Below are 56,061 nucleotides of genomic sequence, written 5' to 3' on the forward strand. Positions count from 1 at the left end.
CAATCGTTTCGCGACGGATGCGGCTTTCGGCGAACGCGACATCTTCGGCAATGCTTGGGTCGAGGTGATGGCAGACCATCAACATGTCGAGGTGTTCGTCGATGGTGTTGCGCGTGAACGGTCGCGTCGGGTTGGTCGAGCTCGGCAGCACGTTGGGGAAGCCGCAGGCCTTGATGATGTCCGGCGCGTGACCGCCACCGGCACCTTCGGTGTGGTAGGTGTGGATGGTGCGACCCTTGAATGCGCCGAGGGTGGTTTCGACGAAACCGGATTCGTTGAGGGTATCGGTGTGGATCGCCACCTGCACGTCGAATTGATCGGCAACGGTCAGGCAGTTATCGATGCTCGCCGGGGTGGTGCCCCAGTCTTCGTGCAACTTGAGGCCGATGGCGCCGGCCTTGACCTGCTCGATCAGCGGTTCCGGCAGGCTGGCGTTGCCCTTGCCGGTGAGGCCGATGTTCATCGGGAAGGCGTCGGCGGCCTGAAGCATGCGCGCCAGGTGCCAAGGGCCCGATGTGCACGTTGTGGCGTTGGTGCCAGTGGCCGGGCCGGTGCCGCCGCCGATCATGGTGGTGACGCCGCTCATCAGCGCCTCTTCAATCTGCTGTGGGCAGATAAAGTGGATGTGCGTGTCGATGCCCCCGGCGGTGAGGATCATGCCTTCACCGGCGATGACTTCGGTGCCGGCGCCGATGGCGATGGTCACGTTGGGCTGCACGTCCGGGTTACCGGCCTTGCCGATCGCGGCGATGCGCCCATCCTTGAGGCCGACGTCGGCTTTGACGATGCCCCAGTGGTCGATGATCAGCGCGTTGGTGATCAGCGTGTCGACCACTTCGGCGGCCAATAACTGGCTCTGGCCCTGACCGTCGCGGATGACTTTGCCGCCACCGAATTTCACTTCTTCGCCGTAGGTGGTGAAGTCTTTTTCGACCTCGATCCACAGCTCTGTATCGGCCAGGCGCACCTTGTCGCCGACGGTGGGGCCGAACATGTCGGCGTAGGCTTGACGGGAAATCTTCATGCGGCGTCCTTCAGGAAAATAGTGGTGAGCCATAGACCCTCACCCTAGCCCTCTCCCAGAGGGAGAGGGGACTGTTCGCGGTGGGTCGGCTATCGGTGATCGGCTCCCTCTCCCTCGGGAGAGGGCTGGGGTGAGGGGCAGCGGTGCACGCAGATGTCAGAGATCACCCATGACTCTTCCGGCAAACCCAAACACCCGCCGATGCCCCGCATAATCCACCAACTCCACCTCACGACTCTGCCCCGGCTCAAAACGCACCGCCGTCCCCGCCGGAATATTCAGGCGCATGCCCCGGCTGGCTGCGCGATCAAACGCCAGCGCGTCGTTGGTTTCAAAAAAGTGATAGTGCGACCCCACCTGAATCGGCCGGTCGCCGCTGTTGGCGACTTTCAGGCTGATGGTGCGGCGATCGACGTTGAGTTCGATGTCGCCGGGCTGGATCTGGTACTCGCCAGGAATCATCACTGGGCTCCTTGCAGAATCTTGTAATAGAGGGCGGTCGGCCGATAGGTGCCGTTCGGGTCGCAGGCGTAATCGGGGATGGCACCCGCGCGGGTGTAACCCAATGCCTGATAGAAATTTTCGGCGGGCGAGCCCGCTTCGGTGTCGAGGTAGAGCATGCCGCGCTTGTGCTTCGGCGCTTCGAGTTCCAGAGCGCTCATCAATTGCTGACCGAGGCCGCGACGCCGTGCGTCTTCGCGCACCAGCAGTTTCTGCACCTCGGCACGGTTCAAGCCGTTGGCCTTCTGACACAGACCCAACTGCACACTGGCCAGCACTTCTTCGTCTTTGACCACCACCCAGAGCAACACGCTGCCCTTGTTGACGTTGTCCTGAACCTCATCGAAATATGCGCGCGCCTGCACCGCATCGAGGTCGGCCATGAAACCGACGCTGGCGCCATAACCCACTGCGTCGAGCAGCAAATCGATCAGGCCCTGACGGTAGTGGGCAAAACTTTCAGCATTGACGCGGCGCAGTTGGGCGGCGTTCATCGGTGTCACTCCTTGATGGCTTCAGGCGGCTCCGCGCCAGGATTGAGGGTCAGTTGCATGAATGTCAGGTCGAGCCAGCGGCCGAACTTGGTGCCGACTTGCGGCATCTGCCCGGTGGTGATGAAACCGGCGCGCTCGTGCAGACGAATCGAAGCAGCGTTGCCGCTTTCGATGGCGGCGACCATCACGTGCTTGTCGCAGGTCTTCGCCCGTTCGATCAGCACAGTCATCAGTTGCGGGCCGAGGCCGTTGCCGCGTTGGTCGCTGCGCACATACACCGAGTGCTCGACGGTGTGGCGGAAACCGTCGAACGGCCGCCAGTCACCGAACGAAGCGTAGCCGAGCACAGTGTTGTCGGCGTCGACGATCACCAGAATCGGATAGGCCTGTGCCTGACGCGCGCTGAACCACGCCTGGCGGTTGCCGAGGTCGACGGCTTGTTCATTCCAGATCGCCGTGGTGTTGAGCACGGCGTCGTTGTAGATGTCGCGGATCGCCGGCAGATCGGCGTGAACGGCGTCGCGAATGGAGTAAGTCATGGCGCGGCCTCAGACGATCGGTTGGTGGACGGTGACCAGTTTGGTGCCGTCGGGGAACGTCGCTTCGACCTGAATCTCCGGGATCATTTCCGGGATGCCTTCCATCACTTGTTCGCGGCTGAGCAGGGTAGTGCCGAAGTGCATCAACTCGGCGACGGTCCGACCGTCACGCGCGCCTTCGAGCAGCGCAGCGGAGATGTAGGCCATGGCTTCCGGGTAATTGAGTTTCACGCCGCGCGCCAAACGCCGCTCGGCGACGAGGCCGGCGGTGAAGATCAGCAGCTTGTCTTTTTCGCGTGGGGTCAGGTCCATTGTGGGGTTCCATCAGGGCAGATTTGTGAGGTTCTTGCGGGTGTGGGCTGCCAGTTGGAGCAGCCCCTCACCCTAGCCCTCTCCCGAGGGAGAGGGGACTGATCTCGGTTGTTTTCAATGGCCGGTTCAGTCAGCAGAATTCGTTCAGGCAGTTAAAATCATTTCAATCGACTCGGTCAGGCTCCCTCTCCCTCCGGGAGAGGGCGGGGGGTGAGGGTTGCTTTCAGGTGCTCCATATTCTCGGTGACACCGCTTCGCGGCCCAGCAGGGCCGGGCGTAGCAAGCGCCATAAATCGATCAGCCACGCACGGGCGAGCAATGCTTCGTTAGCCAGACACCGGGCAACCAACAGCCCCGGCAATTGCGTCAAATCCCCGCGCACGTCATGCCCCAGCGAACGACAACGCTCCAGCAACTCAGCATCAATCTCACCGGTGACCAACAACGTCGCAAACACCGGATGACCATCCAGCCCGATCGGCGAATCAAGCAAACCGTCGTCACCGACAATGCGCTGGCGCTCATGCCAGAGCAATCGGCCGTCGCGGCGGATATCCAGATGCGCCTGAAAATGCCCGCGATCAAAACGCTCACCACTGGCCGGGCGACCCAACGCCACCACGTCCCAATAAAACAACCGCGCGTCACCTTCAAGATCAATCGAAGTGCTCAGTTCAGCCTGGGCGGCGCTGTAGACGATGGTTTCCTGCGGCAGCCATTCCAGCGTCGCGCCGGCCGCCACTTTAAAGTCGAGTTTCTGATAAGCCGGGCCACCGGCGCGATACCACTTGGCCGCGCCTGGGCTGGTGATCTGCGCCCAGGCCTGTTGCTCGACGCGCACGCTGATGTCGAGGCGATCACCGCCAGCAATCCCGCCTGGCGGGTGGACGATGATGTGCTGGCAGACCTCGGGGCCTTCGGCGTACAGGTGCTTTTGCACGCGCAGCGGGCCGAGGTGCCGGCGCTGAACCGGACGTGTGCAATCGCCGAAACGCGCGTAAGCGAGTTCCAGCTCGGCGTGCCAGCTCGGGGTAAACAGGGCAGGTGAAACAGTCGAATTCATGGTTTGTAATTATCGTTAGGAAGCTACAGATTAGATCGTTGCCTTAGATCGTGACCAGCCCGCGCACGCCTTCGGCCTCCATATTTTCGCCGCGACCCTGCTGCACGATCTCGCCCCGGGACATCACCAGATACTGATCGGCCAGCTCCGCCGCGAAGTCGTAGAACTGCTCGACCAGCAAAATCGCCATGTCGCCGCGCGCCGCGAGTTTCTTGATCACCGCGCCGATCTCCTTGATCACCGAGGGTTGAATGCCTTCGGTGGGCTCATCGAGTATCAATAAACGCGGACGGCTGGCCAATGCGCGACCAATCGCCAATTGCTGTTGCTGACCGCCGGAGAGGTCACCGCCGCGACGCTGCTTCATTTGTAGCAGCACCGGGAACAATTCATAAATGAAACTTGGCACTTCTTTGGCTTCACTGCCGGGAAACCGCGACAGGCCCATCAACAGATTTTCCTCAACGGTCAGGCGGCCGAAGATTTCCCGACCTTGCGGCACGTAAGCGATTCCGGCGTGAACCCGTTGATGCGGCTTGAACGTGGTGATCGGTTTGCCTTCCCAATTCACTGCGCCTTCTTTGGCGGGCAGCAGGCCCATCAGGCATTTGAGCAGGGTGGTTTTGCCGACGCCGTTGCGCCCGAGCAGGCAGGTGACTTCGCCGACTTTCACGTCGAACGAGAGACCGCGCAGGATGTGGCTACCGCCGTAGTACTGGTGCAGCTTGTCGACTTGCAGCATGTCCAAAATCTCCCCCGGTGATCGTTCCCACGCTCTGCGTGGGAACGCATCCCGTGACGCTCCGCGTCACATAACGGCGGACGCAGAGCGTCCATGGCGGCATTCCCACGCAGAGCCTGGGAACGATCTATTCGCAAACCTTAGCGGCCGAGGTAAACCTCGATCACGCGCTCGTTTTCCTGCACTTGCTCAAGCGAGCCTTCCGCCAGCACGCTGCCCTGGTGCAACACGGTCACATGGTCAGCAATCGAGCCGACAAACCCCATGTCATGCTCCACCACCATCAGCGAATGCTTGCCCGCCAGGCTCTTGAACAACTCAGCGGTGAACTCGGTTTCCGCATCGGTCATCCCCGCCACCGGCTCATCGAGCAGGAGCAACTGCGGATCCTGCATCAGCAACATGCCGATCTCGAGAAACTGCTTCTGCCCGTGGGACAACAACCCTGCCGGGCGTTTGACCGAGGTGGTCAGGCGAATCGTCTCCAGCACTTCGCTGATGCGATCCTTCTGCTCACCACTTAACCGCGCACGCAAACTGGCCCAGACCGACTTGTCGGTTTTCTGCGCCAGTTCGAGGTTTTCAAACACGCTCAAAGCCTCGAACACTGTCGGCTTCTGAAACTTGCGACCGATGCCGGCCTGAGCGATTTGCACTTCGCTCATTTGCGTCAGATCCAGCGTTTCCCCGAACCACGCCTTGCCGTGACTCGGTCGGGTCTTGCCGGTGATCACGTCCATCAGCGTGGTCTTGCCCGCACCGTTGGGGCCGATGATGCAGCGCAACTCGCCGACGCCGATGTACAGATTCAGATTGTTCAGTGCGCGAAAGCCATCGAAGCTGACGCTGATGTCTTCGAGTGTGAGGATGGTGCCGTGACGTGTGTCGAGGCCCGGGCCGACGCGTTGGCCGAGGCCGATCGAGTCGCGGCTGGTGCCGGCGTCCTTGTTCGGTTCGACAGGGAAAAAGGCTGGCTCCAACATGAATTCCGCGTTCGCCGTGACTCTCATTGTTCACCTCGTTTCTTCAGCAGGCCGATCACGCCTTTGGGCAGGTACAGCGTCACGACGATGAACAGCGCGCCGAGGAAGAACAGCCAGTATTCCGGGAACGCCACGGTGAACCAGCTCTTCATGCCGTTGACCACACCGGCACCGAGCAACGGGCCGATCAGCGTGCCGCGCCCGCCAAGAGCCACCCAGACCGCCGCTTCAATCGAGTTGGTCGGCGACATTTCGCTCGGGTTGATGATCCCGACTTGCGGCACATACAACGCGCCGGCCAGACCACACAACACCGCACTCAACACCCACACGAACAACTTGAAACCGCGCGGGTCGTAGCCACAGAACATCAAGCGGTTTTCCGCATCGCGCAACGCGGTCAGCACGCGACCGAACTTGCTCTGCGCCAGGCGCCAGCCGATAAACAGGCTCGCCACCAGCAACAACACCGTGGCCAGAAACAGCACCGCGCGGGTGCCCGGTTCAGTGATGCCGAAACCGAGAATCGTGCGGAAATTGGTGAAACCATTGTTGCCACCAAACCCGGTCTCGTTGCGGAAAAACAGGAGCATGCCGGCGAAGGTCAGGGCCTGGGTCATGATCGAGAAATACACGCCTTTGATCCGCGAACGGAAGGCGAAGAAACCGAACACCAGCGCCAGCAAACCCGGCGCCAACACCACCAGACACATCGCCCAGACGAAGCTGCTGGTGCCGGTCCAGTACCACGGCAATTCGCTCCACGACAGGAAGGTCATGAACGCCGGCAGACCATCGCCGGCAGCCTGACGCATCAGGTACATGCCCATCGCATAACCGCCAAGGGCGAAGAACAGACCGTGACCCAGCGAGAGCAAACCGGCGTAACCCCAGACCAGATCCAGCGCCAGTGCGACGATGGCGTAGCAGAGGATTTTGCCCACCAGCGTCAGGGTGTACGCCGAGATGTGCAGCGCATTGTCGGGCGACAACAACGACAGCAGCGGCAGGGCGATCAGCAGGGCGAGGATTACCGCACCGATGGCAATGGTGACTTTCGGCCCGGCCTTTTGCGTGGCCGTGACTAACAGAGGCTGGTTCATCAGTCGATCACCCGTCCTTTCAGTGCGAAGAGGCCTTGCGGACGTTTCTGGATAAACAGAATGATCAGCGCGAGGATCAGGATCTTGCCGAGCACCGCACCGATCTGCGGTTCGAGAATTTTGTTGGCGATGCCGAGGCCGAATGCTGCGAGCACGCTACCGGCCAACTGGCCAACGCCGCCGAGCACCACCACCAGGAACGAGTCGATGATGTAGCTCTGACCGAGGTCGGGGCCGACGTTGCCGATCTGGCTCAGCGCCACACCGCCGAGGCCGGCGATGCCCGAGCCGAGGCCGAAAGCGAGCATGTCGACGCGACCGGTCGGCACACCGCAGCAAGCCGCCATGTTGCGGTTCTGGGTAACGGCGCGGACGTTCAGGCCCAAGCGCGTTTTGTTCAGCAGCAACCAGGTCAGCACGACGACGAACAGTGCGAACGCGATGATGACGATGCGGTTGTACGGCAGCACCAGATTCGGCAGCACTTGAATACCGCCGGACAGCCACGCCGGGTTGGCGACTTCAACGTTCTGCGCGCCGAACAACAGGCGCACCAGTTGAATCAGCATCAGGCTGATGCCCCACGTGGCGAGCAATGTTTCCAGTGGTCGGCCATAGAGATGACGAATCACCGTGCGCTCCAGCGCCATGCCGATCGCCGCTGTGACGAAGAACGCCACTGGCAGCGCGATCAACGGATAAAACTCGATGGCTTGCGGTGCGTAGCGCTGGAACATCAACTGCACCACATACGTCGAGTAGGCGCCGAGCATCAACATCTCGCCGTGGGCCATGTTGATCACGCCGAGCAGGCCGAAGGTGATGGCCAGACCGAGCGCGGCCAACAGCAGGATCGAGCCAAGGGACATGCCGCTAAAGGCCTGACCGAGGATCTCACCGATCAGCAGTTTGCGTTTGACCTGGGCGAGGCTGGTTTCGGCGGCGGTGCGCACCGTGGCATCAGCTTCGACGCCGGGTTCGAGCAAACCTTCGAGGCGCGTACGGGCCAGTGGATCGCCGGTTTCGCCGAGCAATCTCACCGCGGCGAGGCGCACGGCGGGGTCAGTGTCGACCAGTTGCAGATTGGCCAGCGCCAGGCTCAGGGCGGCGTGGACGTTGTCATCTTTTTCGCCAGCGAGTTGCTGGTCGAGGAATTTCAGCTGCGCGGGTTTCGCGCTTTTCTGCAATTGCTGCGCGGCAGTCAGACGGATTTTGGCGTCGGCGGCGAGCAATTGATGGCTGGCCATCGCGGTGTCGATCAGACCCCGCAGGCGATTGTTCAGGCGCAGGGTTTTTGGCTGGCCATCGATGGTCAACTCGCCTTGTTGCAGGGCGTTGATCAGTTCGATACGCGCCGGATCGGGCTGCGCGGCCCAGGTTTCCAGCAGCTTGGCCTGTTGCACGGGATTGGCCGCGACGAAGTCTTCGGCATCGCCGGCGTGGGCGAGCATTGGCAGCAACAGTGCGATGGCGAGAAGCAAGCGGTGTATGGCAGTGCGCATATGCGTGGCCTTGCGTAGTGATCGTTCCCACGCTCCGCGTGGGAATGCAGCCCGGGACGCTCCGCGTCCCCAAAGCGGACGCAGAGCGTCCGTTGAGGCATGCCCACGCAGAGCGTGGGAACGATCAGGTTGAGCGGGATAACTCAGTTGCTCTTCACCGCATAATCCGGCTTCTTGTCGTTGCCCTGAATGAACGGGCTCCACGGTTGCGCACGGATCGGCCCTTCGGTCTGCCACACGACGTTGAACTGACCATCGGCCTGAATCTCGCCGATCATCACCGGTTTGTGCAGGTGGTGATTGGTCTTGTCCATGGTCAGCGTGTAGCCCGATGGCGCCGCAAAGGTTTGCCCGGCCAGCGCCTCACGCACCTTGTCGACGTCAGTGGATTTGGCTTTTTCAACTGCCTGCGCCCACATGTGGATACCGACGTAAGTGGCTTCCATCGGGTCGTTGGTCACGGCTTTGTCCGCGCCCGGCAGGTTGTGTTTCTTCGCGTAGGCTTTCCAGTCAGCGACGAATTTCTTGTTCGCCGGGTTCTCGACGGATTCGAAGTAGTTCCACGCCGCGAGGTTGCCCACCAGTGGTTTGGTGTCGATGCCGCGCAGTTCTTCTTCGCCGACCGAGAACGCCACGACTGGTACGTCGGTGGCTTTCAAACCCTGGTTGGCCAGCTCTTTATAGAACGGCACGTTGGAGTCGCCGTTGACGGTCGAGATGACCGCAGTCTTGCCACCGGCGGAGAATTTTTTGATGTTGGCGACGATGGTTTGATAGTCGCTGTGGCCGAACGGCGTGTAGACCTCTTCGATGTCCTTGTCGGCAACGCCTTTGGAATGCAGGAACGAACGCAGGATTTTGTTGGTGGTGCGCGGATAAACGTAATCGGTGCCGAGGAGGAAGTAGCGTTTGGCGCTGCCGCCTTCTTCGCTCATCAAATATTCCACCGCCGGGATCGCTTGCTGGTTCGGCGCGGCGCCGGTGTAGAAGACGTTCGGCGACATCTCTTCGCCTTCGTATTGCACCGGGTAGAACAGCAGACCGTTGAGCTCTTCGAACACCGGCAGCACCGATTTACGTGACACGGAGGTCCAGCAGCCGAACACCACGGCAACCTTGTCTTGCGTCAGCAACTGCCGGCCTTTCTCGGCGAACAGCGGCCAGTTCGATGCCGGGTCAACCACCACCGGCTCAAGCATCTTGCCGTTGACGCCGCCCTTGGCGTTGATCTCGTCGATGGTCATCAGCGCCATGTCTTTGAGCGACGTTTCGGAGATCGCCATGGTGCCGGACAACGAATGCAGAATCCCGACCTTGATGGTCTCGGCGGCCTGGACAGTCCAGGTCATGCCCATCGCGGCAATCGATGCCGTGAGTGTGAAAGCCTTGATCAAACTGCGACGCTTCATTGTGCGATCTCCATGAACATTTGAAGTTTTTTTGGTTGGCAGATGCGGACGACTGAAGGCTGTTTTGCAAGGGCTGTGCCCGGTCGGGTTCAGGCAGGAAAATGTCGTGTTAGAGCGCTTGCGCGGTTTTGCGCTGCACCACGAAGGGACGCGCAGGGCGCGTTGGTGCATGCGGTCGCGCCACTTTGGGGCGCGGAGGGACAGGTCGCTGAACAGCGGACGTGGGAGCAGAACTGCTCCCACGGTATGAAGGGGGTTCAGCTCTTGACGCAGTTTTCCATGCCGTGACCGCCGCCTTCGTATTCAGGGCCGTAGTAGTACTTGGTAAAGGACGCTTTGCCGTCAGACGACGTGCTCATTTTGGCGATACCCACGCCAAAATCTTTGAGTGCCGGGTCGGTATGCGCGAAGTAGATGGCCAGTGAGGTTGCCTGGGCGGCCGCGAAACCGTTGTAAAGCGACTTGTCCGCCAGCGTCAGAGTGAAGGCGTATGCGCCGTATTCACCCGTGCTCTGCCCGGCATTCAGTTGCATATCGACAGTGCCCTTGAACTCGCCGATGTGGCTGTCCATGCCGGTGCATGCGTAGGTGCCGCTGTAGTCCGTGCCGGTAAACGGCGCTTGCGCCGCCCAGGCTGGCGCGGTGATAAATGCGATGGATGCGATTATTTTTTTGAGCATCGTGCTTACCCTATCTTCTGTGGACAGACGCCTTTCGACGGATACACGCCGAATATTGCGCATCTGATCGCCAACGGTTCAGCGATGGCGAGAGGCTAAGGAGCGGACGTCTGACAGACAACCTGAAAAGTTCGTAGGAAATTTCCGTTTTCGTGGTTTTGGCAGATGTAGTTGTCGACAGGAAATCTGGTTCCGGGCAGGGCTCTGGCGATCTAACGGATTCAGCGACGACGCATCAATCCGATGAAGAACAGACCACCGATAGCCGCGGTGGCGATGCCGATCGGCAAGTCTTCCGGCGCGATCAATGTGCGCGCTGCGACATCGACCCAGACCAGAAAGATGCTGCCAAGCAGCACGCACGCCGGTAGCAAACGCCGATGCTCGGCACCGACCAGACGCCGCGCGATGTGCGGCACCATCAGCCCGACAAAGCCGATCGAGCCGCTGATCGATACCAGCACACCGGTCATCAACGAGGCGATGACGAACACCCGTAAACGCACCGCGCGTGCATTCAAACCGAGGGTCACGGCGGTTTGCTCGCCGGCCATCAATGCGTTCAACGGTCGCGCCATGCCCAGCAGCAACATCAACCCGAGCAGCACGCTGGCCGCTGGCACCGCGAGCAACTCCCAACGCGCCAGCCCGAGGCCGCCGAGCATCCAGAACATCACCGCCGAACTCGCGCGATGGTCGCCCATGAACAGCAGCAGATTGGCGATCGCCATCATCACGAACGACACCGCCACGCCACACAGCAGCAGGCGGTCACTGTCGAGCCGGCCATGGCGACTGGCAATCGCCAGCACCACCAGCATGCTCAACAGCGCGCCGATGAACGCGGCGATCGGCAAGGTCAGCAGCCCGACAATTTCGCCGACATGCAGCACCACAATCACCGCGCCCAGCGTGGCCCCAGAGGTGACGCCGAGCAGGTGCGGATCGGCCAGCGGATTGCGCGTCACCGCTTGCAGCACCGCGCCGATCAGCGCCAGCCCGGCACCGACCAGTGCACCGAGGAGCATGCGCGGCACGCGAATCAGCCAGACGATATGTTCCTGCCCGGCGCTCCAGCTCACCTCGCCAACACCGAAAGCCTTGTGCAGCAAAATCCGCCACACCACGTCCACCGGCACCCGCGCCGGGCCGAAGCCGAGCGAGACCACGCACGACACCAGCAACACGGCGCCGAGGGCGAGCAGCAGCAAGGCATAGCGACGGTTGATCATTCGCCGTGGAAACCTTTGGCCAGGGTTTCAACGGCCAACACGTTGTCGATGCCCGGCGTGGCCTGCACATACGGGATGACGATGAAGCGCTGGTTCTTGATCGCATCGACCGATTGCAGGGCTTGGTTATCGAGCAGGAACTGGATTTTCTGCTCCGCGGTGATTTCGCTGTAGTCGACGATCACGATCACTTGCGGATTGTGCTCGACCACGGTTTCCCAGTTGACCCGCGTCCAGCTCGCCTCGACGTCATCGAGAATATTGCGCCCGCCCGCCGCATCGATCAGCGCTTGCGGCATGCCGAGGCGGCCAGAGGTCATCGCGCGGTCTTCGCCGCTGTCATAAAGGAACACGCGCGGTTTTTCTGCCGGCAGGTCTTTGCGCACGGCAGCGACTTGCGCCTGCATGTCGGCGATCAAGGCATTGGCGCGATCCTGCACGTCGAAGATTTTGCCGAGGTTGCGCAGGTCGTTGTAAGTGTCATCCAGCGTCGCCGCCGGGCGCTTCATCACGAAAGCGCAGGATTCGGTCAATTCATAAACGTTGATGCCCAGCGGTTGCAGGGTTTGCGGCGTCAGGTCGCCGCCGATGCGCATGCCGTAATCCCAACCGGCGAAGAAGAAATCGACATTGGCATTGAGCAGGGTTTCCACCGACGGGTACTTCGCCGCGAGCTCCGGCAGACCGTCGAGCAGCGATTGCATCTCGGGTGTCACCGACTTCCAGCCACTGACGCCGCTGTAGCCGGCCATCCGCGATTTGAGGCCGAGGGCGAGCATCATCTGGGTCATGTTGATGTCGTGGCTGACTGCGTGTTTCGGCGCTTCCTTGAAGGTCACGTCGCGGTTGCAGCTGTGCACGGTCAGCGGGTATTTGGTCGCTTCGGCCAACGCCTCGGCACTGCACAAAAGAAGGGCGACGCAAAGCAGGGAACGCAGGGTCATGGTCGGGTTATCCAGGTGATTCGCGGGTAGCCGTGGAGGGGATGCGCATCGATCAACGCTTCGACGCCGAACACCTCGCGCAGCAATTTTTCAGTGAGGACTTCTTGCGGCGTGCCGCTGGCGACGATGCGGCCGTGATCGATCACGTACAAACGGTCGCAGAACGCGGCGGCCAAATTCAGGTCGTGGATGCTGGCGAGGGTGCCGATCTTCAGGCGTTTGACCAGTTGCAGCAGTTCGAGCTGATAGCGCGGGTCGAGGTGATTGGTCGGCTCGTCGAGGATCAGCAGTTGCGGTTGTTGAGTCAGGGCGCGGGCGAGGATCACCCGCTGCTTTTCACCGCCGGAGAGGGTGGCGAAGGCATGGTCTTCGAAGCCTTCGAGGCCGACGGATTTCAGCGCTTGAGTGGCCAGATCGCGGTCTTCCCGGGTGTCACCGTCGAACAGACGTTTGTGCGGCGAGCGGCCCATGGCGACGACTTCTTCGACGGTCAGGCCGAAGGCATCAGGAAACTCCTGCAAGACCACGGCGATGCGTTGCGCGCACCAGCGTGAGGATTGTTTCCAGACGTTGTGGTGATCGAGTTTGACCTCACCGCTTTCCGGCGGGCTGAAGCGATAGGCGCAGCGCAGCAGGCTGGTTTTGCCGCTGCCGTTGGGGCCGATCAACCCGACGAACTCACCGGCGGCCACCTGCAACGAGGCGTCACGCAGCTGGAACTGGTGATGACAGTGGCCGTGGCCCAGCGGTGTCCAGGCGAGGTCGGTGAGGGTGAGTGAGGTCATGCTTCTGCTCTGGGATGTTTGGTGATGCTGATGACGCTTTCGCGGGCAAGCCTTGCTCCTACAGGTAGCGTTAATCTGTAGGAGCAAGGCTTGCCCGCGAAGGCGTTACTAAATCAAAAGGTGTAATCAGCGCTGACAAAAAACGAGCGCGGTTCGCCAAGGATCCACTGCTGCCCCTCATTGTATTGGCTTTGCGCATACCGGCGGTCAAACAGGTTGTTCACCTGCAAGCCCAGCGTCGTGTTGCGCAGCGCTTGCCACGACAACGTCGCGTCGACCACGGTGTAACTCGGCAGCTCGTTGCGGTTGGCCATGTCGGCGTAACGCGCATCAACATACCGCACACCGGCGCCGGCCTTGAGATCATCGCTGAGCGCTTTGTTCAACCAAAGGTTGGCCGTACGCCTTGGTACGTCCACCGGACGATTGCCGTTATACGACAGCGTCTGGCCGTTCACCACCTCCGAGAAATCGTCGTACTTGGCCTTCACGATCGCCGCGTTCGCTTGCAGTTGCCAGGCATGCGGCAGTTGCAGATCGAGGCTCGCTTCCAGACCGTTAGACGACTGCTGACCCACCTGCTGCTTGAGCGTCGGGTTGCCCGGATCATCGGTCAGCAGCTTCTTCTTGACGATGCGATACGCCGCCAAGGTGAATTCGCCGCGCTGATCCCAGAACAATTGCTTCAAGCCGACTTCAGTCTGGCGTGCGGTCGACAGATCGTACTGCTGCTGGCTCGGGCTCAGAGAAATCAGCCCGCCAATACCGTCGGTGCTGGTCGCTATCTGGCCGTAGAACGAGGTGTCCGGCGTCAACGCAAACACCAGCCCGGCCTTCCAGTTGTTGCCGGTCAGGGTCTTGTCGCTCTGACTGCCATCGAGCAGATTATTGCGATCGACGTGCACGTAATCGCGGCGCACACCGGTCACCAGCGACCAGCGCTCACTCAGTTGCGTGCGGTTCTCGGCGAACACCGACATCTGTTTGGTGGTGCTGTCGAACTGATCGCGATAAGAGTCGGCGCTCTCGAAAGTGCCGGCCTGCGGGTGATACAGATCCACGGCCTGGCCGTTCGGCAACACGTCGTTGAACGGCGAGTTGCTGTTGAGCTGGAAGCGGATGCGGTTGTACTCGACGCCGCTGACGGTCTGGCTGTCGAGGCCGAACAGCGAGTGTTTGAAGGTGAAGGTCTGACGGTCGCCAACCTGTTCTTGTTTATGGCCGATGCCGAAATAACCGCTGCGGCTCAATTGCTGCGTGCCCGCGTCGAAGTTGTAGTTCTCGGCGTTCTGCCAGCGGCGCTGGGCCTTGAGGTAATACAACTCGTTGCTGGCGCTGACCGAGTCGTTGATCTGCCAGTCGCTGGTCAGACGCGTCCACTGATCGTTGTAATGCTGTTTGTCATCGCGCACGTTGTAGTTCTTGTAACGCAGGCTGTCCTGCAAATGGCCGTTGATCAACGGCGTGCCGAAGTAGTTTTGCGGGTGCTGATCGCCGTAATCGTGGGCGAGGGTAAACGCCAGATCTTCGCTGGCCTGCCAGCGCAGGGCGGCGCTGATGAAGTCGCTGGAGGCGTCGCCGCGATCGATCCAGCCGTTGCTGCGCAGACGATTGAGATTGAGGCGATAGCTCAACGTATCGCTCAGTGAACCGCCGCTGTCGAAGGCCTGCTGTTGGCTATCGTAAGAGCCGTAACCGACGCGCAGATGATTTTCGATGTCGCCCTCGAATGGCTTCTTCGGAATAACGTTGACCACCGCGCCGGTCGCGCCTTCGCCGTACAACACCGACGCCGGGCCACGCAGCACATCGACACGCTCCACCGACCAGGTGTCGACCGGGAACGTGACGGTGCCCATGCCGGTGTACATGCGGTTGCCGTCATACAACTGCATCACCGAACTCTGCCCGGTGAAACCGCGCGCCTGCAACGATGTGCCGCCATCGCCCGGCGTCCCGGTGCGGCTGATGCCGGTGCTGCGCGACACCGCGTCCTGCACGCTGCGATCGCCGCGCGCGCGGACTTGCTCGCCGCTGAGGCTTTCGACGCTGGCCGGGGTTTGCATGGCGCTGAGGTTCAGCCGCGAACCGGCGGTGGTCGGCGTGGTGAGGCTGACGGTTGCATCGTCAACGGCAGGCGCGCTGATGGTGCCGGTGGGCAACGTCAGGGCGGCGCTGTCGGCGTGGGCATTGTTCATGGCGAACAGGCAGAGGCTGGACAAGAGGTACTTGTTCATCGGTGCGGTGGATCACTTCATCAAATGAAAAGCCCACGACTTGTGGTCGTGGGCAGAATGGCAAATTCGAGTTATACAGTAACACTAAAAATTGCCGGCATATAAGCCCCGGCAGTCTATAGAGCTGTCTAAATCGCGCATCTCGCCTGTTTCATGATGAAGTTGAGGCAGATTCAGGTTGGCGACCAAACCGCGACAGCAGCAGTCGATCCAGCAACCACACCACCACCAGCGAAGCCCCCACCAGCGGAAAAATCACCGCCAGCGCGAGCATGATGACCACGCCGGTTTTCCATTTCGGCAGGTCATGCCGCAGCGGTGGCACGCCGAATTTGCCCTGTGGCCGACGCTTCCACCAGATCACCACGCCGCTGACGGCGCTGAGCAGAATCATCAGACAGATCAGCAGCACGACGATCTGATTGAAGGTGCCGAACATCTTGCCTTCGTGGAGCATCACGCCGATTTCGGTGGCGCGGGCAACCGTGCCGTACTGTTCGAAACGCACATCGGCGAGGACTTTGCCGGTGTATTGATCGACGTGCAGGGTGGCGTCGTTGCGCGGATCGTCGGCGAACACGGCGATGGTGAACACGCCGGTGGCGGTGGTCGGCAGGGTGATGCTGTAACCCGGTTCGACCTTGCGCGCGGTGGCGATGTTTTGCACGTCTTGCAGGCTGATGCTCGGTGCCGCCGGGCCAGCGTTGGCGCCGCCGTGGGCCATGTGTTCGGCGTGGTCGCCGGACATCGGCATCGGCGTGTTTTCCATTGCCCAAGGCACGGTCTGGCGGGTGGCGCTGTTCAGGGTTCGCGCTTCAACATCGGAGGTCGGCACGTTGTCCCACATCGCCGCCGGGAACACGTTCCACACCTGCGCGTATTGTTTGCCCCAGAAACCGGTCCAGGTCATGCCGCTGAGCAACATCACCAGCAGCAATGTCGCACCCCAGAACCCGGTGACCGCGTGCAGATCCCGCCACAACACACGACCGCGACTGTTCAGCCGTGGCCACAAAATGCCGGCGGCCTGACCGCGCGGCCACCACAGAAACAACCCGGACACCACCAGCACCACGCCCCAACCGGCGGCCATTTCGATGAGGCGGTCACCAACGGTGCCGATCATCAATTCGCCGTGAATCGCGCGGGCGATGGCTTGCAGGTTTTGCTTGGCATCTTGCTCGCCGAGGATGTCGCCGTGGTACGGATCGACGAACACGTTGAGTTCGTGACCGGCGTTGGTCACCACAAATTGCGCGCTGCGTTCGGCGTTGACCGGCGGCAGGTATTGGGTGACCTGGCCTTGTGGATAAGCGCTTTTTACCCGTTGCAGCAAGTCATCGGCCGGGACGCTGTGATGACCGGCGGGGACGTTGAGCAGGCTGCTGTACATCAGTGAGTCGAGTTGCGGTTTGAACAGGTAAATCATGCCGGTCAGGGCCAGCATCACCATAAAAGGGGCGACGAAGAGCCCGGCGTAAAAATGCCAACGCCAGGCCAGGTTGTAGAAATTCGGTTTGGGCTGATTCATCACGTGTGCTCCGCTGGGCGAATTTTTTTAGATCAAGAGATCGCAGCCTTCGGCAGCTCCTACAGGGGTACATGCGGGCTGCGATCTTTTGACTTTCTTGTTAGAAACTCATGTCCACCTTGGTCCAGAGCGTGCGCCCCGGTTCGTTGATGGCTTGCGGGTCGTTGGCCGGGTAGCCGAATCCGGCGTTGCCCGCCAGGTTCAAGTGTTCGGCGTAAGCCTTGCCGAACAGGTTGTCGACGCCGCTGCTGACCTTCCAGTTTTTGTTGATCCGGTAGGCACCGTTGAGTGAGAACACGCCGAAGCCCGAACTCTTGTCGTAATCCTTGCCGACCACGTTGCCCTTGTTCTGGTCGATACGGTTTTGCGCGGCAACCACCCTCCACAGTGCGCCGGCGCTCCAGTTGTCTTTGGTATAGGTCAGACCGAAGCGTGCATCCAGCGGCGGCATTTGCGGCAGGGCCGAACCGTCGCTGCTGTTCTTGCCCCAGGCGTAGGCCAGGGTTGCATCGGTCTTCCAGTTGTCGGTGAGTTGATACGCGGCACCGAGTTCACCGCCCATGATTCGCGCGTCGATGTTCTCGGCGCGCGAAGTGCTCATGCCCATCATTCCCGGGGTGTAATCGAAGAGGATGTAATCGCGCACCACGCCGACGTAACCGGAAGCCCAGGCTTCCAGATCGGCGCTCTTGTAGTTCACGCCGAAATCGAACTGCGTGGTTTTCTCCGGTTTGATCGAATCGAACGCGTTGAGCGAACCGACCGGGCCGCTGCTCGCCGAGAATAGCTCCCAGTAATCCGGAAAGCGCTGCGCGTGACCGAGGCCGGCGTAGAGCGTGGTCGGGCTGTCGGCGAGGTCATGCTCGTAGCGCACGAAGCCGCTGGGCAGGGTGTCGGCGCGGGTGTCGTCGGCGGTCGGATTGGGGCGGGTCATCATTCCCGAGCCGCTGGTTTGCCGATAATCCTTGGCCGAGGCGCGGTCGACGCGGGCGCCGGTGATCAGCCGATCGCGGTCGGCGGCGTACCAGGTCATTTCACTGAACACGCCGTAGTTATGGAAATCGGCGTCCTTGGTGTAGGGCAGATCTTTGTAGGTGTCGACGCCCATTGAACTGCGCTGGCGATGCTCGTTGGTCTGCGCGTCGAGGCCGGTGATCAGTTGAATGTCGGCCCAACGCCAGGTCGCTTTGATCCGCGCACCGAGGGTGCGGCGGTCGACATTGGACGCCATGGGCCCGGCCATCATGCCGGTGCCGGACGGCGTGCGCAGGGTGTAGTTGTCCATCACGTGGTCGGCGTAGTTGTAGTAGACCTGTGCTTCGAGTTTCTCCAGCACGTCGGTGATGTTGGATTTTTCGAAACGCAGGGCGAGGCTTTCACGCAGGAATTGCGAGCCGTCCATGCCGCGCCCAGCGTAGCGCGCTTCGCCGTCGCCCTTGCCGGCGGTGAGCTCGATCAGGGTGTCGGCATCCGGCGTCCAGCCGACCGCGACGTCGCCGTTCCACTTGTCGTAGCGCGAGGCGACGATGTCGTTGTTGCCGTCGCGGTAATCGTCGGAATGCGCGGTGTTGCCGATCACGCGCACGTAACCCAACGGGCCACCGGCAGCGGCATCGACAACCTTGTCGAAGCGTCCGTGAGAACCGGCCAGAACGCTGGCGTTCACCCGCGTGCCGAGTTCGCCGAAGCTCTCCGGTTCACGATCAAACAACACCGTGCCCGCCGAGGCGCCCGGGCCGTAAAGCACGGTTTGCGGGCCTTTGATCACGGTGAGTTTGTCGTAGGTTTCCGGCGAGATGTACGAGGTCGGCGCGTCCATCCGGCCCGGGCAAGCGCCGAGCAGCATGCTGCCGTTGGTGAGGATGTTCAGACGCGAGCCGAACATGCCGCGCAATACCGGATCGCCGTTGGTGCCGCCATTGCGCACCAGCGCAAAACCCGGAATGGTTTTCAGATAATCGCCGCCGTCACTCGCCGGCACTGGTTGGCGTGGATCTTTTGGGTTGGTAACGATGGTCAGCGGTGAGCTCGGCGCGATCGCGGTGATCACCGTTGGACTCAGTTCGTCGTTGTGGCCGGTGTGATCATCGGCCAACACCAACGGGGACAGCAGGACGCCGCAAAGGACGGCGCTAGCGTGCCTGAAACGAATCCGCGATTCGTTCAAAGCGAAGGACGCCGGGGCGGAACCCGAGCGTGAAACAGCAGCAAACCTGGACATGACAATTTCCATCAAACAGTCGTAAACGACACGGCCGGCAGCCTGAAGCTGTCTTCTCCACCGTGTGCAATCAAAGGTGCGTGTTTACGCTGCGATGGGTGGTGCGCGGCTGCGGGCGCCGGGGAAGAAGGTTTGCCGGGCGTGACCCAGGCGCGGGGAGGGCGGAGTGAAAGTGTTGAGTGGCGGGATGTTGAAGGCGACGAAATCGCCGCCGCCGGTCAGTGCCGGGCAATTGAACAGCAGGCTGCAATAGCCGCATTTTTCCCACAGCACATGGTGCGAGGATTGTGGCGGGCAGTGTTCGGCGCTGGGTTTCGCGTCATGTCCGGAGTGATCCATCCCCGGCATGTCCATGCTCATTGGCAGGGAGGTCGAGGCGTGTTGATCCATCGGCATCGACTGAGAAATCAGTGGGCCGATGAAAATCATCAACATGGCGAACAGGGCGATCCAGCTGCCGCGAGTCAGGTGTTCAGTCTGACGGCGTGGCGCGGAGGGCCTGGCGCTCAGCGGGCGCATGGGCGGAATCTGCCGGAAGGCTTACTGAGCGTGCGCGTGAGCCTGCGTGGTTTCCGGGGGCTTCTTCTGCACCGAAACTTCGACGGTGACGTCGCCGGCCTTCTCGAAATGCATCGTCAGCGGGAATTGCTTGCCGTCCGTGAGCAGGCTGCGATCAGTCGGGTTGAGCAGCATCACGTGATAGGCCATCGGCGCAAATATCACGTTGCCGCCAGCAGGGATTTCCACGCTCGGCACCTGCTGCATCTTCATCAGATCGCCTTGCATCACATGCTCATGCAACTGCGCTTGGGGGGCGATCGGCGAGTCGACGCTGAGCAAGCGGTCAGCCGTTTTGCCGCCGTTGTGAATCACGAAATACGCAGCAACGGTCGGCGCATTCGGCGGCAACTCCTGCGACCACGGGTGGGCGATTTCAATCTCGCCAGCCTTGTATTCGTGGGCATTGGCGAAGCACGCGGGCAGCAACAGCGCAGCGATGACGATGAATTTGTTCAACATGGCAGTTCTCCAGAACGATTTGAAACGCAGGTCAATTGCGAGAACAAATCAAACCAGAGGAGAGGCGCGGGGATTGAGGCTCGGCCATTGCTGGCGCGGAGTAGGGGTTTGCAGTGAGAGCGGCGCGACGCTGTGATTGCTTTCATAGCGGGCGAAATACAGCTGCGGCGAATGGCCCGGCAACGCCACCAATGGCGCAGAACCCGAGCAACACCAGCAATGCTGCATGTTGGAATGCGTGTCGTTGGCCGGCGCCTTCTGCTCGGGGGAACCGATGTTGATCGCGACCATCTTCGTCCCGCTGCCGGTGCAGAAACTGCTCCACAGCAACTGTTCGGCCGGTGAATTGGCCGCCTGCGCCATCGCCCCCGTCATCGGCATGGCGAGCATGTTGAACAGCACTGCAAAGCAGGCGATCCAGGCAAATGCTAGCCGTTGTCGGTTCATGGGAGAGATCCATTGGGTGGGCGATCAGGCGCGGGCTATTTAGCCTGATCAGGGCCGATAAGTAAAAAAGCGTCGTGCGGTTTGGTGTCGCAGCGTTTTTCAAGACGCTACGGCATGCAGCCTCATACCGAGCGCCTTCATGACTTTCATGATAGTTGCGAATTCAGGGTTGCCAGTGCTACTCAGCGCTTTATAGAGACTTTCGCGACCCAAACCTGCATCCCGTGCCACTTGCGTCATGCCTTGAGCGCGGGCGATGTCATTGAGCGCTGCACGGATCAGAACGCCATCGCCTTCATCGTCGTCAAAACAGGCGTCTAGATATGCCGCCATGTCCTCGGGAGTTTTGAGGTATTCGGCAGCGTCAAAACGGGCGAATTCTTCGGTCATGATTCACTCCTCATTTCCGATGTTATGCGCCATCTGCACGGCGCGTTTGATATCTCTCTTTTGTGTCGATTTGTCGCCCCCGATCAACAGCAGATAAACCACTTCGCCTTTACGTGTGAAGTACATCCTGTAACCAGGGCCGTAATGAACGCGCATTTCATAAACGGTATCACCCACAAACCCGCAGTCGCCAAAGTTGCCATGTTCAGCTGCCTTGAGTCTGGAGATGATTCGGCCTTTACCGATGATGTCTTTCAAGGAGTCGAGCCATTCGGAAAACAGGCGGGTTCGTTCAACGACGATCATTCTGAATCGTATTCCTTGGGATACAAGCTGGCAAGCCGCTTTTCTTGGCTGTCTGCTTGTCGGGATTAAAGGAACCGAAGTATTGGGGGAAGGTGTAGTGAAGAACAGTCGGCTGCGTCCTCAAAAATTGCAGGCAAATTCGCAGAAAAATTGAAAGTTAGGAAAAGTCTTGCGTCGTCAGGGCCGCGAGGACTTCAGACGCCGACCCAAACTCCCTATCAACCCCCGGCAACACCGGCCGCTTCAACACCAGCACCGGCACCCCACGCTCGCGTGCCACTTCCAGTTTCGGCTCGGTCGCAGTGCTGCCGCTGTTTTTGCTGATCAGCACATCGATCTGCCGGCGTTCGAACAAGGCGCGTTCATCGTCGATCAGAAACGGCCCGCGCGCGCCGATGACTTCGCAGCGTTCGTTACCGGGATAAACGTCGAGGGCGCGCAGCGTCCAGAATTGCTCGGCGGGGATTTCGTCGAGATGCTGCAATGGTTCTCGGCCAAGGGTAAACAGCGGACGGCGGAAGGGTTTGAGGGCATTGATCAGCTCCGCCCAGTCGCTGACTTCGCGCCAGTCATCGCCCGCTTGCGGCTGCCACGCCGGGCGGCGCAGGGCCCAGCAGGGGATGCCGGTCAGATGCGCAGCGGTGGTGGCGTTCTGGCTGATCTGTGCGGCGTACGGGTGCGTGGCGTCGAGCAGCAGGTCGATGGCTTCCGCGCGAATAAACTGCGCCAGACCTTCGGCACCGCCATAACCGCCGACGCGCACCTGACAGGTCAGATCGGTCGGCACACGACCGACACCGGCGAGGCTGTAAATGTGCTCCGGCCCCAGCGTACGGGCGATGGCGAGTGCTTCGGTGACGCCGCCGAGCAACAGGATTCGTTTACGCATCGAAGGGTTTAACCAGATCAAGCAGCGTGATCGGCAACGCTTGTCGCCACGTATCAAACTCGCCCAGCGGCTGCGCCTGCGCGACATGAATGCGCGTCAGCTCACCGCCGAAACGTTCGCGCCAGCTCATCAGGGTGACTTCACTTTGCAGGGTCACGGCGTTGGCCACTAGACGCCCGCCGGGTTTGAGCCGTTCCCAGCACGTTTCAAGCACGCCCTCACGGGTGACGCCGCCGCCGATGAAAATCGCATCCGGGCGCTCCAGACCTTGCAGCGCTTGGGGCGCCTTGCCGCGAATCAACTGCAAACCGGGCACGCCCAACGCATCTCGGTTGAGATCGATCAATTGCTGACGGCCGTCATCGGCTTCGATGGCCAGCGCGCGACAGCTCGGATGTGCGCGCATCCATTCGATGCCGATCGAGCCGCTGCCGGCGCCGACGTCCCAAAGCAATTCACCGGGCGTCGGGGCGAGGCGGGCGAGGGTGATGGTGCGCACGTCGCGTTTGGTCAGTTGGCCGTCATGTTTGAACGCCGAGTCCGGCAGGCCGGCAAGGCGAGACAAGCGTGGCGTGTTGGCGTCGGCGAGGCATTCGATGGCGATCACGTTGAGGTCGGCAGTCGAGGCAAGGTTCCAGTCGTGGGCGCTGGCGTCGATCCGTTGCTCGGCATCGCCACCCAAGTGTTCGAACACGCTCATGCGACTCGGACCAAAGCCGCGCTCACGCAGCAATTGCGCAACTGCCGCCGGGCTCCGTCCGTCATTGCTCAACAGCAGCAACCGCACGCCGCTGAACAACTGCGCATTGAGCGCTGCCAGTGGCCGCGCCACCAACGACACGATGCGCACTTCCTGCAACGGCCAGCCCAGCCTTGCCGCCGCCAGCGAGCAAGAAGAGGGCGCGGGAAAAATCAGCATTTCATCACTCGGCACCTGCCGCGCGAGACTGGCGCCGACGCCGTAGAACATCGGATCACCACTGGCCAACACACAGACCGCTTCGCCGCGCTGCTCAAGCACCGGCGCGAGAGAAAACGGGCTCGGCCACAACTGGCGTTCGCCGCGAATGCACACCGGCAGCAAATCCAGCTGACGCTGGCCACCGACGATTCGCGAGGCATTCATCAAGGCGCGCCGGGCATTTTTGCCCAAGCCTTTGAAGCCGTCTTCACCGATTCCCACTACGGTCAGCCAGGGTGACATCTATATTCCTCTAAACATGCCGTTCCGACGGGCAGTCTTTTCATGCCGCCGGACAAAGCAGGCATAATACCGCGCCTTCGCCCGTGAAGCGCCTTTCCCACGTAGCCGGTCTGCCCCTTGAACGAACGCCCGATGTCCACTGCCATACGCCCCTCGGCTTGTCCGGGGTTGCTGCGTATCGTCCAGGCGCTGGACGGCGGGATTTGTCGGATCAAACTCAACGGTGGCTCGCTCAGCGCCGAACAGGCGGATGCGGTGGCGAATGCGGCGCAACAGTTCGCCAGCGGCGCCATCGAGGCGACCAACCGCGCCAATCTGCAGATTCGCGGGATCGGCGCGCAGTCCTCTGCATTGATCGACAGCCTGTTGGCTGCCGGCCTCGGCCCGCGATCCGCCGCCGGCGACGACGTGCGCAACCTGATGCTCAGCCCGGCTGCCGGGATCGACCAGCAGATGCAATTCGACACTCGTCCGCTCGCCGAACAGATCCTCGACACCCTGCAAAACCATCCGCGCTTTTATGAATTGAGCGCCAAGTTCGCCGTGCAACTGGACGGCGCTGAAGCCTTGGCGATGCTCGAACATCCGCATGATCTGTGGTTGTCGGCCTTCAAAAAGGACGGCGAAACATTGCTGGCATTCGGTCTGGCGGGTTGCCCGACGGATCGTGCGCTTGGTGCGGTGGCACTGGACAACGGCCATGCGCTGGTGGTCGCGGTGCTTGAATTGTTCCTTGATCTGGCGCGCCCTGAGCAAACGCGGATGCGCCATTTGCTGAGTGAAATGACGCCAGCGCAGTTTCTCGAAAAACTCGATCAGCGCTTGAACCTGCTGGCCGCTAGCGATTGGGAGCGTTTGCCAGCAGCGGACAATCTGCACATCGGCGTTCATCCGCAAAACACCTCGGATTTGGTGTACATCGGCGCCGTACCAGCGCTCGGTCGTCTCGATCCGACAATGCTGCGCGGTGTTGCACAACTGGCTCGCCAGTTCGGCAACGGCCACCTGCGTTTCACCCCGTGGCAAAGCCTGTTGCTGCCCGACGTCAAAATCACTGACGCCGCCGAGGTGCTGCAAGGCCTCAAGCAACTCAACCTGCTGACCGAGCCGAGTCAACCGCTGTCGCGCCTGATTGCCTGCACCGGTTCCAACGGCTGCGGCAAAGGCCTCGCCGACACCAAACAGGACGCCCGCCATCTGGCGACGCTGCTGCCCTCGGCGCTCAGCGTGCACCTGTCCGGTTGCTCGCGTTCCTGCGCCGCCGCGCACCGTGCGCCGGTGACGTTGCTGGCGGTCAGCCCCGGTCATTACGACCTCTATTTTCGCGATGCAACGCTGCCGGGTTTCGGCGCGTTGCACGCACGCAATCTTACTATTGAAGCGGCCGCGACCCTGCTCGACGCCCGCTCCCGGAGCCCCCTTGATGCTTGATTACATTCGCGACGGTCAGGAGATCTATCGCAACTCCTTCGCGATCATTCGCAGCGAAGCCAACCTCGCGCGAATCCCGGCCGATCTGGAAAAACTCGCGGTGCGGGTGATTCACGCCTGCGGCATGGTCGAGGCCATCGACGGTCTGCAGTTTTCCGAAGGCGCGGGCAAGGCCGGGCGCGAGGCGCTGGCCGCCGGTGCGCCAATCCTGTGTGATGCACGAATGGTCTCCGAAGGCGTGACCCGCGCGCGCCTGCCGGCCAACAACGAAGTGATCTGCACCCTGCGCGATGACAGCGTGCCGGAGCTGGCGCGCGAGCTGGGCAACACTCGTTCCGCCGCTGCGCTGGAACTGTGGCGTCCGCACCTTGAAGGCAGTGTGGTGGTGATCGGCAACGCGCCGACTGCGTTGTTCTATCTGCTGGAAATGCTCGATGCCGGCGCACCAAAACCGGCGCTGATTCTGGGCTTCCCGGTCGGCTTCGTCGGCGCTGCCGAATCGAAAGCGGCACTGGCCGCCGACAGCCGTGGCGTGCCGTTCGTGATCATGCAAGGCCGCCTCGGTGGCAGCGCCATGGCCGCGGCCGCCGTCAATGCTCTCGCCACGGAGATTGAATGATGCAGGCTAAAGGACGTTTGATTGGCCTGGGCGTCGGCCCCGGTGATCCGGAACTGATTACCGTCAAGGCGCTGCGCTTGCTGCGCGAATCGCCGGTGGTGGCGTACTTCGTCGCCAAGGGCAAAAAAGGCAACGCGTTCGGCATCATCGAAGCGCACCTGCAAGAAGCGCAGAACCTGCTGCCGCTGGTGTATCCGGTGACTACCGAAGCATTGCCGGCGCCGCTTTCTTACGAACAAGTCATCAGCGACTTCTACGATGAAGCCGCCGAAACCGTCGCCGCGCATCTCGATGCCGGTCGCGATGTCGCGGTGATTTGCGAAGGTGATCCGTTCTTCTACGGCTCCTACATGTATCTGCACGATCGCCTCGCCTCGCGCTATGAAGCGCAAGTGGTGCCGGGCGTTTGCTCGATGCTCGGTGGCGCTTCGGTGCTGGGCGCGCCGTTGGTGTATCGCAATCAAAGCCTGTCGGTGCTCTCCGGCGTGTTGCCCCATGAAGAATTGAAGCGACGTCTGGCCGATGCTGATGCCGCCGTGATCATGAAGCTTGGGCGCAACTTCCCGAAAGTGCGTCAGGTGCTGGAAGAACTCGGTCTGGCCGAGCGTGCGTTGTACGTTGAGCGCGCGACCATGGCCAATCAGAAGATCGTGCCGATGGATCAGGTCGAGCCGATGTCCTCGCCGTACTTCTCGCTGATCATCGTGCCGGGCGAACGGTGGCAGGGCTGATGACTCACTCCACACCCGCCATCGTCATTCTCGGTCAGGCCAGCCTGGCCACGGCCCGTCGCATTCAGCAGGTCTATCCGGCGGCGCAGATCCACGGCCTCGCCGGGCGCGTTGAAGGCGCCGATTGCAGCTATCAGGAATTCGGCGCGACCTTGCGCGATCTGTATCAGCACAACACGCCGATCATTGCCCTGTGCGCTGCGGGCATTGTCATCCGCACACTGGCGCCGCTGTTGCTGGAGAAGGGCGCCGAACCTGCCGTGCTCGCAGTGGCTGAAGATGGCAGCGCGGTGGTGCCGCTGCTCGGCGGCCTCGGCGGGGTGAATGTCATGGCGCGGGAAATCGCTGCCGGGCTGCAAGTGACGGCGGCGATCACCACCAGCGGCGAGTTGCGCTTTGGCACTTGCCTGCTCAATCCACCCAGCGGTTATGCGCTCGCCGATCTGGAACTGGGCAAGCGTTTTGTCTCCGACCTGCTAGCCGGGCACAGCGTGCGTATTGAAGGCGAGGCGCCGTGGCTGGATCAGGCGCAACTGCCGGAAGATCCGCAGGCGCAGCGTTCGATTCATGTCAGCAGTGCTGAGCGTGAAGCCAGTGCCAACGAATTACTGATTTATCCGCGCAGTGTGGCGGTGGCGGTCACTGCCGACGTTGCCGATCTGCCGAGCGCCGTTCGCAAAGCATTGCAGCAAGCAAAAATTGCGCTGCAATCGCTGGCGTGTCTGGTTGCCGCTGACATTGACATGGCTTCGGCGAACTTGCGTGATGCAGCGCTTGAACTGGGCGTGCCGCTGCGGTTTGTCGCTGCGCAAACTGATCTCGAAGCATTGGCACTTAATGCCGTACCTTCAGCGAGCATCGTGACCGCAAACAACCTCGCCATCGCGATTGCCGAGCAGCCGCTGGACGTTGCTCATGTCGGCCGCCCACGCGGTCGTCTCGCCGTCATCGGTCTTGGTCCCGGCGCTGCCGAACTGATGGTTCCCGCCGTCAAAGCCGAACTGGCGCGTTGTACCGATGTGCTCGGCTACGAAACCTATGTGCGCATGGCCGGCCCGTTCCGCGACGATCAAGTGCAGCATTGCACCGACAACCGCGAAGAAATGCAGCGCGCCCGTCACGCTTTCCGACTGGCCGCCGAAGGCCGTTCGGTGATCGTCGTTTCTTCGGGCGATCCCGGCGTGTTCGCCATGGCAGCGGCGGTGCTCGAAGCGCTGCACGAGTCGGATGATCCCGCCTGGCACAGCGTCGATCTGGAAATTCTTCCCGGCGTTTCCGCTTCGCTGGCCACCGCCGCACAGGCCGGTGCGCCGCTGGGGCACGACTTCTGCGTGATGTCGCTGTCGGACAACCTCAAACCATGGTCGATCATCGAGAAACGGCTGGATCTTGCGGCCGAAGCGGATCTGGCGCTGGCGTTCTACAACCCTATTTCCAAGGCGCGGCCATGGCAGTTGGGGCGAGCGCTGGAAATCGTCGCACAACATCGCACGTCAGAAACGCCAGTGGTGTTGGGGCGGGACATTGGCCGACCGGGGCAGACACTGCGCACCACCACATTGGGCGCGCTGACACCGGATCAGGTGGACATGCGCACGATGGTGCTGATCGGTTCGTCCACCACTTGCACCTTTCCTCGCGCAACTGGGGGTGATTGGGTTTACACGCCGCGCTGGTATGGCGAGAAGCCCGTCCCCTGAACCTCCGCGAAACAGTAACTTTAAAGGCCCGTCAACAGTCATGTTTGCGGGTCTTTTTTATGCCTTAAGAAAACATCAAGTTAAACATGGCTTGTGTAGGCTGTGTGTGGGCGTGGTTTATTGTAACTAGGCCGCTGTCCCGGTGTGCTGCTTTAAACTGATTAAAGGATGTTGGATAAATGGAATTTAATAGCGGCGTGGTTCCCACGCTTGAACAACGTATCGATTTTGTGGAAAAAGCTGAGTTAACACTAAGAGGCAAACCTGCCAGATTCAGGAGTCTATCAAGTGCAGGTGCTGCGAGGGCCTCGGAAAAAGAAGGACAGGATGCGATATTGATCAATAACACGCTTTTGAGTTGTATGGAGGGTCTGAGTCGGGCGGAAAAAAAAGAAATAAAAAACAGTGTGCGGTTTGCTGAGCTGTTGAGTGATGAATTTAAAAATGAGTCAACTGATCTTGCCGGATGGCTGCAACTTTACTCTCGGGCGCTGAATCATGTGGGGTGGTACACCGATAGGAACCCGGGTGAGCGGGTTTATCGTGAGTTTTCCACTGACGCTTCGCAGAAAATAATTACCACGGTAAAGGAGTTGGGGGGAGATTTGATGTCAGGCCATTGTCAGGCCGCTTTTTCAGCATTGAAAGGCAATTCATCGAATCTTTCCTATTACGCCAGAGCGAGTCAGCACGGAAGTTTGTTTCAGATCATGCCATCGGGCCGCGATGAAAAAGGAAAACTGACGCTGGTATTGAACCACGCGCGCTTGAGTGCGCAGCGTCGGATCGATGGATTTCTTTTCTTCAAGTGGGAGACTGAAGCGGCGGTGTTGCGTCACAACTACATCAGTTTTTATTTGGATCGAGAAGCCTACGCGCAAACCAGAGAAAAGGTTGAAGCGTTAATTGAAAGTAGCGATATGGAAGAAATAGAACTCAGGTTGTGATGATTTGTTTTCCGTAATGTATTGTGGTTTTTTCAAGGTTGTAAATAACAGGTTGGATGTTTAACTTTGTGCTCGAGCCGGAGTGGCTCATTTGATAAATAATAAGGAAATTAGAGTATGAGCAATATTGTGACTGCTGACATGACCGAAGTTGAATCCCAGGCCTTCATTGATACAGCGCTGGAGAAAACGTTGCCGGTGCTCGCTCAGATTGCCAAGGGCCGTCGTGTCAGCCACCTGGCTGATCTGCCAATTGATATCGAAAAATTGAACGCCGCGATTCTCAATTCGACCATGCTGGTTTTTCCCCCAGGCATGAAGCGTCGGAATCGCAACATTGTGAAGCGCACTTACTTGTTCGCCGACGTGACCGCTCAGATCGCCTTTCCAGATGACAAGGATCGTGTTCAACGCTGGGAACACATGCTCAAGGGCATGAAGGCAATGGGCTGGACGTCGTTCAGCAAGGCACACATCAACTATGAGGAGACGTCGAGCGGGCTGACCATGTCCAATCTCGTTCTGGATATCGTCCAGGCGGTTATCGGTGGCGTTACCGGTGGTGTGGGCGTTGCCCTTAAAGCAGGTGCCGAGGCGGCCCTTGCTGGCCTGAAGGGTAATAAAGAGGCGTTGGCGCTATATGAAAGCAATGGCAAGAAAGGCGATGGCGCCAACTTCGGTGTAGGTTCCATCGCTCAAGATGAAGAAGGCGATGTTTATTTAGCTCTGGGCGGCGTTTCCTACTTCGCTTCGTCCGGCAACACCAAGATTGTCTTCTTCGATAAAACCCAATCGTCCGGCACGATCTACCAATCGAAAGCGGCCTTCACGATCTACGAAGACGATTACACACCAAAAAAAGAGGCGGCAGCAAACGCGTTCTATGAAGCGCTGGATGCCGCAGCAGAATTGGAATTCGGTATCTGAGTCTTTAAAAACCAGGCGCACTGCGCCTGGTTTTTTTTTGGAGTGAACGGAATGAATGGTTTGGGTTATGTCAGTGCGGGGAGTCCCTTGGTTTTCGAGGCGTCGGTGCCCGAGCAGATGCGCGAGGACATCCTGTTGTCCACGCTCTATCTGCAATTGACTTCAAATAAGAAATACCCGGAATTCAAGGACTTCAGTGCCTGGAATATCCGATATGCAGAGGCCATGAGGTACCTTCATTACATTGTAGCGGGGCGTGTCAGAATCACTTTTTCCTCCTCCTCGCCAAGCAAAACCGTCAAGCTTGAAACCATCATCCGCGAAGGGTTGGCTCCCTTGTTGTTGCCGGATGAGCATGGATACCTGGAGGTGCTGCTGCAGCAATTAGCGGATCTGCAGCGCGAGAGTAAAGGAATGAAGTTGCTGGGGCGCCATGCTGTGGAGGTGGCAGAAGATACGCTCAATGGTGAGCCCGTTCACCGTGTGAGAGTGCATGCCGGTGTGGTGGATAACACGGCAACAGTGAAGATGGTGACGATCAACTTCGCGACTCAAGAACCTGTGCTGGCAAACTTTTTCACGCAGCATTTTATGCTGAGCAACATCATTGGCGGCGTAGAGATGGAATACTTCTCTGCGCAACTGGACGAGGATTACGCCGAGTTAAAAAGGCAGTCCGTGTTCAAGGCGCTTGAAGGGCGTTATTCAGAAGAGGTCGAAAGGCTTTTTTGAGCAGGCAGTAATGCTCTGTCGACGCTAAACCTCTACGACACCAGATAGCCTTTCACCCCTGTAAAGATGATCTGCGCCGCCAGTGCGCAGACGAACAATCCCATCAAACGGCTGACAATCTGCAAGCCCTGATCACCGAGAATTCGCTCGATGCGGTTCGACAGATAAAGCACCACGCCAACCGTGAAGCTGGCCAGAATGATGCTGAGAATCGCCGTGAGTTTGTCGTCCCAGTGCGGCTGGCTCACGCCCATCACCAGCAGGGCACCGATGGTGCCGGGGCCGACGGTGATCGGAATGGTCAGCGGCACGATTGTCACGTCCTGTTGGACATTGTCTGCCTGCACCGCCGATTTACCCTGCGCCATGCCCAGTGCCGAGATAAACAGCACGCTGCCGGCGCCGATGCGGAACGCATCCACGGTAATGCCGAAGACATCGAAAATCACTCGCCCGAACAGGTACAGCAAGACGCTGGAAATCAGCGTGGCGGCGGCGACTTTCCAGGCCAGGCGCCGTTGTTCCTTGCGCGAGTAGCCACGGGTCAGGGTAATGAAGCACGACAACACGAAGAACGGGCTGTAAAGCACCAGCATCTTCAGGTAAACGCTGAACAACACGTGGAGCATGGTGCTGGCTCACTGGCGAGGGTAGTCGTGGGGGAGTCTAACAGGCGTTACGACGGTTGGGTTGTCGCGCGATTCTGCTGATCACGCTCAGCCACCCAATGCTCGATCAACTCGCGCAACTGCGACAATTCCACCGGTTTCGACATGTGCCCGTCCATGCCGGCCTGACGCGCGCGCTCTTTGTGTTCGGCAAGAATGTGCGCGGTCAGCGCGACGATTGGCGTGCGGATGCGCTGATTGCTGACTTCCCAGGCGCGCAATTGTTGCGTCGCCGAGAAACCATCGAGAATCGGCATTTCGCAGTCCATCAGCACCAGATCGTAACGCTGCGCTTTCATCGCTTGCAGGGCTTCTTCGCCGTTGCTGGCGGTGTCCGGTTGCAGGTTGAGCTTGCCGAGCATGCCGCGAATCACTTTGGTCGAAATCGTGTTGTCTTCGGCGACGAGGATGCGGAAATCGCTCGGCACTTTCGCCGCCGTGGCCGCGGTGACCACTTGCGGCTGGAACACCACCTGACCTTTGTTGCGCTGATTGAGTTCGTCCGCCAGCGTGGTCTTGAGGGTGTAGCCGGCCACCGGTTTGGCCAGAATGCGTTTGATCCCCGAGTTGCGCGCAATGATCTTGCTCGGCGCGTTGCTGATGCCGGTGAGCATGATCAGCAGAATGTCATGGTTGAGGCTCGGGTCTTCCTTGATCTTCGCCGCAAGCTGCATGCCGGTCATGCCGGGCATGTTCTGATCGAGCAACACCACATCGAAATAATCGCGCAGATGCGCTTTGGTGCGCAGCAGGGCCAGCGCTTCCTTGCCCGACGGCACGGCGCTGACATTCAAGCCCCAGGCGCTGCATTGCTGCACCAGCACCTTGCGGCAGGTGTCGTTGTCGTCGACCACCAGTACGCGTGCGCCTTGCAGCGGACTGTCGAGGTCGGAGGTCGGGTGTTCGAGACGATCCGGATCCAGCGGCAAAGTCAGCCACAAGGTACTGCCCTGCGTGGCGCCGCTCTTGATGCCGAATTCGCCCTGCATCAAACGAATCAGTTGCCGCGCGATGACCAGCCCGAGATTGCCGCCCAGACGATTCGCCGAGAGGAAGTGTTTGCTGTGCAGTTCGGCGTGCATCAGCGCATCGCGTTCTTCCTGCTCCATCGGCGCGCCGCTGTCCTGCACGGCGATGCGCAGACGCGGTTTGCTGCTGCGCTCGTCGAGGGCGACGACGATCAGCACTTCGCCTTCTTCGGTTTTCTTCAGGGCGTTTTCCAGCAGGCTGAGCAAGGTCTGGCGCAGGCGGGTCGGATCGCCGCTGATGACGCGCGGCACTTGTGGCTGGATGAAACTGATCAGCTCGACATTCTGCTGTTCGGCCTTGGCGCGGTAGATGCTCAGGCAATCGTCGATCAACGCATTGAGGTCGAACTGCACATCGTCGAGTTCGATCTGTCCGGACTCGAGTTTGGAGATGTCGAGAATCTCGTTGATCAACGTCAGCAGTTCGTTGCCAGCGCTGTGGATGGTCTGCACGTAGTCACGTTGCTTGACCGACAGCGGCGTGCCGAGCAGCAGTTCAGTCATGCCCAGCACACCGTTCATTGGCGTGCGGATTTCGTGGCTGATCTTGGCGAGGAATTCGGCTTTGGCGTTGATCTCGGCGTTGCTCGCGGCGAGGTCGCGGCTGACGCTGAAACGGCTTTCAGTGATGCTGCGCTGACGCTCGCCGAGGGCGATGCTCATCAACAGACCGCTGACGCAGATGAACGCCATCAGCGTCATGATCAAGCCTTGCGGCGACACCAGTGTCAGCCCCAGCAGCGCCGGCAAAATAATCAGCGTGCCGATGTTGAACACCACCATGGCCGCCACGAACAGGCGCGCCGGGCGATAACCTTTTTGCCAGTGATAGACGCCGACGAACAACATGCTCAGACCGGCGAGTGCCACCAATGCGTAGGTGATGATGTTCAGCGGCAGTGTATTGACGAACAACAGCAGCAGGCTGCAGATGACAATGAACAGGATGTCGGCCATCAGCAGCTTGTTCAGCGGGTGCGGGCCGAGCGGGCCGAAGAAGCGATAAGCAAACATCAAACCGGCGGGGGCGGTCAGCAGCAGCGCCAGATAAGCGCCCGGTGTCTGGATCGCGTGCCAGTTCGGCAGCCAGGGCCCGAGCAGATTGAGCAAGAGCAACAGGCTCAGGCCCAGCAGACCTTCGCAAACCGCCAGCCACAAGCTGCTGCGTGAACGCGAATAGCTGTAACGCACCACGTTATGCAGCAGGAGCATGGCGAGGCAGCCGAACAGCAAACCGAAAATCAGCGAATGGTTTTGATTGGCCGCGCTCATCACGGCCGATTGCAGGGTGATGTGCGGACGCAATTGATGGTCGGAGACCATCCGCAAATAAACGTCGAGGGGTTTGTCGCTTTGCGGCAGGGCGAGCATGAAGTCGCTGCTGGGCAACGGTCGTTCGGCCTGCGGTTGCTCGGTGCCGGTGTTGCGTTGCTCGATCAACTGGTCGCCGTCGAGCACGTACAGATTGAGCTGCGAGAGGTCGGGGGCAAAGATGCGCAGCACTTGTTCGTGCTTGCCCGGCGCCAGTCTGAAGCGCAGCCACAACGCGCCATCGGGCTCGGACGCGGTGAGGCGCTCAAGGTCGATGGGGCTGAATTGATTGGTGTAGCGAGCGGAGCGGATGTCGCTCAGTTGCAGATTGCCCTGATCGTCGAGCAATACCGACCAGCCACTGCCTTGTGCGGCCTGGGCCGGAAGCATGCAGAGCAAGGTCAACATCGTGACGGTGAAGCTTATGGCAATCCTGAGCCAGCGCACGGCGAAATCCCTTCGTAGGTTGATGCCAGAATATAACGATGCGCCGCGGCGGAACAGCCCGGCGAGGAACGGTATCCCTCGCCGGACTTGATGAACAGCTTATTCCTGGGTTTCGCCACGTTCACGGGCAATGGCGCGGTAGCCAATGTCCTTGCGGTAGAAGCTGCCTTCCCAGTCGATGGCCGCTGCCAGCTTGTACGCTTGCTGCTGCGCTTCACCGACGCTTGCGCCCATTGCAGTGGCGCAGAGTACGCGACCACCGGCGGTGACAACCTGACCATCCTTCAGCGCAGTACCGGCGTGGAAGACTTTGCCTACTAGCTTCGCCGCTGCGTCGAGACCGTTGATCGCCGCGCCCTTGGCGTAGTCGCCCGGGTAGCCGCCAGCGGCCAGCACGATGCCGACGCTCGGGCGTGGATCCCACTGTGCTTCAACCTTGTCCAGCGCTTGCGCCAGCGCGGCTTCGACCAACAGCACCAGGCTCGATTGCAGACGCAGCATCACCGGTTGGGTTTCCGGGTCGCCGAAGCGGCAGTTGAACTCGATGACTTTCGGGTTACCGGCCTTGTCGATCATCAGACCGGCATAAAGGAAACCGGTGTAGACGTTGCCTTCTTCGGCCATGCCGCGCACGGTCGGCCAGATCACCAGATCCATCACGCGCTTGTGCACGTCGGCGGTGACCACCGGGGCAGGGGAGTAAGCACCCATGCCGCCCGTGTTCGGGCCGCTGTCGCCGTCGCCCACACGTTTGTGATCCTGGCTGGTGGCCATCGGCAGCACGTTTTTGCCGTCGACCATGACGATGAACGACGCTTCTTCGCCGTCGAGGAATTCTTCGATCACCACGCGCGAACCGGCGTCACCGAAAGCGTTGCCGGCGAGCATGTCGCGCACGGCGTCTTCGGCTTCGGCCAGGGTCATGGCGACGATCACGCCTTTACCGGCGGCCAGGCCATCGGCCTTGATCACGATCGGTGCGCCTTTTTCACGCAGATAAGCCAGGGCCGGCTCGATCTCGGTGAAATTCTGGTAGTCGGCCGTCGGGATCTTGTGACGGGCGAGGAAGTCTTTGGTGAAGGCTTTCGAGCCTTCCAGCTGTGCAGCGCCGGCAGTCGGGCCGAAGCAATCCAGACCACGGGCGCGGAACAGGTCAACGACGCCAGCCACCAGCGGCACTTCCGGGCCGACGATGGTCAGGGAAACGTTTTTCTCGGCGAAGTCGGCCAGTTGCTCAAGGGCCAGCACGTCGATGGCGACGTTCTCGCACTTGGCTTCAATGGCGGTGCCAGCGTTGCCCGGTGCAACAAAAACCTTCTGCACGCGCGGATCCTGAGCCACTTTCCAGGCCAGAGCGTGTTCACGGCCACCGCTGCCAATGATCAAAACATTCATTTCAAAAACCTCGGATGACGCTAATTCTGTGGGGGCTGATCGTTCCCACGCTCTGCGTGGGAATGCCTCTACGGACGCTCTGCGTCCGAGGGACGCGGAGCGTCCCGGGCTGCGTGCCCACGCAGAGCGTGGGTACGATCAAGCAATAATCAGTGACGGAAGTGGCGCATGCCGGTGAAGACCATAGCGATGCCGGCTTCGTCAGCGGCGGCAATCACTTCAGCGTCACGCATCGAGCCGCCCGGCTGGATCACCGCAGTGATACCGACCTTGGCCGCGTTATCCAGACCGTCGCGGAACGGGAAGAACGCGTCCGAGGCCATCACCGAACCGGCGACTTGCAGACCGGCGTGCTCAGCCTTGATCGCAGCGATACGCGCCGAGTTTACGCGGCTCATCTGGCCCGCGCCGACACCGATGGTCTGACGGTTCTTGGCGTAGACGATGGCGTTGGACTTAACGTACTTGGCAACTTTCCAAGCGAAGATCAGGTCATGGATTTCCTGCTCGGTCGGCGCACGTTTGGTCACGACTTTCAGGTCATCAGCGCTGATCATGCCGATGTCGCGGCTCTGTACCAGCAGGCCGCCGTTGACGCGCTTGTAGTCCCACGCTGCAGCGCGGTCAGCCGACCACTCGCCGCAGGCCAGCAGGCGCACGTTAGCTTTCGCCGCAACAATCGCGCGGGCTTCTTCGCTGACGCTTGGGGCGATGATCACTTCAACGAACTGACGCTCGACGATCGCTTTGGCGGTCTCGGCATCCAGTTCACGGTTGAAGGCGATGATGCCGCCGAACGCCGACTCGGTGTCGGTGGCGTAAGCCAGTTCGTAGGCCTGACGAATGCCGCCTTCAGCGTCCGGGCTGACGGCCACGCCGCACGGGTTGGCGTGCTTGACGATGACGCAGGCTGGCTTGACGAAGCTCTTCACGCATTCCAGCGCGGCGTCGGTGTCGGCCACGTTGTTGTACGAGAGTTCTTTGCCTTGCAGTTGGGTCGCGGTGGCGATGCCGACTTCAGCCGGTTTGGCTTCAACGTAGAACGCCGCGCTCTGGTGCGGGTTCTCGCCGTAGCGCATTTCCTGGGCCTTGATGAACTGGCTGTTGAAGGTGCGCGGGAATTCGCTGCGGCCTTCAGTGCTCAGGGTTTCAGCGGCCTGGTTCACGGTGCCCATGTAGTTGGCGATCATGCCGTCGTAGGCAGCGGTGTGTTCGAAGGCCTTGAGCATCAGGTCGAAACGCTGAGCGTAGGTCAGGCCGCCGGCCTTGAGGCCTTCCAGCACGCTGGCGTAATCGCTGGCATTCACCACGATCGCGACGTCTTTGTGGTTTTTCGCTGCCGAACGGACCATGGTCGGGCCGCCGATATCGATGTTCTCGATCGCGGTCGGCAGGTCGCAGCCTGGCTTGTTGATGGTGGCTTCGAACGGGTAGAGGTTAACGGCAACCAGATCGATCGGCTTGATGCCGTGCTCGTTCATGATTGCGTCGTCGATACCGCGACGACCGAGGATGCCGCCGTGGATTTTCGGGTGCAGGGTTTTCACCCGACCGTCCATCATCTCGGCGAAACCGGTGTAATCCGCGACTTCCACTGCGGCAACACCGTTGTCGCGCAGCAGCTTGAACGTTCCGCCGGTGGAGAGGATCTCGACGCCCAGAGCTTCAAGCTCCTTGGCGAATTCGAGGATCCCGGTCTTGTCGGAAACGCTGATCAAGGCGCGGCGGATCGGCAGGCGGGTAGTCTGGTCGGTCATCTCAATTTCCATCAAAAGCAAAGGAAGTCAGCAAAAAAGGCGACCGTTTTTTACGCGGGCGCCTTTCTGGTTTGATTGAATGCTTACAGCAGATCGTACTGCTTGAGTTTCTTGCGCAGCGTGCCTCGGTTGAGACCGAGCAGCTCGCTGGCCTTGGTCTGGTTGCCCTTGACGTAATTCATCACGCTTTCGAGCAGGGGCGCCTCGACTTCGGAGAGCACCAGGTTGTACACATCCGTGACGGACGCGCCCTCAAGGTGGGCGAAATAATTGTGCAGCGCCTTCTCGACACTCCCGCGAAGGGTCTGACCTTCTTCGCTCGGGGTATTGAGGTGCTGTTTCAAATTCACGTTGTCGCTCACGGGTGCTGTTCCACTCACTAAAGTCTCGGTCATCATCGTCATGCGGCCACCCCTTCTTCGTCCCCTGTCAGGCTCTTGTAATGCTCGGCGAAGAACTCCCGAACATTGGCGCATTGTGTTTCCGTACCATCCAAACGATTGAAGTGGGCGCGAAACTCCTTGGCGCCCGGCAAGGTTGCGAGATACCAGCCCACATGCTTGCGCGCAATGCGCACGCCCATCACATCCCCATAGAAAGCGTGAAGTGCGGCCAGATGCTCTAGCAGTATGTGTTCCACTTCGATCAACTGCGGCGCCGGCAATTTCTCGCCCGTGCGCAGGTAATGATCGATCTCGCGAAAAATCCATGGCCGCCCTTGGGCGGCGCGGCCTACCAACAGGCCATCGGCACCGGTCGCGTCGAGCACGTAACGGGCCTTCTCCGGCGAATCAATGTCGCCATTGGCAAACACCGGAATCGACACGGCCTGCTTGATCGCGGCAATCGTGTCGTATTCGGCTTCACCTTTGTACAGATCGGCGCGAGTGCGACCATGCACTGCCAGCGCGGTGATCCCGGCCTGCTCGGCGATCTTCGCCACGGTCAGACCGTTCTTGTTGTCGCGATCCCAACCGGTGCGGATCTTCAGGGTGACCGGCACATCAACCGCAGCCACAACGGCCTGCAGGATCTCGGTTACCAGTGCTTCATCTTTCAACAACGCGGAACCGGCGGCCTTGTTGCAGACCTTCTTTGCCGGGCAACCCATGTTGATATCAATAATCTGTGCGCCCAGCTCAACGTTGGCCCGGGCTGCATCCGCCAGCATCTGCGCGTCGCCACCGGCAATCTGTACCGAGCGTGGCTCGGGATCGCCCTCGTGGATCATGCGCATGCGCGACTTGCGGGTGTTCCACAAGCTCATGTCGCTGGTGACCATTTCCGAGACTACAAGCCCTGCGCCCAAACGCTTGCACAGCTGACGAAAGGGCTGATCGGTGACGCCCGCCATCGGGGCGAGAATCAAGCCGTTCTGCAATATGTATGGGCCGATGCGTACCGCCGACATAGGACTTCCCTGAAGTGGGGCCGGATCATGAGAGTTCGAAAAAGGGTTGGCATGATACCCGCTCTCGATGACTGGATAAAGGCTGAATTGAACAAAATCTGAACAGTTATTCTGTTATTGCCAGCGGTTTGGTTGCCCGCTGCTCAGTCAGAAAACTGCCGTCAATCGAGAAACGGTGAAGCGATTCACTCGGGCGAGTGAAAACTCAGGCTGTAATTCACCGCTTTCGGGCCTGGATCGAGAATATCCAGCGCAATGTGGATCGGCGTCTGTGGTGGCATTTCCGCCAATCCTTCGAGATCACCGCTCAGGTATTCGCCGGGTTTGAACCGACGACTGGCAATCAAGTGACCGTTGAGGTCGGCGAAACGCAGTTCCAGCAGCGGAAACGGCTGCGAGAATGTCGCGCGGTTATAGATGATCGCGTCGACCACCAAGGCACCGCTGAACTCCGGATGGCTGCGCACCACCAGATTGCTGCTTTTAATGCGGGCGATGTCGACTTTCGACGGCACGGTGCAGCCGATCTGCGGGCAGATCTCCTGGAACCATGGCCGGTATTGATCCTGCCGCGCCAGTTCGTCGAAATGGTAAGCAACGTACTGAGCGCCGAGACCGCCCGCCGCCAGCAGCACCAACAACAGCCAAAGCATGCGCCGGCCCCACGGCGAGCGGCGCTTCTGCCAGTCGAGTTGCAGCGGGTCGTCGGTCAGATCCTGCAGGACTTCGGCGCGCACGCCGGGGTCTGCGCGGTCACGTTTTTTGCGCAACGGGGTGATCGTTGGCAGGTCGTCGTCTTCGCTGTCGTCGCTGGCGGAAAAACGTTCGCGACGGGCGTTCGGATCGATCGGGTCGTGCAGGCGCAATTGCGGGATGGCCGGCTCATCGTTGAGATCCACCGGTTCGAGCGACAACGAAGGCTCGGTGCGCGCGGATTTCACCGGCTCGATGTCGACAACTTCTGGCTCGTGTTCTTCGTGCTCTTCGTGTTCGGCGGCGTGCTCATCGGCGCGTTCGCTGAACAGAGTATCGCGCCAGACCGTTTCATCCGGCTCAGGGCTGTCGCGGCGGGCGCTCAGGGAATCTTCGCGTTGACGACCGAATTCGGTGGTCGGCTGGATTTCCCGTTGTTCGAGGCGGGCAAGTTCTTCGTCCAGATCGAGGCTGTCGAGATCAAGCTCGGACGCGCTCCACTGTTTTTGGCTGATGGCGCGCGGTGCGGGCGGCTCGATGATGGGCGGTGGCTCGATAACGGGCGCGGCCTCGACAATCGGCGCAGGCTCGACAATCGATGGTGCGACCGGCGTCACCGCGTCCTTGCCGGCGTGTTGTTCCAGCAGCTGTTTGGCCGCGTTGAACACTTGCAGACAAGAGCCGCAGCGAACCACCCCGCGGGCCACGCTCAATTGAGCATGGCTGACACGGAAACTGGTTTGGCAATGCGGGCACTGGGTGACGAAGCTGTCGGTCATGCGGCGATCCGGATTGTGCAGGCGGTCATATTAGCGCCGACGGCCGGTGATGCGCACCCAGCCATCGCGATTGGCGATCGGGTCGAGGTCGAAATCCTGCGCGTAAGCGGCGGCGACTTCATCACCTTGCTCGGCAAGAATGCCCGACAACGCCAGACGGCCACCGGATTTCACCAGGCTGGACAGTTGCGGCGCCAGCGAAACCAGCGGGCCGGCGAGAATGTTGGCGACCAGCACATCGGCTTGCACCTGCGGCAGATCTTCCGGCAGGTACAGCGGGAACAGTTCATCAGCGATGTTGTTGCGCCCGGCGTTGTCGCGCGATGCTTCCAGCGCCTGCACATCGATGTCGGTGCCGACCGCTTCTTTCGCGCCGAGCAACAGGGCGGCGATGGCCAGAATCCCCGAACCGCAACCGAAATCGAGCACGTTGCAGTCTTTCAGATCCTGACCGTCGAGCCATTCCAGGCACAGCGCGGTGGTCGGGTGAGTGCCGGTGCCGAAAGCCAGGCCCGGATCGAGCAGCAGGTTGACCGCGTCAGGCTCCGGCGCGGCGTGCCAGCTCGGCACAATCCACAGACGCTGACCGAAACGCATCGGCTCAAAACCGTCCATCCAGCTGCGTTCCCAATCCTGATCTTCGATGACTTCGCTGTGATGCTCGGGCAGCGGGCTGCCGGTCAGCAGTTCCAGATGGGCCAGAACCGGTGCCGGTTCGGTGCCGCCTTCGAACAGCGCCAACAGATGCGTGTGTGCCCACAGCGGGGTGGTATTGAGTTCCGGCTCGAAGATCGGCTGATCTTCGGCGTCCATGAAGGTCACCGACACGGCGCCCACTTCAAGGAAAGCGTCTTCGTAGGTTTCGGCTTGTTCCGGGCTGATGGCGAGACGTACTTGCAGCCAAGGCATGGCGGGCACCTTTGAAAAATATTGATTGCAGCCTAGCGGCCGGCGAGAAGCGCGCAAGTTTACGCGAGCGCGCGGCAGAACACGAACATGGTTGAAGATCAAAAGATCGCAGCCTTCGGCAGCTCCTACAGGGGGAGTGCAGCGACTTCCATGGTGACTTGCACGGTGACTTCCATAGCGGGCTTTTGAAACCTGCAGAAACAACAAAGCCGCCCGAAGGCGGCTTTGTCTGGTGCGGGCTGAAGCTTAGTGCTTCTCGCCAGCCAGCTTGTGCTCGAGGTAGTGAATGTTTACACCGCCCTTGCAGAAGCCTTCATCACGAACCAGATCACGGTGCAGCGGGATGTTGGTCTTGATCCCGTCAACCACGATTTCGTCCAGGGCATTGCGCATGCGGGCCATGGCTTCGTCGCGGGTCGCGCCGTAAGTGATCAGCTTGCCGATCAGCGAGTCGTAGTTCGGTGGAACGGCATAGCCACTGTACAGGTGCGAATCGACGCGAACGCCGTTGCCGCCTGGAGCGTGGAAATGCTTGACCGTACCCGGGCTCGGCATGAAGGTTTTCGGGTCTTCAGCGTTGATTCGGCATTCCAGCGAGTGACCGCGGATTACCACATCATCCTGAGTGAACGACAGCTTGTTGCCAGCGGCGATGCTGAGCATCTCCTTGACGATGTCGATGCCGGTGACCATTTCCGAAACCGGGTGCTCCACCTGAACACGGGTGTTCATTTCGATGAAGTAGAAACGACCGTTCTCGTACAGGAACTCGAAAGTACCCGCGCCGCGGTAGCCGATGTCGATGCACGCCTTGACGCAGCGAGCCAGTACTTCTTCGCGAGCCTTCTCGTCGATGCCCGGTGCCGGCGCTTCTTCGAGAACTTTCTGGTGACGACGTTGCAGCGAGCAATCGCGGTCGCCCAGGTGGATCGCGTGGCCCTGGCCATCGGACAGCACCTGAACTTCGACGTGGCGCGGGTTGGTCAGGAATTTTTCCAGATACACCATCGGGTTGCCGAACGCCGCGCCAGCTTCGGTGCGGGTCAGTTTGGCGAAGGCGATCAGGTCTTCTTCCTTGTGCACAACGCGCATGCCGCGACCACCACCGCCGCCAGCGGCTTTGATGATCACCGGATAGCCGACTTCACGACCAATGCGCAGCGCCGTTTCTTCGTCTTCCGGCAGAGGGCCGTCGGAACCTGGAACGGTAGGAACGCCCGCTTCGATCATCGCGTGCTTGGCCGATACCTTGTCGCCCATCAGGCGAATGGTTTCGGCTTTCGGGCCAATGAAAGCGAAGCCGGAGTTCTCGACTTGCTCGGCAAAATCGGCGTTTTCCGCGAGGAAACCGTAGCCTGGGTGAATGGCGGTAGCGCCAGTCACTTCAGCGGCAGCGATGATGGCCGGGATGTGCAGGTAGGACTGAGCGGCAGACGCCGGGCCGATGCAGACGGATTCGTCTGCCAGACCCAGGTGCATCAGCTCTTTGTCGGCCTTGGAGTAAACGGCGACGGTCTTGATGCCCATCTCTTTGCAGGCACGCAGAATCCGCAGGGCGATCTCACCGCGGTTCGCGATCAGAACTTTTTCCAACATCGCAGTCATCAAAGGCTCTCCGCAGTTCAAACGATGGTGAACAGCGGTTGGTCGTACTCAACCGGCTGGCCGTCTTCGACGAGGATGGACTCGATCACACCGCTGGTTTCAGCTTCGATGTGGTTCATCATCTTCATGGCTTCGACGATGCACAGAGTGTCGCCTTTCTTCACGGTCTGGCCGACTTCAACAAAGGCTGGCGAAGCTGGCGAAGATTTACGGTAGAACGTGCCGACCATCGGCGAACGGGCAACAGTGCCGTTCAGCGCTGGCGCAGCAGCGGCAACCGGGGCTGCAGCCGCTACCGGAGCAGCAACAGGTGCGGCAGCCGGTGCTTGCATCGGAGCCGGCGCGTAGTACTGCTGAGCCGGGGTTTTGCTGTGACGGCTGATGCGTACGGACTCTTCGCCTTCCTTGATCTCGAGCTCGTCGATGCCGGACTCTTCCAGCAATTCGATCAATTTCTTAACTTTACGGATATCCATGAATCATCAACTCCCAAGGGTCGGTCAGGGGCGCTTAACGCTTGTATTTCAAGTCGTTGCCGGTGTTTCAAGCTGTTCTAGTGCAGCCTCCAGGGCCAGTCGGTAACCGCTGGCGCCAAGGCCGCAGATCACTCCCACCGCTACGTCGGAGAAGTAAGAGTGATGGCGGAAAGGTTCGCGTTTGTGCACGTTGGACAAATGCACTTCGATGAATGGGATGCTCACTCCCAGCAGCGCGTCACGTAATGCGACACTTGTGTGTGTAAAAGCTGCTGGATTGATCAGGATGAAATCCACACCTTCGCCGCGCGCGGCGTGGATCCGGTCGATCAATTCGTACTCGGCATTGCTTTGCAGATACAGCAGATGGTGGCCGGCTTCACGGGCGCGGCGCTCCAGATCCTGATTGATCTGCGCCAGGGTCGTTGAACCGTAAGTACCGGGTTCGCGGGTGCCGAGCAGGTTCAGGTTGGGGCCGTGCAGCACCAGTAGCGTTGCCATCTGCGTTGTCCTTGTTATGAGTGAGCAATGTTCAGAACCCGGCGACTATGCCGCAAAGACTTTGTGACTGTCCAGTTCTATGCAATAGCCAGCACGATGGGCGATGTTTGCGCAAAATATGTGACCGAGGGTCTGGATCCGGTCATTTGTGGTGACTGGACGGGCCTCTTCGCGAGCAGGCTCGCTCCCACATTGGAATATGTACCCCTGTGGGAGCGAGCCTGCTCGCGAAAGCGATCTATCAGACGCGAAAGGCCTGAACGGCTGTATGCAGCTGGCCGCCGAGTACAAGCAAGTTCTCGCCTTGTTCGCGACCTCGGCCGATCCGCAGCAAGTTATCCCCACCCAACTGATGAATTCGCTCACTGTGATCGCGAATCTCACTGACCGCGCCACTCTGCTGCGCCGTAACCTCAGCAATGCGCACTGCCGTGTCGGAAATCGTCTGGATCGCGCCAACAATTTTATCCAGCGCGCCATCCGCTGCTTGTGCCTGACTGGCCGTGGCTTCGGCGTGTTCGACCTGCGCGCGCATGCCTTCGACCGATTGCCGCGCCGCCGTTTGCAGGCCGGCAATCAACGTCTGAATCTCCGCCGTGGCCCCGGCAGTCCGTTGCGCCAGCGAACGCACTTCCTCGGCGACCACTGCAAAACCACGACCCATTTCCCCGGCCCGCGCCGCTTCAATTGCCGCGTTCAGCGCGAGCAAATTGGTCTGATCGGCAATCGAGCGAATCACCGTCAACACGCCGCCAATGGTCGCCGACTCCTCAGCCAGATGCTCGATCATCTGCGCGTTGCCTTGCACTTCGCCAACCAAGGCGTGCAGCCCGGTCAGGCTCTGGCCAATCACGGTTTGGCCATGTTCGACGGCCAGTCCGGCATGACGGCTGGCATCGGCTGCCTGTCGCGCGTCACCGGCCACTTGTTGAATCGTCGCCTCCAGTTCGCCGAGGGAATCGCGGATCAGCGCGGTGTCGCCGGCCTGATGCTCGGCGCCGCTGTGCAAATCGTTGCTCAGCTCGGCGAGGGTGCGGCTGCTGCCCGCGACTTGCTCCGCATTGCCGCGAATCGTCCCGACCAGATCGACCAGATAGGCGCGCAAGCGATTGAGCGAGGCCTCAATGTCATGCAGTTCGCGGTTGGTTTTGCCCAGATGAATGTCGCGGCTGAAATCGCCTTCAGCCCAGGTCGACAGCGCTGGAGCGAGGTTGGTCAAGGTGCGCGAGAGTCGGCGCTGCAAGGTGTCGATCAGCAGCGCGATCAACAGAATCAGGCCGATCATCACGCCCTGCATCAGGCGCACTTCACCCTGAATCTGCCCGTGTTGCGCACGCACCACCGGCTCGAGTCCGGCGATGGCCTGCTGCACGGCGGCGATTTTCTGGTGGGTGGCGGCGCTGAGATCGCTGCGCTTCTGGATCTGCTCGCGAGTGCGCGCCAGCTCTGCCGGATAACGACCGAGCAAGCTGTTGAGTTCGCGTTTGAGGCCGACGCCAGCATCTTCGGCGACGGCTTTTTCAGTGTTCTCGATGCCCATCATCGCGGCGAAATCGTCGCTGCCGGATTCACTTTTCGCAACCACGCCGAGCAAGGGCAGGGCATCGATTGCTTGAGCCTGCGTGCTGATATTGCTGACTTCACGCTCAACGTCCGCCGCCAGTTCACTGCGACCGCTGCTGACCAGTTTGTCCCGCGCCAGCGACAATTTGCCGAGATGTTGCGAGGCGGCAAGCAGCGGCGTCAGGTAACCCGAGTTGCCGTTGGCGTAGGTGCTGAGTTGCTCAAGGCTGGCGCTCAGTTCGCGTTCGGCCTGCAACAGCAGCGCCTGCGGATCACCGGCCAGTTTGCCGGCGGCGAGCAAGTCGGTTTTGCTGAATTCATCCAGCTCCGCCAGGCTCGGGCGCAGGGTATCGGCCAGCGCCGGCGGCAGTTCGCCGAGTTCTTTGTGCAAGCCATCAATGGCCTGACTGGCGGCGCTCAGGCGCAAGGCGTCGCCGCTGGCGAGGTAATCCTCAACGTTACGGGCGACCTCGTTCTGAAATTGCTGTGACAACCCCAGATACCGCTCCATCAACAGATACGGGCGTTCGAGGGCTTTTTGTGACCACCACAACGTGGCGCCGAGTGCGACACACACGGCGACCAGCAGCAGGGTATTGAGATTGGTGAGCAACTTCAGGCGCATGACGGCTACCAACGGCAGAAATGGTAAGCGCCTGAATTTATTGCGGTTCTGTTACAGGGTTATGACCGAATCAGTGGAATCTGATGAAAAGGTGGCACTTTGCTTTGATTCCCGCGCCGACTGCACGCGATTGCGTCCGGCACCCTTGGCGCGGTACAGCGCCTCGTCAGCCTGACTGGCCATCATCAGGCTGTCGCAGTCGTCGTGCATTTCCACCACGCCGGCGCTGAAGGTGCACCACAAATCCTGCGGTTGTGCCGGGTAATGAATCTCGGCGAAGCGCTGACGAATTTCGTCGAGCACTTTGTGCGCAGCCTCTATATCGGTGTCGGGCATAACGATGGCGAATTCTTCGCCGCCGTAACGGCCGATGAAATCGGTCTTGCGCAAACGCTGTTTAAGGAACAGTGCGAGGCTCTTGATCACGCGGTCGCCCATCGGGTGGCCGTGGCTGTCGTTGACCCGTTTGAAGTGGTCGATGTCGAGCATCGCAAAGCTTAGTGGCTTGCTCTCGCGGCGGGCGCGGAACGAGCAGTCTTCGAGCAATTGCAGAATGTGCGTGTGGTTGTACAAACCGGTGAGGCTGTCGCGCACCATCCGTGCTTTCAGATTGCGCGCACGGGCCGCGCGGTTGCGCACGGTGGTGATCAGGTGGCGCGGCTTGATCGGCTTGGTCAGGAAGTCATCGCCGCCCTCGCTCATCGCGTCGAGCTGTTTGTCCAGATCGTCCTCGGCCGACAGATAGATGATCGGCACGCTGACATAACGGTCGTTGTGGCGAATCACTTTGGCCAACTCAGTGCCGGTGCAGGCCGGCATGTACATGTCGAGGATGATCAGATCCGGCTGGAAATCAGCCAGTTCAGCCATCGCCTGAATCGGTTCGATGAGGGTGCGCGTGACGATGCCGGCGCTGTTGAGCAGGCGTTCAGTGTGCAAGGCCTGCGCACGCGAGTCGTCGATGATCAGCACTTTATAAGGTTCGTACTGGGCGACGCAGGTGAGGACTTCGATCTTCTCCAGCAGGCTCGATGCTTCGAGGGTGCCGGTGAGGAATTCCTGGCCGCCGGCGCGCACGGCGGCGAGGCGGGTCGGGGTGTCGGTTTCGTGCAGGCTGAAGAACAGCAGCGGCAGCGGTTCATCCAGACCGACCTGCGCTTCGGCGGCGAGTTTCAGGCCGATGCCGGCCCCGCTGAAGTCCACGTCCATGACGATGGCGGCGGGCAAGCGCTCGACCATCGACGAACGAAATGCCGCAACACTGTCCAGCGCCTGCGCGCTGAGACCGAAAAATTCCAGTTGTTTGGCCAGCCGCTCGGCGCGGTCGTGATCCTGCAGCATCACGTAGATCGGCTTGCGCAGCGGCGGCAGGAAGGTCTGGTCGAGTTGATCGCCATGGCGCAGGCCGGTGCGCGACAAGCGCTGCATCAAACGATTGAGATCGGTGATCAGACCGCTGCTGAGACGGCCGCGATTGGCGTCCACCGCTTGCAGCGATTGACTGATGTGGTGCGCCAGTTGCGTGTGTTCAGGCTGTTCGAAGCGCTCGGCAAAACGCAGCAGGCGCAAGTTCGCCTCGCTCAGTTCGGCGAGGTCGACGGTGGACCACTCACTGCGTTGCAGGCGCTGCCATATCTCAAGAATCTGACGTGCCTGATGAATTACCCGCTGGGCAAAGTGGTGCTTGAGACGCTCACGGCTGGGGTCTTCTGGCTCGGTCATATCCTGACTACTAGTTAGGCTGCATGCTGAGGGCGACTGGTGGCTCTATGCTAGCACCTCTTTTCCCTTACACGAGCGTCGTACTGCAATAATCTGCAATGCGTCATCATTCAGTTTCTGACCGATCGGTTTTGTTTTCGACCTGCTCGTCGGTGAAGTCCCCGTGTGCCGGGAGCGTAATAGAGGTCGGGTAGTTTTCGGATGAATTTTCCCCCGCACTTTTATCATCGCGGTGAATGCGCTTTTCGATTGTTTTCAAGCGCCTGCATGCGGGTGATCGGTCCTCGGGTATCAGGGAAACCCTTAGTTCGGCGCGAAGCGTCATTTGCCCACACGATTTGCGGCTTATCTTTACGCGCGGGTGCCCGGCTCTGGCACGTTGTTGTATGGTTGTGGTCGAACCGTTGAACCCAAGTGATTGAAAGGATATCGCCATGCTGGACTGGAAAAACCGCGCGGGCAGCGCGCCTGGACGTGCCGCCGAGCCCAAGTCGGCCACCCGCAGCTATGTTGGCGGGCTGCTGTTCAGCCGCGCATTGGCCACACTGATCGGCATTTATCTGCTGGTGACCATCGGCCTCGGCTGGTACTGGAGCCAGGAGCCAGCGCTGTTTCCGGTCGCACAAAACGCGCAAGTGGCTGCCGAGAAAGAAGGCAAGCAAATGGTCATCGGCTACACCACGGTCGAAACCCTGAAGACCGTCGCCGGCACGTTGCTCAACAAACCGGGCGGCTACATTTCCAACGACCGCTTCCCGCCAGGCCTGTGGATGGACAACACGCCGAGCTGGGAATACGGCGTGCTGGTTCAGGTGCGCGACCTGACCCGCGCCCTGCGTAAAGACTTCGCCCGTTCGCAATCGCAGTCTGCCGAAGACGCCGATCTGGCCAAGGCCGAGCCGCGTTTCAACTTCGACAACAAGAGCTGGGTTCTGCCTTCCAGCGAGTCCGAGTATCAGGAAGGCATCAACTCGCTGAGCCGTTATCAGGCGCGCCTGTCGGATCCGAGCCAGAAAAACGCACTGTTCTACGCACGTGCTGACAACCTGAACAACTGGCTGGGCGATGTCGGCACCCGTCTGGGCTCGCTGTCGCAACGACTGTCGGCCAGTGTCGGTCGGGTCAAGCTGAACACCGCGCTGAAAACTGAAACCCCGGCGGTGGGTGAAGTGCCGCAGGTCGATGAGGAAATCGTCGAGACGCCGTGGATGCAGATCGACAACGTCTTCTACGAAGCACGCGGTCAGGCCTGGGCGCTGTCGCACTTGCTGCGCGCTATCGAAGTCGACTTCGCCGATGTACTGGCGAAGAAGAACGCCACCGTCAGCGTGCGTCAGATTATTCGTGAGCTGGAAGCCTCGCAGGAACCGGTGTGGAGTCCTATGATTCTTAACGGTAGCGGCTTCGGCGTTTTGGCCAACCACTCGCTGGTCATGGCCAACTATATTTCCCGTGCGAACGCTGCTGTGATCGATCTGCGTCAACTGCTTAATCAGGGATGAGTCATGTCCGATAGCGCGAAAGAGGCGGCGCACCGTGCCGCCTCCGATGCCGAACAGATTGCCTGGGTCGACGAGCAGGACAACCTGCTCGGCGCTCTGGTGCGCGCCGATCTGCGCGAACGCGGGCTGATCGGTCGCGGCACTTACATCATGCTGTTCAATTCCGCCGGTGAGCTTTGCGTGCACCGGCGCACGCTGAGCAAGGCGATTTATCCCGGTTATTGGGATGTCGCGGCGGGTGGCATGGTGCAGGCTGACGAGACTTACGCCGAGTCGGCCGCCCGTGAGCTTGAAGAAGAGCTGGGCGTCAGCGGGGTGGAGTTGACCGCTCACGACCATTTCTACTTCGAAGACACCGGCAACCGTCTCTGGTGTTCGGCGTTTTCTGCAGTCTGGGACGGCCCGCTGAAACTGCAGCCGGAAGAGGTGCTGGAAGCGCGCTTTATTCCGGTCGAGCAGGTCATGCAGGAAATCCGGCAAAAGCCTTACTGCCCGGACTCGCTGGCCGCGTTGAAGCGCTATCTCAAGGCGCAACAAAGCGACGTCGCAAAGAACACATAAATTGGCGCTGATTGGCACTTAGCAATCGGGTTTTTTGCCGTTACACTGCGCGACCTTTTCAAGCTGCACCGAATAGTTTGAGGTTGGCCTGATTGACTGCTGGCCTGTGGGGAATCTGTAGGAGCTGCCGAAGGCTGCGATCTTTTGATCTTGGCCTTTAAAAAAGATCAAAAGATCGCAGCCTTCGGCAGCTCCTACATTTCAGCAATTGAGCCGTCCAGGAATCGATATCCGGTGCAGTAGCGCTGCCCCTGCCTGAGTGGGGCTTCGCGGTCGATGACCTTGCCCAAGGTCGCGATCAGTCTTTGTCCTCCCAAGAGGATTGCCGGTGGCCAAAAAAGCCGCATCCTTCGCCGCCCTTGGTGGCCTGGTATTTTCCACCGACGCAGGTCGTCATTGCCCGGAATGCAGTAAGCCGGTGGACGCCTGTATCTGCAAACAAACCGTGATCCCGGCAGGGGACGGCATTGCCCGCGTGCGTCGCGAGAGCAAGGGCCGCGGCGGCAAGACGGTGACCACCATCACCGGCGTGCCACTGGCCGAAGACGCGCTCAAAGAGTTGGCGACAACGTTGAAGAAACGTTGCGGCACTGGCGGGGCGCTGAAAGACGGGATCATCGAAATCCAGGGCGATCATGTCGAGCTACTCTTGGCTGAGCTGATCAAGCACGGTTTCAAAGCGAAGAAGTCCGGCGGCTAGCAGCCTCTGTGAAATCCATCTGCGGCTTGATCCGGCGCTGAAATACTTCAGATCCGGCGTCGTCTCCATGGTTTTCACAGAGCCTGTTCATGACCGGTTTCTAAACTCCACGCGGTCAGCGCGGTCTACCGCCGCGCTGACGAATCGTCATTTTCATTCTTTAGACTGCGCCAGCCTGCGTTCAGGCGACGCACTATGACTTCTTTATAGGGGACTTCGATGTCCGTACGACGCACACGTAAAGACGATGGCAGCCAATGGACAGTTGCGGACAGCCGCAGTGTTTACGGGATTCGCCATTGGGGGGCCGGGTATTTCGCGATCAATGAAGCCGGTCGCGTCGAAGTTCGTCCGAACGGCCCGAGCAGCTCGCCTATCGACCTGTTCGAGCAAGTCGACCAACTGCGCAAAAGCGGTTTGTCCTTGCCGTTGCTGGTTCGTTTCCCCGACATCCTGCAAGACCGTGTCCGCCAGTTGACCGGCGCCTTCGATGCGAACATCGAGCGTCTGGAATACCAGAGCAAGTACACCGCGCTGTACCCGATCAAGGTTAACCAGCAAGAAGCGGTGATCGAGAACATCATCGCCACCAAGGACGTCTCCATCGGTCTGGAAGCTGGCTCCAAGCCTGAGCTGCTGGCCGTCCTGGCGCTGGCGCCGAAGGGCGGCACCATCGTCTGCAACGGTTACAAGGATCGCGAGTTCATTCGTCTGGCGCTGATGGGTCAGAAGCTTGGCCACAACGTATTCATCGTCATCGAGAAAGAATCCGAAGTCGCTCTGGTGATCGAAGAAGCTGCCTCGCTTAAGGTCAAGCCGCAGGTCGGCCTGCGCGTGCGTCTGTCGTCACTGGCCTCGTCGAAGTGGGCGGACACCGGTGGCGAGAAATCCAAATTCGGTCTGTCGGCGGCGCAATTGCTGTCGGTGGTCGAGCGCTTCCGCGCGGCCGGTCTGGATCAGGGCATTCGCCTGCTGCACTTCCACATGGGTTCGCAGATTGCCAACCTCGCTGACTATCAGCACGGTTTCAAAGAAGCGATCCGTTACTACGGCGAGCTGCGCAACCTCGGTCTGCCGGTCGATCACATCGACGTCGGTGGCGGTCTGGGTGTCGACTACGACGGCACGCACTCGCGCAACGCCAGCTCGATCAACTACGACATGGACGATTACGCCGGTGTCGTGGTCGGCATGCTCAAGGAATTCTGCGACGCGCAGGCCCTGCCGCATCCGCACATCTTCTCCGAAAGCGGCCGCTCGCTGACCGCGCACCACGCGATGCTGGTGGTGCAGGTGACTGACGTCGAGAAGCACAACGACGAAATCCCGCAGATCGAAAACAAAGAAGCGCTGCCGGAAACCGTGCAGTGGCTGGTTGACCTGCTCGGCCCGACCGACATTGAAATGGTCACCGAAACCTACTGGCGCGCGACTCACTACATGAGCGACGTGGCCGCGCAGTACGCCGACGGCAAGCTGACCCTGGCTGAAAAAGCCCTGGCCGAGCAGTGCTACTTCGCCGTGTGCCGCCGCCTGCACAACTCGCTGAAAGCGCGTCAGCGTTCGCACCGTCAGGTGCTCGACGAGCTCAACGACAAACTGGCCGACAAGTACATCTGCAACTTCTCGGTGTTCCAGAGCCTGCCGGACACCTGGGCGATCGATCAGGTACTGCCGATCATCCCGCTGCACCGTCTCGACGAAGAGCCACTGCGTCGCGCGGTGCTGCAGGATCTGACCTGCGATTCCGACGGCAAGATCAACCAGTACGTCGACGAGCAGAGCATCGAAACCAGTCTGCCGGTACACGGTTTGAATGAAGGCGAAGACTACCTGCTGGGCGTGTTCCTCGTGGGCGCCTATCAGGAAATCCTCGGCGACATGCACAACCTGTTCGGTGACACCGACTCGGTGAACATTTACCAGAACGCCGATGGCAGCGTGTACCACGCCGGCATCGAGACCCACGACACCATCGAAGACATGCTGCGTTACGTGCACTTGTCGCCGGAAGAACTGATGACCCACTACCGCGACAAGTGCGCCAGTGCCCGCATCAGTGCCAGCGAGCGCACGCAATTCCTCGATGCCTTGCGTCTGGGTCTGACCCGCTCCTCCTACCTGTCTTCCTGACGGCAGGTTGTCCTTAAACCGGGTTGTCTGAAATTTTCCCCACTGGCTGTGGAAAATTCGGATAACCCGGTGGGACATATCCCAACTTCCCCGCGAAATCCTTGGCCATCCCGGCCAGCAAAGTCATCCGGTCTGCTTTTCGCGTAGGTCATTTCCTAAGTTGTACTTCGGCACTCTACTCTGCCATGGGTCTCGGCGAGAATCCCCGGCCGCCCCTCCTGTAGAGATCCGCCTATGTTTGATCCAGTCAACGAGCCGACCTTTCGTCTCGATGTAGCGGGTCTGTCCGACGCCTTTGAAGTGCTGGCGTTTACCGGTAACGAAGCCCTCAGCGAACCCTTTGCGTTTGAGATCGATGTGTTGATCGACGATGTGCAACTGGATCTCGCCGGTCTGCTGCACCGCTCGGTGTTCCTGCATTTCGATGCGCTGCGCAACGGTGTGCACGGGCAATTGCACAGCCTGGTTCAGCACGAGCATGGCCCGGGCGTCCGCCTGTGTCGCGCGCGGCTGGGGCCAAAATTGAACTGCCTGGCGCTGCGTTTCAGTCAGCGGGTGTTCAGTGGTTGCTCGGTGCCGCAGATTCTCGCGCAAGTGCTCAAGGAACACGGGATCAGCGGTGGGCAGCGACGCTTCGAGCTGGGCGGCGACTATCCGCCGTTGGCGTTCTGCACCCAATACCGCGAGTCCGACCTGCAACTGCTGCAGCGGTTGTGCGCGCAGGCGGGCATCCACTATCACTTCGAGCATCGGCGTGACGGCCATTGTCTGGTGTTCGGTGACGATGTCGCGCAATTGCCTCGGGCCGGTGCCGCGCAATTTGCTGACGTGATAGAAGACGAAGCGCCGGCGGTGCGTCGCTGGCAATTGCACAACGCATGGTCGCCGAGCGGGGGCGGTACGCAAGCGGCGCAGAGGGCCGAGGGCGAAACCGATCTGGCCTGCTTGCGCAGTGGCCGCTGGTTGCCGCTGGCGGGGCATCCATTTGCCGAGTGCAATCGTGAATGGCTGCTGTCGCGCGTTGAACATCACGCTGACATGTCCCTCGAACAGCCTTACGCCAACCGGATTTTCGCGGTCTTGCAGGATGCCGCGCCGGTACCGGAAACCGTGCCCGCGCGCCCGCGCATGCACAGTTTGCAACGGGCCTGGGTGGTGGCGGTCGACGAGCCGCGTCCGGATCGCTCGCGGCCGGTGGCGGTACAGTTCGACTGGCTGTATCAGGGCGAAGGCGCTGCGGCCAGTCATTGCTGGCTGCCGCTGGCGCCGGCGTTGGCCGACCAGGCGCTGCCCTTGCTGCGCGAAGGGGTCGAGGTGGTGGTGAGTTTTCTTGAAGGCGATCCGGATCAACCGGTGATCAGCGGGGTTTTACAGGCGCCGCTGGCCGATGAAGAGCCTGAGCAAGATACCCCGTTGCCGGAGCAGATCATCACCGAAGGCCTGCCACAATGGCTGAAGTCGGCGCAACCGTTGCTGCTGCTGTGCCTGATCCCCGGCGGCGGCAGTTACAGCCATTGTCGCGAATCAATCTGCAGCTGCCGGTTGGTCAGTGAACTCGACCAGAGCGGTCGCGGATGAGCGACGTCATGCTCGAACCGCTGGCGCAATGGCTGCTGCTCGATGTCCAGGAAGCACCGCAGGCGCTGAAGATGCTGCGTGAAGAATTCGCTGGATTGCGGCACTTCTGGCTGTTCGATGCCACGGAGTTTCAACCGCTGCGCGAGCACGGGCCGTTGTTGATCGAGTTGCACGACAGCGAGGCGCTGCTGGAATGCTGTCAGCGTGACCCGCAGACCTGGCGCGGCTTGTTGCTGGACAGCGAAGTGTCGAGCGCGGAATTGCTCCTGCATTTGCGGCGCATGCTCACCGTGTCGTTCGGCCTGCATCACCGCGCACTGCTGAGTTACTACAACCGCCAGACTGCGAGCTATTTCTTCGACGCTTGCGATGCCCGCGAATTGAGCCGTTGGCTCGGGCCGATTCAGCAGTTGCGCTGGTACGGTGGCACCTGGGCCGACCGGGCGATTGGCAGTCACGGCTGGCAGCAATTGCGCAATCCAGGTTTGGCGGTGGCGCCGCTCGGGGTTGAAGAAAATCTGACTGCGCAGCAACGCGAGCGCCTGCAAACCTGTCTGCTGGAGCAGCACATCTGGCGCTGGTGCCAATCGCTTGGAACCGACTACGCGGCGATGGCCTCCCATGTTCAACAAGGTCTGGCGCTGGGCTTCAGCGACCGTGGCGTGCTCGACGGCTGGTTGTGGCTACGCTTGCTGCATCCGCGCGCTGTGTTGGTGCCGCCACCGGCGGGATTGACCCAGCAGGAAGGGCTCGACCATGTGCGTCGTCAGTGGCAGAACGATCAACCCTGAAACAGAGGTTCGGCATCCATGGCAGGCACTTTGCGGCAACGGTTTTGCGTGCTGATCGGCGGGATTTTGCTGGTGGTGCTGGGCGGTTGTTCGCCGGTGAAGGTGCTCAACGCCCTGACGCCCGAAGAGACCTTCGATAAAACCGCTGGGATTGCCTACGGTGACGATCCACGGCAGAAGCTCGACGTCTATGTGCCGCGTCATCCGCTCAAGGACGCGCCGGTGGTGGTGTTTTTCTACGGCGGCAGCTGGAATACGGGCGACCGAACGGATTACACCTTTGTCGGCGAAGCGCTGGCGTCGCGGGGGATTGTCGCAGTGGTGGCGGATTATCGGCTGTATCCGCAGGTGCGTTATCCACTGTTTCTCGAAGACGGCGCGCGGGCGGTGGCGTGGGCCAAGGCACACATCAGCGAATATTCAGGGAACCCGCAGCGCCTGTATTTGATGGGGCACAGCTCCGGCGCCTACAACGCGGCGATGCTGGCGCTGGATGGCGATTTGCTGGGGAAGGTCGGCATGTCGCCGAAAAATCTCAGCGGATGGATCGGTCTGGCCGGGCCGTATGATTTTCTGCCGATCGAGAACCCTGACGTGCGTCCGGTGTTCTTCTGGCCGAATTCGCCGCCGCAATCGCAGCCGATCAACCATGTCAGTCGCGGCGCGCCACCGGCGTTGCTGATTGCCGCGAGCAAGGATGATCTGGTCAACCCGACGCGCAACACCGGCGGCCTCGCTCGCAAACTGCGCGAAGCCGGGGTGCCGGTGCAAGATTTGTATTACTCGCGGCCCAGCCACATCACATTGGTGGCGACACTGTCACGACCACTGCGGCGATTGGCGCCGGTGCTCGATCAGGTAGTCGGTTTTATCGAGCACACGCCCACTCAATGAGCGCCACCGTTGAACCAGCCGTCATTGCGCTTGAGCCACAGGGCTTGCGCGCCGAGTGTCAGGCTGCGCAAGACCATGAACAGCAGAAACGTTATCCACAGGCCGTGATTGCCCAGACCTTGCAGCGCCCAGGCGAAGGGCAGCAGCAGAACCACGGTCATCAACATGCCATTGCGCATTTCCCGCGCACGGGTGGCGCCGATGAACAGGCCATCGAGCAAGTAGCTCCACACCGCAATCAACGGCAGCACGGCGAGGTAGGGCAGGTAGATAAAAGCGGTGTCGCGCACGCTCTGGATGTTGGTCTGCATCTCGATAAACAGATGCCCGCCGAGCAGAAACAGCACGGCAAAACCGACGCTGGCGA

The 56,061-nt window shown here is 60.4% G+C and carries 52 protein-coding genes and 1 pseudogene (2 of these 53 running past the window's edge); 14 read left to right on the top strand and 39 right to left on the bottom strand.

Features of this window, described 5'->3' with window-relative positions; genetic code table 11:
* From ureC to cbiE, 25 genes are all read right to left on the bottom strand, one after another.
* Positions 1–1,024, bottom strand: partial view of an urease subunit alpha gene (ureC, locus tag ACIOMO_RS13860; RefSeq protein WP_053116837.1) — the 5' portion only. 677 nt of this gene lie to the left of the window's left edge; the window shows 1,024 of its 1,701 coding nt (coding positions 1–1,024); the start codon lies at positions 1,022–1,024; its stop codon lies off the left edge, out of view.
* Positions 1,025–1,180: 156 nt separating this feature from the next.
* Entirely contained in the window at positions 1,181–1,486 is a 306-nt protein-coding gene (locus ACIOMO_RS13865; protein WP_159815229.1) for an urease subunit beta, read from the bottom strand.
* On the bottom strand, positions 1,486–2,019 hold the full coding sequence (locus ACIOMO_RS13870) for a GNAT family N-acetyltransferase (protein WP_053116839.1): 534 nt from the start codon (positions 2,017–2,019) through the stop codon (positions 1,486–1,488). Before ACIOMO_RS13870 ends, ACIOMO_RS13865 begins: the two co-directional genes overlap by 1 nt.
* Before the next feature lie 5 nt (positions 2,020–2,024).
* Positions 2,025–2,558, bottom strand: coding sequence for a GNAT family N-acetyltransferase (locus ACIOMO_RS13875; protein WP_400648035.1), 534 nt, complete (start codon positions 2,556–2,558; stop codon positions 2,025–2,027).
* A gap of 9 nt (positions 2,559–2,567) precedes the next feature.
* Positions 2,568–2,870 (bottom strand): urease subunit gamma, encoded by a 303-nt coding sequence (ureA, locus tag ACIOMO_RS13880; protein WP_008085431.1) that lies wholly within the window; start codon positions 2,868–2,870, stop codon positions 2,568–2,570.
* A gap of 223 nt (positions 2,871–3,093) precedes the next feature.
* Positions 3,094–3,933, bottom strand: a complete 840-nt coding sequence (locus ACIOMO_RS13885; protein ID WP_401241355.1) for an urease accessory protein UreD — start codon at positions 3,931–3,933, stop codon at positions 3,094–3,096.
* 43 nt (positions 3,934–3,976) lie between these two features.
* Positions 3,977–4,675: an urea ABC transporter ATP-binding subunit UrtE gene (urtE, locus tag ACIOMO_RS13890; RefSeq protein WP_053116875.1), complete on the bottom strand. Its 699-nt coding sequence runs from the start codon at positions 4,673–4,675 to the stop codon at positions 3,977–3,979.
* 140 nt (positions 4,676–4,815) lie between these two features.
* Positions 4,816–5,685 (bottom strand): urea ABC transporter ATP-binding protein UrtD, encoded by an 870-nt coding sequence (urtD, locus tag ACIOMO_RS13895; protein ID WP_401241359.1) that lies wholly within the window; start codon positions 5,683–5,685, stop codon positions 4,816–4,818.
* Entirely contained in the window at positions 5,682–6,761 is a 1,080-nt protein-coding gene (urtC, locus tag ACIOMO_RS13900) for an urea ABC transporter permease subunit UrtC (protein WP_159813567.1), read from the bottom strand. The genes urtD and urtC overlap by 4 nt, the downstream gene beginning before the upstream one ends.
* Positions 6,761–8,263: an urea ABC transporter permease subunit UrtB gene (gene urtB, locus ACIOMO_RS13905; RefSeq protein WP_401241362.1), complete on the bottom strand. Its 1,503-nt coding sequence runs from the start codon at positions 8,261–8,263 to the stop codon at positions 6,761–6,763. The genes urtC and urtB overlap by 1 nt, the downstream gene beginning before the upstream one ends.
* A 143-nt stretch (positions 8,264–8,406) precedes the next feature.
* Complete coding sequence (urtA, locus tag ACIOMO_RS13910; RefSeq protein ID WP_053116878.1) at positions 8,407–9,672, bottom strand: urea ABC transporter substrate-binding protein; 1,266 nt, start codon at positions 9,670–9,672, stop codon at positions 8,407–8,409.
* Between the two features lie 257 nt (positions 9,673–9,929).
* The gene (locus ACIOMO_RS13915; protein ID WP_053116879.1) at positions 9,930–10,352 is read right to left on the bottom strand and encodes a hypothetical protein; all 423 of its coding nucleotides are present in this window, start codon (positions 10,350–10,352) and stop codon (positions 9,930–9,932) included.
* 221 nt (positions 10,353–10,573) lie between these two features.
* Positions 10,574–11,584, bottom strand: coding sequence for a FecCD family ABC transporter permease (locus tag ACIOMO_RS13920; protein ID WP_400750745.1), 1,011 nt, complete (start codon positions 11,582–11,584; stop codon positions 10,574–10,576).
* Positions 11,581–12,528 (bottom strand): ABC transporter substrate-binding protein, encoded by a 948-nt coding sequence (locus tag ACIOMO_RS13925; protein WP_401241365.1) that lies wholly within the window; start codon positions 12,526–12,528, stop codon positions 11,581–11,583. Before ACIOMO_RS13925 ends, ACIOMO_RS13920 begins: the two co-directional genes overlap by 4 nt.
* Positions 12,525–13,313, bottom strand: a complete 789-nt coding sequence (locus tag ACIOMO_RS13930; RefSeq protein ID WP_401241368.1) for an ABC transporter ATP-binding protein — start codon at positions 13,311–13,313, stop codon at positions 12,525–12,527. The genes ACIOMO_RS13925 and ACIOMO_RS13930 overlap by 4 nt, the downstream gene beginning before the upstream one ends.
* Positions 13,314–13,426: 113 nt before the next feature.
* Positions 13,427–15,550 (bottom strand): TonB-dependent receptor, encoded by a 2,124-nt coding sequence (locus ACIOMO_RS13935; protein ID WP_401241371.1) that lies wholly within the window; start codon positions 15,548–15,550, stop codon positions 13,427–13,429.
* 151 nt (positions 15,551–15,701) lie between these two features.
* The gene (locus tag ACIOMO_RS13940) at positions 15,702–17,081 is read right to left on the bottom strand and encodes a PepSY domain-containing protein (protein WP_282357202.1); all 1,380 of its coding nucleotides are present in this window, start codon (positions 17,079–17,081) and stop codon (positions 15,702–15,704) included.
* Positions 17,082–17,181: 100 nt separating this feature from the next.
* Complete coding sequence (locus tag ACIOMO_RS13945; RefSeq protein ID WP_401241374.1) at positions 17,182–19,302, bottom strand: TonB-dependent copper receptor; 2,121 nt, start codon at positions 19,300–19,302, stop codon at positions 17,182–17,184.
* Between the two features lie 84 nt (positions 19,303–19,386).
* Positions 19,387–19,821 carry a DUF2946 domain-containing protein gene (locus ACIOMO_RS13950; RefSeq protein WP_401241376.1) on the bottom strand — a complete coding sequence of 145 codons (435 nt, stop codon included), beginning with the start codon at positions 19,819–19,821 and terminating at the stop codon, positions 19,387–19,389.
* Positions 19,822–19,842: 21 nt separating this feature from the next.
* Complete coding sequence (locus ACIOMO_RS13955) at positions 19,843–20,322, bottom strand: copper chaperone PCu(A)C (RefSeq protein ID WP_401241378.1); 480 nt, start codon at positions 20,320–20,322, stop codon at positions 19,843–19,845.
* A 48-nt stretch (positions 20,323–20,370) separates the two neighbouring features.
* Complete coding sequence (locus tag ACIOMO_RS13960) at positions 20,371–20,769, bottom strand: DUF2946 domain-containing protein (RefSeq protein ID WP_282357207.1); 399 nt, start codon at positions 20,767–20,769, stop codon at positions 20,371–20,373.
* Positions 20,770–20,868: 99 nt separating this feature from the next.
* Positions 20,869–21,159 carry an addiction module antidote protein gene (locus ACIOMO_RS13965; RefSeq protein WP_053116889.1) on the bottom strand — a complete coding sequence of 97 codons (291 nt, stop codon included), beginning with the start codon at positions 21,157–21,159 and terminating at the stop codon, positions 20,869–20,871.
* Between the two features lie 3 nt (positions 21,160–21,162).
* Positions 21,163–21,465 carry a type II toxin-antitoxin system RelE/ParE family toxin gene (locus ACIOMO_RS13970; RefSeq protein ID WP_053116890.1) on the bottom strand — a complete coding sequence of 101 codons (303 nt, stop codon included), beginning with the start codon at positions 21,463–21,465 and terminating at the stop codon, positions 21,163–21,165.
* A 157-nt stretch (positions 21,466–21,622) separates the two neighbouring features.
* Positions 21,623–22,354 carry a cobalt-precorrin-6A reductase gene (locus ACIOMO_RS13975; RefSeq protein ID WP_401241383.1) on the bottom strand — a complete coding sequence of 244 codons (732 nt, stop codon included), beginning with the start codon at positions 22,352–22,354 and terminating at the stop codon, positions 21,623–21,625.
* Entirely contained in the window at positions 22,347–23,558 is a 1,212-nt protein-coding gene (gene cbiE / locus ACIOMO_RS13980; protein ID WP_401241386.1) for a precorrin-6y C5,15-methyltransferase (decarboxylating) subunit CbiE, read from the bottom strand. The genes ACIOMO_RS13975 and cbiE overlap by 8 nt, the downstream gene beginning before the upstream one ends.
* A 132-nt stretch (positions 23,559–23,690) precedes the next feature.
* Here cbiE and cobG point away from each other — a divergent pair, with 132 nt between their 5' ends.
* The 7 genes from cobG to ACIOMO_RS14015 all read left to right on the top strand — a co-directional run bounded on the left by cobG (position 23,691) and on the right by ACIOMO_RS14015 (position 30,645).
* Positions 23,691–24,989 (top strand): precorrin-3B synthase, encoded by a 1,299-nt coding sequence (gene cobG, locus ACIOMO_RS13985; protein WP_401241388.1) that lies wholly within the window; start codon positions 23,691–23,693, stop codon positions 24,987–24,989.
* Positions 24,982–25,608: a precorrin-8X methylmutase gene (locus ACIOMO_RS13990; RefSeq protein WP_053116894.1), complete on the top strand. Its 627-nt coding sequence runs from the start codon at positions 24,982–24,984 to the stop codon at positions 25,606–25,608. The genes cobG and ACIOMO_RS13990 overlap by 8 nt, the downstream gene beginning before the upstream one ends.
* Positions 25,605–26,339, top strand: coding sequence for a precorrin-2 C(20)-methyltransferase (locus tag ACIOMO_RS13995; RefSeq protein ID WP_401241391.1), 735 nt, complete (start codon positions 25,605–25,607; stop codon positions 26,337–26,339). Before ACIOMO_RS13990 ends, ACIOMO_RS13995 begins: the two co-directional genes overlap by 4 nt.
* Entirely contained in the window at positions 26,339–28,039 is a 1,701-nt protein-coding gene (gene cobJ, locus ACIOMO_RS14000) for a precorrin-3B C(17)-methyltransferase (protein ID WP_401241394.1), read from the top strand. The genes ACIOMO_RS13995 and cobJ overlap by 1 nt, the downstream gene beginning before the upstream one ends.
* 179 nt (positions 28,040–28,218) lie before the next feature.
* Entirely contained in the window at positions 28,219–28,986 is a 768-nt protein-coding gene (locus ACIOMO_RS14005) for a hypothetical protein (protein WP_401241396.1), read from the top strand.
* Positions 28,987–29,103: 117 nt separating this feature from the next.
* On the top strand, positions 29,104–29,913 hold the full coding sequence (locus ACIOMO_RS14010) for a hypothetical protein (protein WP_401241399.1): 810 nt from the start codon (positions 29,104–29,106) through the stop codon (positions 29,911–29,913).
* A gap of 51 nt (positions 29,914–29,964) precedes the next feature.
* Complete coding sequence (locus ACIOMO_RS14015; protein ID WP_401241402.1) at positions 29,965–30,645, top strand: hypothetical protein; 681 nt, start codon at positions 29,965–29,967, stop codon at positions 30,643–30,645.
* Positions 30,646–30,677: 32 nt separating this feature from the next.
* Here ACIOMO_RS14015 and ACIOMO_RS14020 read toward each other — a convergent pair whose 3' ends face one another.
* The 13 genes and pseudogenes from ACIOMO_RS14020 to gcbA form a co-directional block, all read right to left on the bottom strand.
* Positions 30,678–31,274: a MarC family protein gene (locus ACIOMO_RS14020; RefSeq protein WP_401241404.1), complete on the bottom strand. Its 597-nt coding sequence runs from the start codon at positions 31,272–31,274 to the stop codon at positions 30,678–30,680.
* A 47-nt stretch (positions 31,275–31,321) separates the two neighbouring features.
* Positions 31,322–34,099: a hybrid sensor histidine kinase/response regulator gene (locus ACIOMO_RS14025; protein WP_212549808.1), complete on the bottom strand. Its 2,778-nt coding sequence runs from the start codon at positions 34,097–34,099 to the stop codon at positions 31,322–31,324.
* Between the two features lie 99 nt (positions 34,100–34,198).
* Positions 34,199–35,494, bottom strand: coding sequence for a phosphoribosylamine--glycine ligase (gene purD / locus ACIOMO_RS14030; RefSeq protein WP_401241407.1), 1,296 nt, complete (start codon positions 35,492–35,494; stop codon positions 34,199–34,201).
* A 149-nt stretch (positions 35,495–35,643) separates the two neighbouring features.
* Positions 35,644–37,251 carry a bifunctional phosphoribosylaminoimidazolecarboxamide formyltransferase/IMP cyclohydrolase gene (gene purH, locus ACIOMO_RS14035; protein ID WP_053116902.1) on the bottom strand — a complete coding sequence of 536 codons (1,608 nt, stop codon included), beginning with the start codon at positions 37,249–37,251 and terminating at the stop codon, positions 35,644–35,646.
* An 83-nt stretch (positions 37,252–37,334) separates the two neighbouring features.
* Entirely contained in the window at positions 37,335–37,655 is a 321-nt protein-coding gene (fis, locus tag ACIOMO_RS14040) for a DNA-binding transcriptional regulator Fis (protein WP_003221275.1), read from the bottom strand.
* On the bottom strand, positions 37,652–38,662 hold the full coding sequence (dusB, locus tag ACIOMO_RS14045; protein ID WP_053116903.1) for a tRNA dihydrouridine synthase DusB: 1,011 nt from the start codon (positions 38,660–38,662) through the stop codon (positions 37,652–37,654). Before dusB ends, fis begins: the two co-directional genes overlap by 4 nt.
* 185 nt (positions 38,663–38,847) lie before the next feature.
* Positions 38,848–40,134 carry a DUF3426 domain-containing protein gene (locus ACIOMO_RS14050; protein ID WP_401241410.1) on the bottom strand — a complete coding sequence of 429 codons (1,287 nt, stop codon included), beginning with the start codon at positions 40,132–40,134 and terminating at the stop codon, positions 38,848–38,850.
* 30 nt (positions 40,135–40,164) lie between these two features.
* Complete coding sequence (prmA, locus tag ACIOMO_RS14055; RefSeq protein WP_053116905.1) at positions 40,165–41,043, bottom strand: 50S ribosomal protein L11 methyltransferase; 879 nt, start codon at positions 41,041–41,043, stop codon at positions 40,165–40,167.
* 246 nt (positions 41,044–41,289) lie between these two features.
* On the bottom strand, positions 41,290–42,639 hold the full coding sequence (accC, locus tag ACIOMO_RS14060) for an acetyl-CoA carboxylase biotin carboxylase subunit (RefSeq protein ID WP_401241499.1): 1,350 nt from the start codon (positions 42,637–42,639) through the stop codon (positions 41,290–41,292).
* A gap of 26 nt (positions 42,640–42,665) precedes the next feature.
* Complete coding sequence (accB, locus tag ACIOMO_RS14065) at positions 42,666–43,124, bottom strand: acetyl-CoA carboxylase biotin carboxyl carrier protein (RefSeq protein WP_008078186.1); 459 nt, start codon at positions 43,122–43,124, stop codon at positions 42,666–42,668.
* A gap of 48 nt (positions 43,125–43,172) precedes the next feature.
* Entirely contained in the window at positions 43,173–43,625 is a 453-nt protein-coding gene (aroQ, locus tag ACIOMO_RS14070; protein WP_008078187.1) for a type II 3-dehydroquinate dehydratase, read from the bottom strand.
* A 241-nt stretch (positions 43,626–43,866) separates the two neighbouring features.
* Positions 43,867–44,373: pseudogene (locus tag ACIOMO_RS14075) on the bottom strand (methyl-accepting chemotaxis protein); the annotation flags it as partial.
* A gap of 1,491 nt (positions 44,374–45,864) precedes the next feature.
* The gene (gene gcbA, locus ACIOMO_RS14080) at positions 45,865–47,535 is read right to left on the bottom strand and encodes a diguanylate cyclase GcbA (RefSeq protein ID WP_053116907.1); all 1,671 of its coding nucleotides are present in this window, start codon (positions 47,533–47,535) and stop codon (positions 45,865–45,867) included.
* A gap of 434 nt (positions 47,536–47,969) precedes the next feature.
* On the opposite strand from gcbA, the gene ACIOMO_RS14085 reads away from it, so the two are divergent.
* The 7 genes from ACIOMO_RS14085 to ACIOMO_RS14115 all read left to right on the top strand — a co-directional run bounded on the left by ACIOMO_RS14085 (position 47,970) and on the right by ACIOMO_RS14115 (position 55,694).
* Positions 47,970–49,037 carry a DUF2333 family protein gene (locus ACIOMO_RS14085; RefSeq protein ID WP_401241414.1) on the top strand — a complete coding sequence of 356 codons (1,068 nt, stop codon included), beginning with the start codon at positions 47,970–47,972 and terminating at the stop codon, positions 49,035–49,037.
* 3 nt (positions 49,038–49,040) lie between these two features.
* Positions 49,041–49,598, top strand: coding sequence for an NUDIX hydrolase (locus ACIOMO_RS14090; RefSeq protein WP_053116909.1), 558 nt, complete (start codon positions 49,041–49,043; stop codon positions 49,596–49,598).
* A gap of 328 nt (positions 49,599–49,926) precedes the next feature.
* Positions 49,927–50,298 (top strand): translation initiation factor Sui1, encoded by a 372-nt coding sequence (locus ACIOMO_RS14095; RefSeq protein ID WP_007914613.1) that lies wholly within the window; start codon positions 49,927–49,929, stop codon positions 50,296–50,298.
* 219 nt (positions 50,299–50,517) lie between these two features.
* Positions 50,518–52,431, top strand: coding sequence for an arginine decarboxylase (gene speA, locus ACIOMO_RS14100; protein ID WP_053116910.1), 1,914 nt, complete (start codon positions 50,518–50,520; stop codon positions 52,429–52,431).
* Between the two features lie 234 nt (positions 52,432–52,665).
* A complete protein-coding gene (locus tag ACIOMO_RS14105; protein WP_401241417.1) occupies positions 52,666–54,009 on the top strand; it encodes a contractile injection system protein, VgrG/Pvc8 family in 1,344 nt (447 codons plus the stop codon).
* Positions 54,006–54,800: a DUF4123 domain-containing protein gene (locus ACIOMO_RS14110; protein WP_401241420.1), complete on the top strand. Its 795-nt coding sequence runs from the start codon at positions 54,006–54,008 to the stop codon at positions 54,798–54,800. Before ACIOMO_RS14105 ends, ACIOMO_RS14110 begins: the two co-directional genes overlap by 4 nt.
* Positions 54,801–54,818: 18 nt before the next feature.
* On the top strand, positions 54,819–55,694 hold the full coding sequence (locus tag ACIOMO_RS14115; RefSeq protein WP_401241423.1) for an alpha/beta hydrolase: 876 nt from the start codon (positions 54,819–54,821) through the stop codon (positions 55,692–55,694).
* Here ACIOMO_RS14115 and ACIOMO_RS14120 read toward each other — a convergent pair.
* Positions 55,688–56,061, bottom strand: the end of a protein-coding gene (locus tag ACIOMO_RS14120) for an MATE family efflux transporter (RefSeq protein WP_053116914.1). The gene runs 976 nt beyond the window's last position; only the last 374 of its 1,350 coding nucleotides appear in the window; the start codon falls outside the window, past its right edge; the stop codon is at positions 55,688–55,690. The two genes, ACIOMO_RS14115 and ACIOMO_RS14120, sit on opposite strands and share 7 nt — an antisense overlap.

This window comes from Pseudomonas sp. NPDC087804, assembly GCF_044742965.1.
Classification (GTDB): Bacteria; Pseudomonadota; Gammaproteobacteria; order Pseudomonadales; family Pseudomonadaceae; genus Aquipseudomonas; species Aquipseudomonas rustica.

What these genes read in the sequence shown, in the direction of transcription:
- ACIOMO_RS13865 (WP_159815229.1), bottom strand. Translation starts at nt 1,486, where the DNA reads ATGATTCCTGGCGAGTACCAGATCCAGCCCGGCGACATCGAACTCAAC.
- ACIOMO_RS13870 (WP_053116839.1), bottom strand. Translation starts at nt 2,019, where the DNA reads ATGAACGCCGCCCAACTGCGCCGCGTCAATGCTGAAAGTTTTGCCCAC.
- ACIOMO_RS13875 (WP_400648035.1), bottom strand. Translation starts at nt 2,558, where the DNA reads ATGACTTACTCCATTCGCGACGCCGTTCACGCCGATCTGCCGGCGATC.
- ureA (WP_008085431.1), bottom strand. Translation starts at nt 2,870, where the DNA reads ATGGACCTGACCCCACGCGAAAAAGACAAGCTGCTGATCTTCACCGCC.
- ACIOMO_RS13885 (WP_401241355.1), bottom strand. Translation starts at nt 3,933, where the DNA reads ATGAATTCGACTGTTTCACCTGCCCTGTTTACCCCGAGCTGGCACGCC.
- urtE (WP_053116875.1), bottom strand. Translation starts at nt 4,675, where the DNA reads ATGCTGCAAGTCGACAAGCTGCACCAGTACTACGGCGGTAGCCACATC.
- urtD (WP_401241359.1), bottom strand. Translation starts at nt 5,685, where the DNA reads ATGAGAGTCACGGCGAACGCGGAATTCATGTTGGAGCCAGCCTTTTTC.
- urtC (WP_159813567.1), bottom strand. Translation starts at nt 6,761, where the DNA reads ATGAACCAGCCTCTGTTAGTCACGGCCACGCAAAAGGCCGGGCCGAAA.
- urtB (WP_401241362.1), bottom strand. Translation starts at nt 8,263, where the DNA reads ATGCGCACTGCCATACACCGCTTGCTTCTCGCCATCGCACTGTTGCTG.
- urtA (WP_053116878.1), bottom strand. Translation starts at nt 9,672, where the DNA reads ATGAAGCGTCGCAGTTTGATCAAGGCTTTCACACTCACGGCATCGATT.
- ACIOMO_RS13915 (WP_053116879.1), bottom strand. Translation starts at nt 10,352, where the DNA reads ATGCTCAAAAAAATAATCGCATCCATCGCATTTATCACCGCGCCAGCC.
- ACIOMO_RS13920 (WP_400750745.1), bottom strand. Translation starts at nt 11,584, where the DNA reads ATGATCAACCGTCGCTATGCCTTGCTGCTGCTCGCCCTCGGCGCCGTG.
- ACIOMO_RS13925 (WP_401241365.1), bottom strand. Translation starts at nt 12,528, where the DNA reads ATGACCCTGCGTTCCCTGCTTTGCGTCGCCCTTCTTTTGTGCAGTGCC.
- ACIOMO_RS13930 (WP_401241368.1), bottom strand. Translation starts at nt 13,313, where the DNA reads ATGACCTCACTCACCCTCACCGACCTCGCCTGGACACCGCTGGGCCAC.
- ACIOMO_RS13935 (WP_401241371.1), bottom strand. Translation starts at nt 15,550, where the DNA reads ATGAACAAGTACCTCTTGTCCAGCCTCTGCCTGTTCGCCATGAACAAT.
- ACIOMO_RS13940 (WP_282357202.1), bottom strand. Translation starts at nt 17,081, where the DNA reads ATGAATCAGCCCAAACCGAATTTCTACAACCTGGCCTGGCGTTGGCAT.
- ACIOMO_RS13945 (WP_401241374.1), bottom strand. Translation starts at nt 19,302, where the DNA reads ATGTCCAGGTTTGCTGCTGTTTCACGCTCGGGTTCCGCCCCGGCGTCC.
- ACIOMO_RS13950 (WP_401241376.1), bottom strand. Translation starts at nt 19,821, where the DNA reads ATGCGCCCGCTGAGCGCCAGGCCCTCCGCGCCACGCCGTCAGACTGAA.
- ACIOMO_RS13955 (WP_401241378.1), bottom strand. Translation starts at nt 20,322, where the DNA reads ATGTTGAACAAATTCATCGTCATCGCTGCGCTGTTGCTGCCCGCGTGC.
- ACIOMO_RS13960 (WP_282357207.1), bottom strand. Translation starts at nt 20,769, where the DNA reads ATGAACCGACAACGGCTAGCATTTGCCTGGATCGCCTGCTTTGCAGTG.
- ACIOMO_RS13965 (WP_053116889.1), bottom strand. Translation starts at nt 21,159, where the DNA reads ATGACCGAAGAATTCGCCCGTTTTGACGCTGCCGAATACCTCAAAACT.
- ACIOMO_RS13970 (WP_053116890.1), bottom strand. Translation starts at nt 21,465, where the DNA reads ATGATCGTCGTTGAACGAACCCGCCTGTTTTCCGAATGGCTCGACTCC.
- ACIOMO_RS13975 (WP_401241383.1), bottom strand. Translation starts at nt 22,354, where the DNA reads ATGCGTAAACGAATCCTGTTGCTCGGCGGCGTCACCGAAGCACTCGCC.
- cbiE (WP_401241386.1), bottom strand. Translation starts at nt 23,558, where the DNA reads ATGTCACCCTGGCTGACCGTAGTGGGAATCGGTGAAGACGGCTTCAAA.
- cobG (WP_401241388.1), top strand. Translation starts at nt 23,691, where the DNA reads ATGTCCACTGCCATACGCCCCTCGGCTTGTCCGGGGTTGCTGCGTATC.
- ACIOMO_RS13990 (WP_053116894.1), top strand. Translation starts at nt 24,982, where the DNA reads ATGCTTGATTACATTCGCGACGGTCAGGAGATCTATCGCAACTCCTTC.
- ACIOMO_RS13995 (WP_401241391.1), top strand. Translation starts at nt 25,605, where the DNA reads ATGATGCAGGCTAAAGGACGTTTGATTGGCCTGGGCGTCGGCCCCGGT.
- cobJ (WP_401241394.1), top strand. Translation starts at nt 26,339, where the DNA reads ATGACTCACTCCACACCCGCCATCGTCATTCTCGGTCAGGCCAGCCTG.
- ACIOMO_RS14005 (WP_401241396.1), top strand. Translation starts at nt 28,219, where the DNA reads ATGGAATTTAATAGCGGCGTGGTTCCCACGCTTGAACAACGTATCGAT.
- ACIOMO_RS14010 (WP_401241399.1), top strand. Translation starts at nt 29,104, where the DNA reads ATGAGCAATATTGTGACTGCTGACATGACCGAAGTTGAATCCCAGGCC.
- ACIOMO_RS14015 (WP_401241402.1), top strand. Translation starts at nt 29,965, where the DNA reads ATGAATGGTTTGGGTTATGTCAGTGCGGGGAGTCCCTTGGTTTTCGAG.
- ACIOMO_RS14020 (WP_401241404.1), bottom strand. Translation starts at nt 31,274, where the DNA reads ATGCTCCACGTGTTGTTCAGCGTTTACCTGAAGATGCTGGTGCTTTAC.
- purD (WP_401241407.1), bottom strand. Translation starts at nt 35,494, where the DNA reads ATGAATGTTTTGATCATTGGCAGCGGTGGCCGTGAACACGCTCTGGCC.
- purH (WP_053116902.1), bottom strand. Translation starts at nt 37,251, where the DNA reads ATGACCGACCAGACTACCCGCCTGCCGATCCGCCGCGCCTTGATCAGC.
- fis (WP_003221275.1), bottom strand. Translation starts at nt 37,655, where the DNA reads ATGACGATGATGACCGAGACTTTAGTGAGTGGAACAGCACCCGTGAGC.
- dusB (WP_053116903.1), bottom strand. Translation starts at nt 38,662, where the DNA reads ATGTCGGCGGTACGCATCGGCCCATACATATTGCAGAACGGCTTGATT.
- ACIOMO_RS14050 (WP_401241410.1), bottom strand. Translation starts at nt 40,134, where the DNA reads ATGACCGACAGCTTCGTCACCCAGTGCCCGCATTGCCAAACCAGTTTC.
- prmA (WP_053116905.1), bottom strand. Translation starts at nt 41,043, where the DNA reads ATGCCTTGGCTGCAAGTACGTCTCGCCATCAGCCCGGAACAAGCCGAA.
- accC (WP_401241499.1), bottom strand. Translation starts at nt 42,639, where the DNA reads ATGTTGGAAAAAGTTCTGATCGCGAACCGCGGTGAGATCGCCCTGCGG.
- accB (WP_008078186.1), bottom strand. Translation starts at nt 43,124, where the DNA reads ATGGATATCCGTAAAGTTAAGAAATTGATCGAATTGCTGGAAGAGTCC.
- aroQ (WP_008078187.1), bottom strand. Translation starts at nt 43,625, where the DNA reads ATGGCAACGCTACTGGTGCTGCACGGCCCCAACCTGAACCTGCTCGGC.
- gcbA (WP_053116907.1), bottom strand. Translation starts at nt 47,535, where the DNA reads ATGACCGAGCCAGAAGACCCCAGCCGTGAGCGTCTCAAGCACCACTTT.
- ACIOMO_RS14085 (WP_401241414.1), top strand. Translation starts at nt 47,970, where the DNA reads ATGCTGGACTGGAAAAACCGCGCGGGCAGCGCGCCTGGACGTGCCGCC.
- ACIOMO_RS14090 (WP_053116909.1), top strand. Translation starts at nt 49,041, where the DNA reads ATGTCCGATAGCGCGAAAGAGGCGGCGCACCGTGCCGCCTCCGATGCC.
- speA (WP_053116910.1), top strand. Translation starts at nt 50,518, where the DNA reads ATGTCCGTACGACGCACACGTAAAGACGATGGCAGCCAATGGACAGTT.
- ACIOMO_RS14105 (WP_401241417.1), top strand. Translation starts at nt 52,666, where the DNA reads ATGTTTGATCCAGTCAACGAGCCGACCTTTCGTCTCGATGTAGCGGGT.
- ACIOMO_RS14110 (WP_401241420.1), top strand. Translation starts at nt 54,006, where the DNA reads ATGAGCGACGTCATGCTCGAACCGCTGGCGCAATGGCTGCTGCTCGAT.
- ACIOMO_RS14115 (WP_401241423.1), top strand. Translation starts at nt 54,819, where the DNA reads ATGGCAGGCACTTTGCGGCAACGGTTTTGCGTGCTGATCGGCGGGATT.